Consider the following 57,132-nt stretch of genomic DNA (forward strand, 5'->3'; position numbering starts at 1 on the left):
GGTTTTTTATTGCCTGAAATCAGCCACTTTCAAGCGAGAAGTGGCCAAGTCTTCTATTTTTCCTGTGTCACAGCCCCAGTTCTGTACAGGGCAATTCCATATTGACCACCCCATCTTCCAGCTGGATATCGATCTTGAAGCCGAGGCGCTTGGCCAGATTGATCATGCCGCGATTGCTGGGCATGGTCATGCCTGAGAGCTGGCCTATCTGCGCTTCCCTGGCGTAGCGCACTATCTTCTCCATCAGCAGGGTGCCCAACCCCAGCCCTTTCTGATCCGATCGCACCAGGATGGCAAACTCGGCATCCCGTTTGTCCGGGGTCGAAATGGCTCGCACCACCCCCAGGATCTGCTGGTTGCAGGCGCCGTCCTGGCCGACCGCGACGAAGGCCATTTCCCGGTCGTAATCGATCTGGGTCATGCGGGCCAGCTCCTCGTGGCCCAGTTCCCCAACGTCGGCAAAGAAGCGCTTGTATCTGTCTTCATCGGAGACCTTGAGCACGAACTGCTTGTGGGCCGGTTCATCTTCCGGCCGGATCGGGCGCAGCAGCACATGACTGTGGTCTTTCAACCAGGCCCCCTCTTCCAGCTCGGTGGGATAGGGTCGTATGGCTAGGGTCACTCCTGCTTCAGGCTCGGGCTGGGCCAGGATCAGACCAGCATCGAGTACCACCATCTCGTTGCCGCAGGCCTGCAGAGGATGCAGATCCAGCTCGCGGATTTCCGGGAAGGCGAGCAGCAACTCGGAGAGCTGGCACAGCACCTGGGCCAGCGCCGGAATATCCAGTGGCGCCGGACCAGCCTGTTCGCGGATCTTGCGGCTCTTGAGGGCTTCGATGATCTGGTAGCGGGCCAGTGCCTGGTTGAGCGGCGGCAGGGCGGCCACCATCTCCTGAGGGTCGGCGCCGGATTCCCCCAGCAGGATCACGGGACCGAACACGGGATCCTGCTGGATGCGGATCCTCAGTTCAAGACCGCCGCTGCGTCTGGCCATGCGCTGCACCAGCAGACCTTCGATGCGGGCGCCGGGATCATGCTGGCGCACCCTGTCCAGGATGGCATCGGCGGCCTGGGCCACCTCGGTCGAAGTACGCAGGTTCAACATGACCCCGTGTACCGAAGACTTGTGGATTATGTCGGGGGATCTCAGCTTGACCGCCACCGGGTAACCTATCTGCTCTGCGGTCAGGGTCGCCTCTATGGCGTCCGTGACGATCCAGGTCGGCAGGGTGGCGAGGCCGCTTGCCTGGAGGAGTGGCTGCACCAGATGGGTATCCAGCCTGAGCTGCCTGCGCTCCAATGCCTGCTGGATCAGCTTCTTGCAAAGGGCGAGGTCCACCTTGTCCCCCTGCAGGGAGGCCGGCGTTTCCATCAGCTGTTTCTGGTTGCGGCGGTATTCCACCATGTGCATGAAGGCGTTGACCGCACTCTCCGGGGTGCGGTAGGTGGGAATGCCCGCCTCGTTGAACAGGCGGCGTCCCTCCTGGGCCGAGAACTCCCCCGCCCAGTTGGTGAGAAGGTTGAAGCGTCTGGCCCTGGGATGCTGCTTGAGGTAATCGATCAGGCTGCGGGCCAGCTCCACCCCTCGTGCCGTGAGGGAGGGGGCATGGATCAGCAGGATGGCATCGGCCTCGTCCCCTTGCAGCACGGTGTCGAGGGCGCGGCAGTAAGCCTGGATATCGGCATCGCTGCCTATGTCCTGGGGACGGCCCGCCAGCTTGCCGCCCCGCTCTTGCAGCACATCCGCCGCCATGTTGGCCAGACCGCGGCCATTGGAGATGATGGCGAGGCGCTCCCCCTTGAGGGTCAGGGAGTGGCTGAGTGTCTCCACGGCGGCGAACAGCTCATGGGTATCGCGCACCCGCAGCATGCCGGCCCGGCGAATGGCCGCGTCATAGACGTTGTCGAGGCCGTTGACCGGATCATGGCGACCGCTCTTGAGCACCAGGATGGGTTTGTTGCGCGAGGCGGCGCGCGCGGCCGAGAGAAAGTGCCTGGCATCGTGCAGCTTGTCCATATAGAGCAGGATGGCGCGGGTCACGCTGTCGCGGGAGAGCTGATCCAGCAGCTGGCCGAAGTCGATGTCACAGTGATCACCGAGGGAGACGAAGGCGGAAAACCCCACCTCGTGCTGCTTGGCCCAATCCAGGATGGTGGTACTCACGGCCGCCGATTGGGAGAGAAAAGCCACCTGACCCGGTTTGGCCGCGATGGGGGAGAAACTGGCGTTGATGCCCTGCCCCGGCAACAGCAGGCCCATGCTGTTGGGGCCGAGCAGGCGAATGCCGTACTGGTGGCGCAGCCGCTGCAGCTCGAGGCGCTCCTCATCGCTGAACTCCCCGGCCAGAATGATGACGGCGCCGGTGCCACGCTGGCCCAGGGCCTCTACCAGAGGCAGTACCCGCTCGCGCCGGGTACAGATGATGGCCAGATCCGGGGCCAGCGGCAGGCTGGCGACATCCGGGTAGGCCAGTACACCGGCGATGGCCTGACTGTCGGTACTGACCGGCAGTATGGGCCCCTGGAACTGGCCCGCCAGCAGGTGGCGGATCAGCACATGGCCCGCCTTCTGGGGGTTGCTCGAGGCGCCGATCACGGCGATTGACTGGGGTTTGAAGAGCCGATCCAGGCCACTGGGTTTCATGGGCAGGCATCCGTTGCTGGGCACAGAGCCTGAGTCTACCCTGTCTCGGCTGCGGCTTCTGTGACCAGATGCGCCATCAGCGCTTGCCGAGCTCGGCGGCGACCAGATAGAACCTCAGTTCCCCCTGGATGCGGCGCACCGCCGCCAGATGGCGATCCTGCAGATAGATCTCCTGCTCCTGCTCCAGGCTTGCCCTGGGCAGGCCCATGCTTTGCAGATACTCCTCAAACAGCACAGGGCTCCTGATTTCGACGAGATGATCTTTCATGGGCGACTCCTTGCTCTGGCATGGGTTGAGGGAGCCTAGTGTAGTCAAAGGAGTCGGTGGCGCTAGCTGTCAGATCTGTCATCAAGATGGCGGCAGCACCGCTAGCCGTAATTGTGCTGGCTCTTGGCCGTGTCCCAGAATGCCTTGACCAGCGGCTCTTCCAGTCGCTTCTTGAGTACCCCCATACCGACATCGAACGGTTTGAGGGCCGGTTTGGGTTCGACGATACGCACCTTTTCCCCCATGGGGCTGTGGTCGATGACGGCGGCGGGCACCAAGCCGACACCGCAGCCGAGGGCCACCATGGCGACTATGCCTTCATTGCCCGCCACCTCGGCATAGATGTTGGGGGCTATGCCCTTGTTGCGAAACCACTGATCGCAGCGTTTACGGGCCAGTCCCTGCTCCGAGAGGATGAGGGGCAGCCGCTCCCAGTCCGGTTCGCCCTGGCGAAACCACTGGCTCAGTTGTGGCGCCGTGCGGGGGGCAATAAACACCAGGGGCACCTGCTGCAGGCTGGCGAATTCCAGCTTGGCCGGCAGGGCATCGGGGCGGGCGGCGATGGCGATGTCCACCTCCTCGCCGAGGATCTTCTCCACCGCCAGGGCCGGATCGCCGGTCTCCAGCTTGATTTCCAGCTGAGGGTAGCGGCGGCGAAAGCGCTCCAGCACATCGGGCAGCAGGAAGTAGCTGGCGGTGACAGAGCAGAACACCCGCAGCCGCCCCTGCAAGGGTTCGTCGCTGCGTTTGAGATCCTGCTTGAGCTGGCGCCATTCCTGCAACAGATTGCCACCGAATTCCCGCAGCTTCTCCCCTGCCGGGGTGAGACGCACGCTGCGGTTGTCCCGCTCGAACAATACGCAGCCGGTCTCCTGCTCCAGGCGCTGGATGGCGCGGCTCAAGGTAGAGGGGCTGACCGCCATGGCGTCGGCGCTCTTGCCAAAATGAAGGGAGTCGGCGAGGTGGAGAAACAGCTCGAGATTGCGAAGGTCCATCGTTGAAATCCTGCAAAACGGCCCATGGGCCGCATATATCCGCCCTGGCTGCGTGTCGGAAGTCATGCTCCGGGCAGGGAGGCGGTCTGAGATTGCGAAGAATAACATTTCAATTACTGCAACGTACTGTTTCGAATATATCAGTTCAAGCAATATCTGTCCCGCGCTATAGTGGTTTGGTCAACGCCCATAGCGGCACGGAATCAATCGAACGGAGCAATCACCATGGCGAACTATTTCAACACCCTGAACCTGCGTCAGCAGTTGGCCCAGCTGGGCAAGTGTCGTTTCATGCAGCGAGCGGAATTCGCCGATGGCTGCGAGGTGCTGAAGGGCAAGAAGGTGGTGATTGTGGGCTGTGGCGCCCAGGGTCTGAACCAGGGCCTGAACATGCGTGACTCCGGGCTGGACATCTCCTATGCCCTGCGCCAGGCCGCCATCACCGAGAAGCGCGCCTCCTGGCAGAAGGCCACCGACAACGGCTTCGTGGTCGGCACCTATGAAGATCTGATCCCGACCGCCGATCTGGTGCTGAACCTGACTCCGGACAAGCAGCACTCCGACGTGGTGAAGACCGTGATGCCGTTGATGAAGCAGGGCGCTGCCCTGGGTTACTCCCACGGCTTCAACGTGGTGGAAGAGGGTCAGCAGATCCGCGCCGACATCACTGTCGTCATGGTGGCGCCCAAGTGCCCGGGTACCGAGGTGCGTGAAGAGTACAAGCGCGGCTTCGGTGTGCCGACCCTGATCGCCGTTCACCCGGAAAACGATCCCCGGGGCGAGGGCATGGCCATCGCCAAGGCGTGGGCCTCCGCCACCGGCGGCGACCGTGCCGGCGTGCTGGAATCCTCCTTCGTCGCGGAAGTGAAATCCGATCTGATGGGCGAGCAGACCATTCTGTGCGGCATGCTGCAGGCCGGTTCCCTGCTCTGCTACGACAAGCTGGTTGCCGAGGGCACTGACCCGGCCTACGCCGGCAAGCTGATCCAGTTCGGCTGGGAGACCATCACCGAGGCCCTGAAGCAGGGCGGCATCAGCCTGATGATGGACCGCCTCTCCAACCCGGCCAAGCTGCGTGCCTTCGAGCTCTCCGAGCAGCTGCGCACCCTGATGCGCCCCCTGTTCGAGAAGCACATGGATGACATCATCGCCGGCGAGTTCTCCCGCGGCATGATGGCTGACTGGGCCGAAGACGATGCCAAGCTGTTCGGCTGGCGCGAAGAGACCGGCAAGTCCGCCTTCGAGAATGCCCCTGCCTATGCCGGCAAGATCGCCGAGCAGGAGTACTTCGACAATGGCGTGGTCATGGTGGCCATGGTCAAGGCGGGTGTCGAGCTGGCGTTCGAGACCATGGTGGCCTCCGGCATCTATGAAGAGTCCGCCTACTACGAGTCTCTGCACGAGCTGCCGCTGATCGCCAACACAGTCGCCCGCAAGCGTCTGTACGAGATGAACGTGGTCATCTCAGATACCGCGGAGTACGGCAACTACCTGTTCGCCAACGCCGCCGTGCCGCTGCTGAGCGAGCACTTCATGCCGACCCTGCAAGCAGGGGACCTGGGCAGTGCCCGTGCCGAGAGCAAGGCGGTGGACAACCTGGCCCTGCTGGCCGCCAACGAAGCGACCCGCAACCACCCGATCGAGAAGATTGGCCAGACCCTGCGTGGCTACATGAAGGACATGAAGCGCATCGCCGTCGGCGGTTAAGCCAGCATCGGGCTGGATGATAAAGGGGCGGGGATGACGATCCCCGTCGCCGGTCGGGCTGGACACCCGACTGGCCAGCCAGAAAACCCGGCCATAAAAAAGCCCCGCTCATCGAGCGGGGCTTTTGCATTCAGAAAGGCAGGAAAACTCAGGCTTTCCAGGCTTTCCAGGTGTTGATCAGGCCGTTGGTGGAACCGTCGTGGCTGGTGACGGCCTCGTCGGTGCCCAGCTCCGGCAGTATCTTGTTGGCCAGCTGTTTGCCCAGCTCCACCCCCCACTGGTCGAAGGAGAAGATGTTCCAGATTGCGCCCTGTACGAAGATCTTGTGCTCGTACATGGCGATCAGGGAGCCGAGGGTTTTCGGGGTCAGGCTCTTGAACAGTATGCTGTTGGTCGGGCGGTTGCCTTCGAACACCTTGAACGGCACCAGGTCCTTGACCTGCTCCAGCGTCTTGCCGGCGGCCAGGAACTCGGCCTCTACCGCTTCCTTGCTCTTGCCGAAGGCCAGGGCCTCGGTCTGGGCGAAGAAGTTGGCCAGCAGTTTCGGATGGTGGTCACCGATGGGGTTGTGACTGATGGCCGGCGCCAGGAAGTCGCAGGGGATCAGTTTGGTGCCCTGGTGGATCAGCTGGTAGAAGGCGTGCTGGCCGTTGGTGCCCGGCTCACCCCAGATGATGGGGCCGGTCTGGTAGTCGACCGGATTGCCGTCGCGGTCTACGTACTTGCCGTTGGACTCCATGTTGCCCTGCTGGAAGTAGGCAGGGAAGCGGTGCATGTACTGATCGTAGGGCAGGATGGCTTCGGACTCGGCACCATGGAAGTTGTTGTACCACAGGCCAATCAGCGCCAGCAGCACGGGCAGGTTCTGCTCATAGGATTTGGTTGCGAAGTGCATGTCCATCTCGAAGGCGCCTTGCAGCAGGGCCTCGAAGTGCTCGAAGCCGAGGGAGAGGGCGATGGGCATGCCGATGGCGGACCAGGAGGAGTAGCGGCCGCCGACCCAGTCCCAGAACTCGAACATGTTGTCGGTGTCGATGCCGAACTCGGCCACGGCCTTGCCGTTGGTGGACAGGGCGGCGAAGTGCTTGGCAACGTGAGCCTTGTCACCGGCGTGACCGAGGAACCAGTCGCGGGCGGTCAGGGCGTTGGTCATGGTCTCCTGGGTGGTGAAGGTCTTGGAGGCCACCAGGAACAGGGTGGTTTCCGCATCAATCTTCTTGAGCGTCTCGGCGATGTGGGTGCCGTCGACGTTGGAGACAAAATGCATCTGCAGGTGGTTCTTGTAGGGGCGTAGAGCCTCGGTGATCATCACCGGGCCCAGATCGGAGCCGCCGATGCCGATATTGACCACGTGCTGGATGGCCTTGCCGGTGTAGCCCTTCCACTCGCCACCGATGACCTTCTCGCAGAAGCCCTTCATCTTGGCCAGTACGGCGTTCACTTCCGGCATCACGTCCTTGCCGTCAACCTCGATGGGACGGTCGGAGCGGTTGCGCAGGGCGGTGTGCAGGACGGCGCGCCCCTCGGTCATGTTGATCTTGTCGCCGTTGAACATGGCGTCGATGGCGCTGCGCAGATCCGTCTCTTTGGCCAGATCAATGAGCAGCTTGAGAGTCTCTTCGGTGATCAGGTTCTTGGAGTAGTCGACCAGAATGTCGCCACCGAAGGTGAGAGAGAACTTGTCAAAACGCTGGGGATCCTGTGCGAACAGATCCTTGAGACGCATCTCTTTGTTGGCTGCGAAGTGAGTTTCCAGCGCCTGCCAGGCCTGGGTCCGGGTTGGATTGATGTTTTTCATAGACTTCCTGAGATTCCAAGTTGTATTTGAACCTTGCAGGCAAGGCTCCCGCCAAACCTTATTATTGTGGTTAGTATACCGAGCCGGTGAGTGGACTCATGTAACAGAGTGTCTCGTCCTGGCCGCACCCAGTGTACATTCAAAACCCTCGCATTATGAGCCAGCCCCATGACAGCGGCATTGAGCCTGCTCATCTTTTATTCCCCAGGCGGGTTGGCGAAGGTGCGAATTCATGGTGGTTCCGCCCTGGCCTGCGCCCTCAGCCTCCTCCTGCGTCGCCATCTTTTATGTGGCGATTGACGCTTGAGCTTACCCTTACAGTAAAGGTTAATGTTGGTGCATGAGTCGCATCACGGGAGACGTGCCATGACCACCACCATCCAACTGCCCATTCAGGGTATGAGCTGTGCCAACTGCGCGAGCCGCATCGGGGCGGCCCTCAATCGCATCGACGGCGTCGAGGCCAGCGTCAATTTCGCCCTGGAGCAGGCCGCCGTCACCCTGCTGGATGAGGCCTCCCTGCCCGAGGTGGTGGCGCACATTCGCCAGCAAGGCTATGAGGTGGTGGGCGAGCGAGTCGAGTTTCAGGTGAGCGGCATGAGCTGCGCCGCCTGCGCCGGTCGCATCGAGCGGGCCCTTGCTGCCCTGCCGGGCGCCCTGTCGGCCGAGGTCAACTTCGCCACCGAGCGGGCGCTGATCACCTTGCTGCCCGGTCCCCTGAGCCCTGCCGTGGTGCGCGACCAGATTGTCGCACTGGGTTTTGGCGCCGAACAGGTGCGCGGCAGCGTCTCCGCCCGTCAGCAGCAGTTGCAGGCCAGGGAACAACAGGAGCGACAGGAGGCGCGACGCGCCTTGCATCAGGTGCTGATCGCCTCCTTGCTTACCCTGCCCCTGCTGGCGGGCATGATGACCATGGCCGGCCTGCTGAGCTGGCATCTGCCAGCCTGGGCCGAGTGGGCGCTGGCCACACCGGTGCAGTTCTGGATCGGCGGGCGCTTCTACCGCGGGGCCTGGCTGGCCCTGAAGAACCGGGCCGCCAACATGGATGTGCTGGTCGCCACCGGCACCAGCGCCGCCTATTTCTACAGCCTCTATCTCTGGCTCAGTCTGGGGGCGCAGGCCTCGGGTCACCTCTATTTCGAGGCGAGCGCCCTCATCATCACTCTCATCTCCCTCGGCAAGCTGCTGGAGGCCCGCGCCCGGCGCAGTACCCAGTCGGCCATTCGCGAGCTGATGGCATTGCGCCCAGAGCGAGCCACGGTAAAACGGGGGGGAGACTGGGTCAGTGTGGCGGTGGACGAGGTGCTGCGTGGCGATCTCATCCGGGTATTGGCCGGGGAGCGGGTGCCGGTGGACGGCACCATCAGCCAGGGCAGCAGCGAGCTGGATGAATCCATACTCACCGGCGAGAGCATGCCGGTGCCGCGAGGGGTTGGCGAGCCCGTGCTGGGGGGGGCCATCAATGGTTCCGGGGTACTGACCATCACGGCGACGACCGTGGGGGAGGATTCCAGCCTCAATAAGATCATCGCCCTGGTCGAGCGTGCCCAGATGGGCAAGGCGCCGCTGCAGCAGTTGGTGGACAGGGTCTCCGCCGTGTTCGTGCCCCTGGTGATGGCCGTCGCCCTGCTCACCCTGCTGCTGTGGTGGGCCTGGGCCGGGGACTTCGGCCATGCCCTGCTGGCGGCGGTGGCCGTGCTGGTCATCGCCTGTCCCTGCGCCCTCGGTCTGGCGACCCCGGCGGCCATAGTGACGGGCACCGGGGTGGCTGCGCGCCACGGCATCCTGATCAAGGACGTGGATACCTTGCAAAAAGCCCATGACATCAAGGCGGTCATCTTCGACAAGACGGGCACCCTGACCGAGGGCAAGCCGGTGTTGCAGAGCTGGAGCGGTGACGCCGCCTCCCTGCGTCTTGCTGCGGCGTTGCAACAGGCGAGCGAGCATCCCCTGGCCCGCGCCATGACCGCCAGCCAGGCACAGGCCTCTCTGCCCGAACCGCAAGGGGTCGAGGTGCGGGTCGGCAGCGGCATAGTGGGGGAGGTCGAGGGGAACAGGGTCGCCATCGGCAATCCGGCCCTGATGGCGAGCCTGGGGCTGGTGGTCGACCCGGTTGAGGAGACGGATGGGGCGACCCGGGTCTGGGTTGCCATCGAGGGCCGACTGGCCGGGGTGGCCGCCCTGGCGGACACGCTGCGTCCCGAGAGCCGTCAGGCGGTGGCGAACCTGCGGGCGCGCGGCATCGACAGCTGGCTGGTGAGCGGCGATGCCCCCGGCCCCGTGGCCCGGATCGCTGGCGAGCTGGGGCTGACAGGATCATTCGATTCCGTCTTGCCTGACGGCAAGGTCGGCCGGGTCGAGGCGCTGCGCGGGCAGGTGCAGGGGCGGGTCGCCATGGTCGGTGACGGGGTCAACGATGCCCCCGCCCTGGCGGCGGCCGATGTCGGCATCGCCATGGGGTCCGGATCGGATGTGGCCATGGAGACGGCGGCCATCACGCTGATGAGATCAGACCCCCGGCTGGTGGCCGATGCCATCGACATCTCGGCGGCGACCTGGCGCACCATACGTCAGAATCTGTTCTGGGCCTTTGCCTTCAACGTGACAGGCATTCCCCTCGCGGCATTGGGCTACCTCAGCCCCGAGCTGGCGGGGGCCGCCATGGCCCTTAGCAGCGTCACCGTGCTCGGCAACTCCCTGCTGCTCAAGCGTTGGCGTCCCAAGGCCGGGCAGGGATGAAGGGGCGGGGAGCCAGCACGAGGACTCCCCTCGACAGTCACAGACAGAAAACGGCAGCGGCAGGCCATGGCGGGCGCCCTGCATCACTCATTGTTCGGTAGCTAGTTCAGGCCCGGCAGCGGGCCCGATATCAGGAGTCATAGATGAACATCAGCAAGGCCGCCCAGGCCACCGGCCTCAGTGCCAAGACCATTCGTTACTACGAAAGCATAGGCCTCATTACGGCGCCCCTTCGCAGCGATAACGGCTATCGCAGCTATGGGGAGGAGACGGTGCGCGAGCTGCATTTCGTCAAGCGGGCGCGGGAGACGGGCTTCAACCTGGAGGAGTGCCAGGAGCTGCTGGCCCTGTACCGTGACAAGCACAGAAGCAGCGCCCAGGTGAAGAAGCTGGCCCAGGAGAAGATCGTCGACCTGAAGGCCCGCATTCAGGGTTTGCAAACCATGCTGAGCAGCCTGGAGGGGCTGGTGACCTGCTGCCACGGTGATGACAGGCCAGAGTGCCCCATTCTCGACGAGCTGGAGCGGGGCTGAGTCGGGGTCGCTCGTCGTCCTTTGGCCCGCTCCTGGCTGATGGAGTGGTTAATAAGTGGCCATTTGTTGTTGGCCGCCGGGGGCTGGGATAGACTAGGCGGCTATTGCAAACGGAGTTCCCCCCTTGAGCCAGAGTGTGACACGACAGGTCAGGCAGGCCATCATGGTCCAGCTTTATACCCATGCCTCGTTCAGTCTGCCCTGTCTGGCACTGTTGGCTCTGGCATGGTCCATGCTGTTCCACGACTACCTGCCCGCCCTCGAGGCGTGGAGCTGGCTCGGTTTGGTGCTGCTGTCGCTCTGCGCCCGGGCCTGGCACCTGCGCTGGCGTCGTGCCAGGCTGGACAGCACGGCCCTGGCCCAGCTCGAGATCGAGCTGTTTGTCGGGGTCACCATCACCTCCATCATCTGGTCCCTCGGGGTACTGCTCTACATGGGGGCGCTGCCCGACGCCTATCGCGCCGCCATGATGATGCTGGCCAGCCTGATCCTGACCGGCAGCGCCATCATGTTGTTCGGCAGTCGGCGCGCCTTCTATGGCGCCGTCTTGCCCCTGGGGCTCACCATCTTGTTCGAGCTGGGCCAGGGCAATGAGCAGGAGCGGATCGTCGCCTGCATGCTGACCGGTTACCTGTTTATCTTCCTGCCGACCCTGCTGCGTCGCCTGCGCCGGGATCAGGCCGCGTCCCTGTACCACAGCTTCTCCAATGCCAATCTGGTGGCCGAGCTCAAGCAGGTCTCCGAGCACCTCAAACTCGCCTCCCGTCGGGACGGTCTGACCGGGATCGCCAACCGTGCCCATCTGGATCACTGTCTGGCCAAGGCATGGCGCCGTTGCCACCGGGCCCAGGCTCCCCTCTCCCTGGTGCTGGTGGACGTGGATTACTTCAAGCAGTTCAACGATCACTATGGCCATCAATCCGGTGACGAGTGCCTGCAGCAGGTGGCGGCTCTGCTCGCCAGGGTGCCGCGGCGCGAAGACGATCTGGCGGCCCGTTACGGGGGAGAGGAGTTCGCCCTGCTGCTGCCTTGCACCAGCATGCAGGGGGCCTTGCAGGTGGCCGAGCAGGTGCGCGACGCCCTCAAGCAGATCCATATTCCCCATCAGAAGTCCCTGGTCTCTGGCCGGGTGAGCTGCAGTTTCGGGGTGGCGACCCTGGTACCGGATAACCATGCCACTATTGCGGATTTAGTGCAGAAAGCGGATGCGGCCCTCTATCAGGCCAAGCATAATGGGCGGGATCGGATCGAAGTCGCCTTGATGGGAAAGGTGGCTTGATTCACCCCTGACAGATTTAAAGAGGTCGTCTATGCAATGTCATCGTATCGAAGAGCTGCTCGAGCTGCTGCAACCTGCCTGGATCAAGGAGCAGGATCTCACTCTGGTGCAGTTTGTGGCCAAGCTGGCCGAGGAGGCCGGCTTCGAGGGGCCGCTGTCCGAGCTGACCGATGACATGCTGATCTATCACCTCAAGATGCGTGAATCCGACAAGCAGGCCATGATCCCGGGGCTGGCCAAGGATCATGTGCCCGATTTCAAGGAAGCCCTGCTCAAGGCGCGCGGCATCAAGTGATCCCGACTCCGGGCTGATCGCACGAAAAGGCTTCAATGGAATCTTTGCAAAAGGGAGGTCGTCAACTGGCGATGTGCCTTTTTTGTTGCCGTGAATTGCGAGCGCGCTCCAATATTCGACACATTAAACCCACACTGTTATCAGGCTGTTTAAGATATAATCCGCGCCATAACAACTGACGGAGTGATGGGTAGCAATGGCCGAGCAGGAGAAGATCGACATCAAGGATGTCACCGACAAGGGCGTGACCGGGACCTTCAACCCGAATGCCTTCAAGTCCGGCGATGACAGGTTCAATCCGGGCAATCGCATCTATGTGAGGGCCCAGACCGGGCGCTGGCAGCGGCTGCGCAAGCTGATGGGCTGGTTCTTCATGGTGCTGTTCGTCGCCTTGCCCTGGCTTCGTTACGATGGCCGCCAGGCCATACTGTTCGATCTCGAACATCAGCAGTTTCATATTTTCGGCGCCACCATCTGGCCCCAGGATCTCACCCTGCTGGCCTGGGTGTTCATGATCGCCGCCTTCGCCCTCTTCTTCGTGACCACTTTCCTCGGTCGGGTCTGGTGTGGCTACCTCTGTCCGCAGACGGTGTGGACCTTCATGTTCATCTGGTTCGAGGAGAAGTTCGAAGGCTCGGCCAACAAGCGCCGCAAGCTGGACGCGGCCCCCTGGAGCGCCGACAAGCTGCTGCGCAAGGGGGCCAAGCACCTGGCCTGGATCCTGCTCTCCCTGGGCACGGGTCTCACCTTCGTGGCCTATTTCCAGGATGCCACCCGGCTGGTGCCCCAGTTCTTCAGCGCCGCCACCTCGGGCTGGGTCAGCTTCTGGGTCATCTTCTTCGCCGCCTGCACCTATGGCAACGCCGGCTGGATGCGCGCCATCATGTGCATTCACATGTGCCCCTATTCCCGCTTCCAGTCCGCCATGTTCGACAAGGACACCTTCATCGTCGGCTATGACGCCAAGCGAGGTGAGAGCAGGGGCCCCCGTGCCCGCAAGGCGGACCCCAAGGCATTGGGGCTGGGGGACTGCATCGACTGCGATCTCTGCGTGCAGGTCTGCCCGACCGGCATCGACATCCGCGATGGCCTGCAGTACGAGTGCATCAACTGCGGCGCCTGCGTCGATGCCTGCGACAACACCATGGAGCGGATGGGCTATGAGAAGGGGCTGATCAGCTACACCACGGAACACAAGCTGGAACACGACAGCACCCATGTGGCGCGTCCCAAGCTGATTGGCTATGGCCTGGTGATGGTGATCATGCTGGGGGTGTTCGTCTACAACGCCATGTCCATCATGCCCATGGGGCTGGACATCATCCGTGACCGCAACCAGCTGTTTCGCGAGAACAGCGAGGGGCTGATAGAGAACACCTACACCCTCAAGATCCTCAACAAGACCCTCCATGACCAGGGATTCCAGCTGGACGTGGAAGGGCTGCCCGAGCACCAGTGGTTCGGCCCGCGGGAAGTGACCCTGAAGGCGGGCGAGATCTACACCCTGCCCATCAGCCTGGCCGTGGATCCCTACAACCTGAAACGGCCGACCCTGGACATCCAGTTCGTGCTCAGGCGCACCGATGCACCGGCGGAGGATGGCAAGACCGAGTTGCGCCAGGCCAGCAAGTTCATCAGCCGGCTCTGATCCCGGGAGGCGCCGGGCGCGAGGCAGATGGCGGGCCAGTTTCGCCAATCATTTGCCGGGGGAGTGATAGAATGGGGCGCATCGGCGCCCCTTGTTCATGGTGGATTTCATGCGTTTCAACTATTCCGACCTCAATCCCGATCTCATCCTGGATGCGCTGGATCTCAGCGGCCTGCGTATCGACTCCGGCCTCATCGAGCTCAACAGCTACGAGAACCGGGTCTATCAGTTTCAAGACGAGGATCGCCGCCGCTATGTGGTGAAATTCTATCGACCTGGCCGCTGGAGCCGGGCCCAGATCCTGGAGGAGCACGGCTTCGCCGCCGCCCTCAGCGAGGCGGAGATCCCGGTGGCGGCGCCCATCGCCTTCGCCGGCGAGACCCTGCTCGAGCATCAGGGTTACCCCTTCGCCATCTGGCACAGCGTGGGGGGACGTCAGTTCGAGGTCGACAATCTGGATCAGCTGGAGTGGGTGGGGCGCTATCTCGGCCGCATCCATCGCATCGGGGCCGCCCGTCCGTTCCAGCACAGGGTCCGGCTCGACGTGGAGAGCATGCTCCACGAGCCCCGGGCGCTGCTGGCGGCAGGGGAGTGGCTGCCGAGCGGCCTGGCCCGGGAGTTCTTCGGCCTGCTCGATGAGCTGACCAAGCACGTCACCGACGCCCTGCGCCTCGACGTGGCCCAGATAGCCCTGCACGGGGACTGCCATCCGGGCAACATCCTCTGGCGCGACGGCCCCCTGTTCGTGGATCTGGATGACAGTCGCACCGGTCCCGCCATCCAGGATCTCTGGATGCTGCTCTCGGGGGAGCGCAGCGAGCAGCTGATCCAGCTCGACACCCTGCTGGCGGGCTACGAGGAGTTCATGACGTTCGACCACCGCGAACTGGCGCTCATCGAACCGCTGCGCGCCATGCGCATGGTGCACTACATGGGCTGGCTGGCCAGGCGCTGGGAAGATCCCGCCTTCCCCCGCCACTTCCCCTGGTTCAACACCGAACATTACTGGCGCAGCCAGATCGCCAGTCTCCATGATCAGCTGGCGGCCCTGCACGCCCCGCCTCTGGCACTGATGCCGGGCTGGTGACGTCCGTCCCGCGGGCCTGAACGCGCCCGCCTTTGCCATTGACGCCGACAGGGGGACACAATAGGCTTGGACTGCTTCGGTTCTCCGGGCGTGCCTCACTGCTTCCCCTTAACAGGAAACATCATGAAAAAAATACTGTGCTTTCTTGCTGCCATGCTGATGATGCCCATGGTCCACGCCGCCCCTGAGTTCAAGGAAGGCGTCAACTATGACGTAGTCAAACAGACCGGCAGTGCCCAGCCCGAGGTCATGGAGTTCTTCTCCTACTTCTGCCCTCACTGCTACAAATTCGAGCCGATCGTTGATGATCTGCAGAAGAGCCTGCCGGAAGGGGTGACCCTGAAGAAGAACCCGGTCGCCTTCCTGGGTCGCGAGATGGGCCCGGAGCTGCAGCGCGCCTATGCGGTTGCCAACCTGCTTAAGGCTGAAGACAAGCTGACCCCAGCCATCTTTGATGCCATCCACGGCAAGCGTCAGGTCCCCCAGAGCCGCAACGATGTGGAGAAAATCTTCGCCGACAACGGTGTACCGGCCGAAGAGTTCACCGGTGCCGTGGACAGCTTCGCCGTCTCCGGCATGGTCGCCCAGTTTGACCGCAACACAGAGACCTACAATGTGCGCGGCGTCCCGGCCTTCCTGGTCAACGGCAAGTACATGGTGAAGATTGAATCCATCACCTCCCAGGAGCAGTTCAATCAGCTAGTGAAGTTCCTGCTCGCCAAGAAAGACTGATAGACGCCCTGACAAAACGCCCGCCGGTGCAAACCGGCGGGCGTTTTTTTATGGTCTCGAACAGGCTGGTTCGAGAGGGACAGTGCCAGCGCTCAGACCTGACAGTCCCGTTGCGGGCGCGAGACGCTGGGCAGCCGGGTGCGGCGGCTGAGCTCCTCCGCCAGCCAGACCAGCAGCAGGATGGCGAGGATCAGCGTGGCGGCCTGATCGTAACGAAACAGGCTGAGGGACACATAGAGTTGCTGCCCCAGACCACCGGCGCCGACCACCCCGAGAATGGTGGCGGCGCGCAGGTTCATCTCGCCGCGATAGAGGCCATAGGCCAGCCACTGTTGCCACACCATGGGGAGCAGGCCATACCAGAAGCTGGCCAGGCGTCCTGCTCCTGCCAGTTGCAGGGCGCGGCGCGGCGCATGGTCCGCATTCTCCAGGGTCTCGACAAAGAGGCGGGCCAAGACGCCCGTGGTGTGCAGGGTCAGCGCCAGCACACCGGCGACCGGGCCCAATCCCACGGCGATCACCAGCAGGCTGGCAAAAATCAGCTCCGGCACGGAGCGCAGCAGGTTGAACAGCAGACGCAGGGGCCAGATCTGGCGGGCCAGCACCGCCAGCGGCATGGCCAGCAGGGCGCTGAGCAGGGTGCTCAGCAGCGCCATCTGCAGGGTATCGACCAGGCCCGCGGCCACCAGCTTGAGGAAGGGGGCAGACCAGTCAGGCTGCAGGAATTCCGCCAGGAAGCGCCCCATGCCACCGAGGGAGAGGCTCAGGCTGCGCCAGTCGAGCAGGGTGAAGGCCCCCAGGCTGGCGAGCAGCAACAGGGCGCAGAGCAGCAGGCCCGGGGCGCGGCTGCGGCGCAGCCAGGCGCTCAGGCCATCGGCCAGCACCACCAGGACCACGAAGGCCAGCAGCAGGGTCGCCACCTCGCCACCGGCAAACATGCGCAGGGAGAGTTCGAGCTGCTGACCCAGGCCGCCGGCGCCGACGAAGCCCATGATGACGGAGGCGCGCAGGGCGCATTCCCAGCGGTAGACCGTATAGGAGAGCAGCTCCTGGCGCACCGCGGGCAGCACGCCGTAACAGAGGGCCTGCAGCCGGCCGGCCCCGCCGAGCAGCAGGGCCCGGGCCGGTTGCAGGGCCCCGCTCTCCATGATCTCGTTGTAGACCTTGGCCAGCATGCCGCCGTAGCTGACCGAGATGGCCAGGATGGCGGCCATGGGGCCGAGCCCGGACAGGCGCACGAACAGCAGCGCCCAGATGAGCTCGGGCAGGCTGCGCAGCAGGATGGCGACCAGTCGACACAGGGCGCGCAGGCCGTTGCGCAGCGGAGCAGGCAGGGCGCCGATCCGCGACAGGGAGAGGGCGCGGGAGCCCAGCAGGGCGAAGGGCACCCCGAGCAGCAGAGCCCCGAATAATCCCAGGGTGGCGACCGCCAGGCTCTCCAGACTGGCTCTCAGGGTCAGGGCGAGAAAGTCCTGATCCAGGCGCGGTGGCCAGCTATGGGCAACGAAGTTGCCCATCTGCCGCCAGCTGGCGGGGTCGAGCAGGGCGCGCCAGCTGGCGGCATCCTGCCAGAGACCGTAGAGTGCCAGCAGCAAGAGCCAGGGCCAGGGGTGGCGCAGAGCGAGGGGGAGCGCTAGCACGGCGGCATCTGCTCTGGGAGGCTGCCGGGTGACTCGTTGCCATAGAGCTCGGCGAGCATGGCGGAGGTGACCGCCTCGGCGGCGCAGTCGAACAGGATGCGGCCCTGACGCAGGCCTATGATGCGCGGGAAGTGGCGCAGAGCCAGATCCACCGCATGAAGATTGGTGATCAGCGTACTGCCGCGTGCGGCCGCTTGCTGCTGCAGGGTGAGTATGCTGGCCTCGGCCAGCACGGGATCCAGGGCCGAGACTGGTTCATCGGCCAGCATCAGATCCGGGTCCTGATAGAGCACACGGGCGATGCCGACCCGCTGGCGCTGGCCACCGGAGAGGGTACCGCAGGGCTGGTACAGTTTGTCGGCCAGGGACAATCGTGCCAGTTCGGCGCGGGCTCCCGCAGGATCCCGGGGGTGCAGCAGGGAGAGCAGGGCCTTGGGCAGGGACCACTGGCCGAGCCGACCCGCCAGCACGGCCGTGATGACGCGCTGGGAATCCGGCAGGGGCGGCGCCTGCCAGATCATGCCGATGCGGCTGCGCAGTCGCTGCCGCTGCCGGCTCGAGAGCAGCCAGGGATCCTGCTGCCACAGCCGCAGGGACCCCGGACTGTCGGCCCTGAGTTCGGTGGCGAGCAGGCGCAGCAGGCTGGTCTTGCCCGCCCCGCTCGGCCCTATCACGGCGACCCGCTCACCGGCGCGGACCTGCAGACTGATCTCTGCCAGCACGGGCAGCTCACCGAACCGCAGGCTGGCCTGGTGCAGGTCGACGGCAATCACTTCAGCAAACCAGCCTGGACGGCGGCGGCTTCGATGCCCTGATAGTTCTCGGGCTGGGTCTCGATGAAGCGACTGGCCCGTTGCAGCTTGAGGATCTCGGCCTGGGCCGGGACGCTGGGGTCCAGAGCCAGGAAGGCCTGCTTGAGCCTGGCTTGCAGCGCCGGGTCCAGGTCGCCGCGCACCGTCCAGTTGTAGTCAAAATAGGTCGGCGTGGTCCAGATCACCTTCACCTTGCTGGTATCGACCTTGCCCTCTTCCAGCAGCTTGTCCCAGACCGACGCGTTGAGGGCACCGGCGGGCACCTTGCCGGAGGCGACCCAGGCGACGGTGGCGTCATGGGCGCCGGAGAAGGCGACGTGGGCGAAATCCTGCTCGGGCTTGATGCCCTGCTCGGCCAGGAAGTGGCGCGGCATCAGGTGACCCGAGGTGGAGGAGGGGGAGCCGAACGCGAAGTCCTTGCCCTTCAGATCGGCGAGGGTCTCGATGCCGCTGTCGGCGTTGGCGATGAACTTGGAGGTGAACTGGGCATCTTCCGCCCGCTGCACCAGGGGCACCACCTTGTCGGCGCGGCGATGGGCCTGGACATAGGTGAAGCCACCCAGCCATGCCATGTCTATCTTGCCGGCGGCCAGGGCCTCGACCACGGCGGCGTAGTCGTTGACCGGGACGAACACCACATCGCGCCCGGTCTGCTCGGCCAGGTAGTCCCCCAGGGGAGCAAACTTGCGTTGCAGCTCGGTGGGCGCCTCATCGGGAATGGCGGAGACCCGCAGCGGCTCTGCGGCGCTGGAACTCAGGCTGACAAAGAGGGCGGTGAGGGGAAGCATCCATTTCTTCAGCATAGGGTTTTCCTTTCATGGGGGGCGGGTAGCAAAAAGGCCCGCGCCGGGGCGGGCCTGGTATCGACATATGGTATTCATCCCGGGGCGCGTACGCCAGTGCGGCCCATCGTGGGGGCGCTCCGTGCTCAGCGGGACAGGTGGAAGGCCCGTTTGAGATGGCGCACGAACTCGGCATCCCGGCACAGTGTCTTGCCCGGACTGTCGGAGATCTTGGCGACCGGGCCACCGTTGCACTCCATCAGTTTGAACACGATGTTCATGGGAGTCACCCCGGGCAGGTCGCAGGTGAGCTGGGTGCCGATGCCGAAGCTGGTGTTGATGCGGCCGCGGAAGTGGCGAAACAGCGCCACCGCCTTGTTGAGGTTGAGGCCGTCGGAGAAGACCAGCGTCTTGCCGGTGGGGTCGATGCCGAGCCGCTGATAGTGGCTGATGGCCTTCTCCCCCCACACCACGGGATCGCCGGAGTCGTGGCGCAGGCCCTGGTAGCGGCTGGCCAGATCGAAGTCGAAGTCATGGAGGAAGGCATCCATGGTGATGCAGTCGGTCAGGGCGATGCCGAGGTGGCTGCTGAACTCGTCCAGCCAGCTGGTGAGGGCGGCGCGCTGGCTCAGGGCCAGGGGGAAGCCGAGCTGCTGGTGGGCCTGGAACCATTCGTGGGCTTGAGTGCCGACCGCGGGCAGCTGGTACTTCTGGGCCAGCTGATAGTTGCTGGTGCCGCGAAAACAGGGCAGGCGCTGCTTGAGACGACCCACCACGGCATCCTGGACGGCGTGGGAGAAGCGGCGGCGGGTCCCGAAGTCGATGAGGTGGAACTCGTCCATCTCCGCCGGGCTCAGATCCCGCTCCAGTTTGTCTATCTTCTGGTCTAGCCGCGCCAGCGCCTGGGTCACCCCGAACTGGGGATAGCGGAAGCGGTTGCGCATCTCGCTGATGGTGGCGAGCACGGGGATCTCCCACAGGATCACGTCCTGCCAGGGCCCCTCGACCCGGACATTGATGCGACCATCCTGCTCGAACACCTTGAGCAGGGAGGCGTCCAGCGGTTTGCGGCGCAGGTGATCGAGATAGTCGGTGCCAAAGAAGGGACGCTCGGCCAGGAAGTCGGCCTCCGCCCTGCTCAGACGCAGAGAGCCGGCCAGGCGCAGCTGTTCCTCGATCTGGCCCATCATGGGCAGCAGATCTTCCTCGTTGCGGCTGTGAAACTCGGCCACCACCTCGGCATCGGGATAGCGGTGATAGACGGCCTGCTGCATATGCAGCTTGTAGGCGTCGGTGTCGAGCAGGCTGGTGAGAATCGGCGGCATATCAGGCTCCCCGCAGACTGGTGAGCGTCATGATACGCTCCTGCTGCATAGGTAAGGTGCGGGCGCCGGCGTCGGGTTGGTGGCTGAGAATGGGCGGCATATCAGGCATCCAGCAGGCGTTGTACATCGATCAGGGTCTGGGCCAGCTCGGCCCCGGCTTCGATCATCTGGGTGTGAGCACTGGCCACCGTATCCGGGGCTATGCCGCGGCAGGCGGCCAGATGCACTATGACCCGAAAACCGGCCTGACGCAGTTGCAGCACGCTGGTCTTGACGCAGTAGTCGGTGGCCAGGCCGCCGGCCAGTACAGTGGTGACGCCGCGGCTGCGGAGAAACTCGATGAGGCCGGTGCTGCGTCGCCCGGCCAGATCGTGGTAGCAGGCGCCATAAGGGTGCAGGTCTGGCTCTATCCCCTTCCAGACGAAGAAGTCGTAATCGATGGGGGCGGGCAGGCCGTCGAGCAGCTCGAAGCCCGGGGTGCCGGGCACGCAGTGGCTGGGCCAGCTCAGGTCCGCATTGGCATGGGGCAGGGGAGTGAAGGGCGGGCTTGTGGTCCAGATAGCGTTCGCCGAGTGGGCATCCTTGCTGCCGACTCGCACGCTGGCCAGAGCGGCCTGGGCATTGAGGGCGGCGACTATCTCATCCCCGCCGGGCACGGGCAGCTCCTGCGGGCAGAGGGGGGTGAATCCCTTCTGCGCGTCTATATCCAGGCTGGCGATGATTCCCATGATTGACTCCTGCACATATTATCTATGTGATATTATCTACCAAACATTAATGGAAGGCGAGCGAGACGATCGAGATGCCAAGCATGAGTCTGGACATGGTGGTGCTGCGTTTGAACGAGGAGCGGCTCGAGCTGCTCCTCGAGCCGCGCCAACGCCAGCCCTTTGCTCGTTGCTGGCAACTGCCGGCCCGACGCATCGATGAAGGTCGTGACCGGGATCTGGACGATGCCCTGCAGCGGTTGCTGGCGGAGTGGGGGCTGGGGGTCTGCTACAGCGAGCAGGTCTGCACCCTGGGGGATCAGGAGCGGGATCCTCGCGGCTGGTCCACCACTCTGGTCTATCTGTGCCTGGTGGGGCCCGATACGGTGCCGAGCCGGGGCCGGTGGCATCCCCTCACCGCCCTGGAGGGCCTGAGCCTGGCCTTCGACCATGCTCGCCTCATCGGCAAAGGGCTGGAGCGGCTCAAGATAAAGAGCCGCTACAGCACGCTGCCGGTGCAGCTGCTCGGCGCCGAGTTCACCCTGTCCGAACTGCAACGGGCCTACGAGATCATCTTGCAGACGCCCATGAACACGGCGGCCTTTCGCAAGCGGATCCATCGCGCCAATATCCTGGCCGACACGGGCCGCAAGCGCACCGGCAAGCAGAGGCCTGCCAGCCTCTACCGGCTCGATGCCCCGCCCTGCATCCTGTTCGATCAGCTGATGCATGGCGCCGAGGCCTGAGGCCGCACCGTGATGGAGAAAGGTGCCGGGGCCATGGGGCGCCATCAACCGACTGGAGGTCGAATCATGAAGGAAGCAAGACCCACTCAGGCCAGGGTGCTGGTCAGCGCCTGCCTGCTGGGACAACCGGTGCGCTATGACGGCCAGAGCAAGGGGATCGTCAGCGACTGGTTGGTGGCGCTGGGAGCCGAGGGGCGGGCGCTGGCCTTCTGCCCCGAGGTGGCAGGGGGCCTGCCCACGCCGCGCCCGCCCGCCGAGCGGCAGGGGGAGAGGGTGATCACAGTGACAGGGCTCGATGTCACCCCGGAGTTCGACCATGGCGCCGAGCTGGCCCTGGCGCTCTGCCGGCGCGAGGGGATCCGCTTCGCCCTGCTCAAGGAAGGGAGTCCCTCCTGCGGCAGCGGCCGCATCTACAACGGCCGCTTCGAGGGCGTCTCCATGGTAGGGGAGGGCAAGACCACGGCTCTGCTGCGCCGTCACGACATTCAGGTGTTCAGCGAGGATCAGTTGCCCGAGCTGGCATCGGCGCTCGCTTTGGCGGCCACCGCAGCGGGCTCCTGAGCTCGCTGCCACTCTTCCAGCACGTCGTCCTTCTCCTGCCAGCGCTGGTTCAGCCATGCCTGAAAACCGCGCTTGAACTGCTTGTCGTTGAAGTAGTCCCCCACCAGTGCCTCATCCACCGGCCACTCCTCGATGCGCACCTGAATGCGCTTCATGCGCCCCATCAGAACATCCTTGAACGGCGTCTCCTGGTTGTCGGGATAGTTGATGGTGACGTTGATCAGGCCGTCGAACTGATCGCCCATGGCTGCCAGCGTGAAGGCCAGACCTGCCGCCTTGGGGGGCATCAGGTGGCGAAAGCGCGAGCGGGAAGCGTCGCGCTTCGCCTCGGTGAAGCGGGTCCCCTCCACGAAGTTGATGACGGTGGTGGGGATGTGGCGAAACTGCTCGCAGGCATTGCGGGTGGTCTCGATATCCTTGCCGCGCAGGTGCGGGTTCTTCAGCAAGAATTCCCGTGAGTAACGGCGCATGAAGGGCATGTCGAGCCCCCAGCAGGCGAGCCCCAGCAGCGGTATGTAGATGAGCTCGTACTTCATGAAGAACTTGGGCACCGGCAATCGGTCGCGAAACAGGTGTCCCAGCACCACTATGTCGGCCCAGCTCATGTGGTTGCTGATGATGAGATACCAGCCATCCTTGCGCAGCCGGGTCTCATCCTCGAGCTGCCAGTCGATGCGGGTGGTGAGGCGGATAACCAGGGCGTTGCAACCCAGCCACAGCCTCATGAAGCGGTTGTTAAGGCGGCTGCAGGCGCGGCCGAAGGCCGGGATGGGCAGCAGCAGTTTGGCCAGGGAGACCAGCAGGATCAGGCTGGCGCACAAGGCGGTGAAAAGGATGGTCAGGCCCGCGCTGATGAGCAGCACCAGGGGGCCGGGGAGCAGGCTTAGCATGGGCGTCGTTTACCGCGTCTTGTCCGCCAGCAGCTGGGTCAGGGTCTGATCCTTCTCGCGCCAGATCCCGTTCAGCCACTGCTGAAACCCCTGCTGGAACTCGGGGTTATTGAAGTAGTCCCCCACCAGATGAGGCTCTATGGGCAGGAAGCGTACCCTGACCCGAATGGTCTCAACCCGCCCGCACATGAAGTCCCAGAAACTCGGTATCCCCCCCGGATAGCCTATGGTCACGTCGACCAGCTGGTGCAACTTGCCGCCCATGGCCGCCAGGGTGAAGGCGATGCCGCCGGCCCTGGGGTGCAGGAGGTGGCGATAGGGGGCACCCTGTTTGTCATGCTTGTGGGCGGTGAAGCGGGTGCCCTCGACGAAGTTCATCACACTCACCGGAATGTGGCGGAACTTGGCACAGGCCTGCCGGGTTGTTTCTATGTCTTTTCCTCTCAGATGTGGCTTTTTTTCCAGCAATTTTCTCGAATATCGCCGCATGAAGGGGAAGTCCAGCGCCCACCAGGCCAGTCCGAGAAAGGGCACCCAGATCAGCTCTTTTTTCAGGAAAAATTTCAGGAAGGGGATCTGCCCATTGAACACCCTCTGCAGCACCAGGATGTCGACCCAGGACTGGTGGTTGGCGATCACCATATACCATTGCTGCAGGCTGGCCTTGTCCAGCCCTGTTACCTCGAATCGGGTTTGGCTGAGGCTCTGCTGAACCAGGTTGTTGAACCGGATCCAGTGACCGGCGCAGCCATCGAGCAAGGCGGTGCATCCCCTGCGCCAGGGGGTGAGCGGCACCATCAGCTTGAGCAGGGCCAGCAACAGCACGGGGATGAACCAGAACAGGGTATTGATGAAATAGAGCAGGGTCGAGAGGCTGCCGCGCAGTCGCTCTATCAGCTTGTTTTGCATGGGGTCGCGTCCGTCTTGCCGACTAGGGTGTGATTAAGTGGTCAGATGTGTGTCCATGTTAGCAGCCGAGTCGGGCCAAGACCAAGGGGGAGCGAGCCTTGGGTTGGCACCACGACGGGTTCAACCGCTGCGCAACCGGCTGAGGAGCCTGTCCATGGCGCGATAGCCCAGGGCCTCGACCAGGTGCCCCTTTTCTATGTCCGCCTTGCCCGCCAGATCGGCCAGGGTACGGGACACCCGCAGGATGCGGTGCCAGGCCCGGATGCTGAGACCTAGCCGCTGGATTGCCGTCTCGAGAAACTCGGCATCCTGCGGCGATAATCTGCAAACCTCCTCGATTTCTCGGCTATCGAGCAGGTTGTTGAGCTTGCCATTGCGGCTCAGCATGCGTTCACGGGCGGCCAGGACCCGTTCGCGGATCTGAGCGCTCGACTCCCCCCGCTGCGCCTTGCCGGTCAGGCTGCCCTTGGGCAGCAGCGGCACCTCCACCGTCAGGTCGAATCGGTCGAGGAAGGGGCCGGAGAGCCTGCCAAGATAACGCAGTATCTGATCCGGGCTGGCCCGGCTCATGCCGTCGCCGAAATGGCCGCAGGGGCTGGGATTCATGGCGCCGATGAGCTGGAAGCGGGCGGGGAAATCCACCTGGCGGGCTGCCCGGCTGATGGTGATGTGGCCTGTCTCCAGCGGCTCGCGCAAGGCGTCGAGCACCTTGCGTTCGAATTCAGGCAACTCGTCGAGAAACAGCACGCCGTTGTGGGCCAAGGAGATCTCCCCTGGTCTCGGATGGCTGCCGCCGCCCACCAGAGCCACCGCAGAGGCGCTGTGGTGGGGCGTGCGATAGGGCCTGTGATGCCAGTGACCGGCGCGGGGAGTGAGGCCGCCGATGGAGTGGATGGCGGCGGTCTGCTGCGCCTCCTGTTCGCTCAGCGGTGGCAAGATGCCGGGCAGGCGACTGGCCAGCATGCTCTTGCCGGTGCCGGGCGGGCCGATGAACAGCAGGTTGTGGCTGCCGGCGGCGGCGATCTCCAGCGCCCGCTTGGCCTGGGACTGGCCGATCACATCCTGCAGATCGGCCACCAGACGTTCCTCGCTATCCGGCTGGGAGAGGGGCAGGGGCAGCTCGTACTGGCCCGCCAGCCAGGCGGTCACCGCCAGCAGCTGGTGGGCACAGCGCACTTCGGCATCCTGGATGAGGGCGGCTTCGGCGCCGTTGGCACTGGGCACCAGCAGGGTGCGGCCGACATCGCGGCAGGCGAGCACCGCGGGCAGCACGCCCTGGATGGGGCGGATCTCGCCGGTCAGGGCCAGCTCGCCCAAAAATTCATGATCCAGCAGGTATGTTGCCGGTATCTGCTTGGATGCGGCGAGAATGCCGATGGCGATGGCCAGATCGAAACGCCCTCCCTCCTTGGGCAGATCGGCGGGAGCGAGATTGACGGTGATGCGCTTGGAGGGGAACTCGAAGTTGCCGTTGAGCAGGGCGCTGCGCACCCTGTCCCGCGACTCCTTCACCGAGGTTTCCGGCAGGCCCACCATGTTGAAGGCGGGCAGGCCGTTGGAGAGGTGTACCTCCACCGTGACTTGCGGTGCCTGGATCCCCAGGCTGGCACGGCTATAAACCACAGCTAATGACATAAACCCCATCCTTGAGTTGAGTTATGTTCTGACTAACTGCAATTTGTCAGTTTTTTATGCCAGCCCTATTCGGCTGACATAGTTAAAATTAGTGGCTTGTAATGTAATAAATGCTTGCCTGATAAAAACCATCATGCTAGTTCTAATAGCCATTCGCGGTGCAAACCGCCTCAATTTCACAGGATTTCCGGTTGTAACTATGAACATGGCCTCCCGTTTCGTCAGCATTATTGTGGTCCTAGTGGTGATTATTATCACACCGCTCGGGGCTCGTTTGGCTGCACGGAACAAGGGATAGACCCACCACCGGACAGAACGAAACAAGACGACCCCCGAGCCTCACGGCCCGGGGGTTTTTTTTCGACCAGGGAACAGGATTGTTGACATGAACGGCGCGCAGTTTTTGGTACAGGCTCTCAAGAAACAGGGTGTGACCCAGGTGTTTGGTTACCCGGGTGGGGCCATCATGCCGGTCTACGACGCCCTGTATGACGGTGGTCTGGCCCATCAGCTCTGCCGTCACGAACAGGGGGCCGCCATGGCGGCGGTGGGTTATGCCCGGGCCTCAGGCCAGGTGGGGGTCTGCATCGCCACCTCGGGCCCGGGGGCCACCAACCTGGTGACCGGCCTGGCGGAGGCGCTGCTCGATTCCGTGCCTCTGGTGGCCATCAGTGGTCAGGTGCCTTGCGCCGCCGTGGGCACGGATGCGTTTCAGGAAGTGGACGTGCTCGGCATGTCCCTCTCTTGCACCAAGCACTCCTTCATGGTGACGGATGTGGCGGATTTGCCGCAGGTGATTGCCGAAGCCTTCGCCATCGCCAGCGAGGGGCGTCCCGGCCCGGTACTCATCGACCTGCCCAAGGATGTGCAGCTCGCCGCCGTGCCGACCCAGAGCCCGCTGTGTGCGGTGGAGGAGCCAGAGCCGCTCAATCCGGCCGAGCTTGGCTCACATGAGATAGGAAAGGCCCGTACCCTGCTGGCCGGTGCCGATCGCCCCGTGCTCTACGTCGGGGGCGGGGTGGGCATGGCCAATGCGGAAGAGCCGCTGCGCGACTTTGCCGCCGCCACCGGCATGCCGGCGGTCACCACCCTCAAGGGGATAGGGGCGCTGGATCCCGACAGCCCCGTCTATCTGGGCATGCTCGGCATGCACGGCACCAAGGCCGCCAACCTGGCTGTGCAGCAGTGCGATCTGCTGCTGGTGGTGGGCGCCCGTTTCGATGACAGGGTGACCGGCAAGCTGGAGGAGTTTGCCCCCGAGGCGAAGGTGATCCACCTGGACGTGGACGCCGCCGAGTTCGGCAAGCGCCGCGCCGCCGACGTGGGTATCACCCAGGATCTCAAGCAGGTGCTGCCCGCCCTGGCCATGGCGCTGACCATCGACCCCTGGCGCGCCCACTGCGCCGCCATGGCCCGGGAATATGCGTTTCGCTACGACCACCCGGGTCAGGCCATCTATGCCCCGGCCCTGCTCAGGCAGCTCTCTGCCAAGTTGCCGGAGACCGGCGTGGTGGCCTGCGACGTGGGTCAGCATCAGATGTGGGTGGCCCAGCACATGCGCTTCACCAGCCCGCGCAATCACCTCTCCAGCGCCGGCCTCGGCACCATGGGCTTTGGCCTGCCCGCCGCCATCGGCGCCAAGATGTCGCGCCCGGATGACGAGGTGGTGCTGGTGAGCGGTGACGGCTCCTTCATGATGAACGTGCAGGAGCTCGGCACCATACGCCGCGCCCGGCTCAAGGTGAAGATGGTGCTGCTGGACAACCAGCGCCTCGGCATGGTGCGCCAGTGGCAGGAGCTGTTCTTCGACGGCCGCTACAGCGAGACCATCCTGTCCGACAACCCGGATTTCGTCGCCCTGGCTGCCGCCTTCGGCATCCCGGGCGAGACCATCACATGCAAGGAGCAGATAGCCGGCGCACTCGACCGCCTGCTGGCGAGCGAAGGTGCCTACCTGCTGCATGTGGCCATTTCAGAGGAAGAAAATGTCTGGCCCCTGGTTCCGCCGGGAGTCGCCAACCACAAGATGATGGAGCAACGCCCATGAACCAGCACAGTCAGCATCAGCACACCCTGCGGATCCACGCCCAGTCCAGACCCGAAGTGATGGAGCGGGTGTTGCGGGTGGTGCGCCACCGCGGCTTCGCTCTCAATGCCCTGCATATGGAGCAGGATTGCCAACAGCTGCGGATCACGGTTACTGTCGAGTCGGTGCGTCCCATCCAGCAGTTGTGGAGCCAGCTGGTCAAGCTGGTGGATGTCTCCCGGGTCGATGCACTGGAACAGCAACCCCGGATCAGCGCTTAAGGAGCAAAGCCAATGTCACAGCCTTCACATCCGCAATACATCTGGTTCAACGGCAAACTGGTGCCCTGGCAGGATGCCCAGGTGCACGTCATGAGCCACGCCCTGCACTACGGCTCCTCGGTGTTCGAGGGGGTGCGCGCCTACGACACCCCCAGGGGGACCTGCATCTTCCGCCTGCAGGAGCACACCCGCCGCCTGTTCGATTCCGCCAGGATCTACTGGATGGACGTGCCCTACAGCGAGGCCGAGGTCAACGATGCCTGCCGCGCCGTGGTGCGCGAGAACGGCCTCAAGAGCGGCTATCTGCGCCCGCTGGCCTTTGTCGGCAACGTGGGGCTGGGGCTGCACCCGCCGCTGGATGCCAAGGCGGATCTGATCGTTGCGGCCCTGCCCTGGGGCGCCTATCTCGGCGAAGAGGGGCTGAAAAACGGGGTGGATGTCTGCGTCACCTCCTGGAGCCGGCTCGCCCCCAACACCATACCCACAGGCGCCAAGGCGGGCGGCAACTACCTCTCTTCCCAGCTCATCAGTCGCGAGGCCAAGCGTAACGGCTTCGCCGAGGGGCTGGCGCTGGATGTGAACGGCTACCTGAGCGAAGGGGCGGGGGAGAACCTCTTCCTGGTGAAGAACGGCGTGCTGTTCACCCCGCCCGCCACCGCCGCCATCCTGCCCGGCATCACCCGCGACACCAGCATGACCCTCGCCCGCGATCTCGGTTACGAGGTGCGCGAGCAGGCGCTGCCCCGTGAGGCTCTGTACGTCGCGGACGAGATCTTCATGACCGGTACGGCCGCCGAGGTGACTCCGGTGCGCTCGGTGGACCGGATGAAGGTGGGCGCAGGCAGCCGGGGCCCCGTGACCGAGCAGCTGCAGAACGCCTTCTTCGGCCTGTTCAACGGCAAGACCGAGGACAAGTGGGGCTGGCTGACCCCAGTCAACGACTGATGAGAGAGGGGAGGCGTCACGCCTCCCCGAGTCGCTTCCGGTGAGGGCTCCCCGTGGTGCCTTCACCAGGATCGATTCCCGATCCGCGAATCACACATTCATGTTGAAAGACAATGCGCCCCAGGGGCATTCAGGGAGTAGAGACAATGCCGAAGTTGAGATCCGCCACCACCACCCACGGACGTAACATGGCCGGGGCCCGGGCCCTCTGGCGTGCCACCGGCATGACAGATCAGGATTTCGGCAAGCCCATCATTGCCGTGGTCAACTCCTTCACCCAGTTCGTGCCCGGTCACGTTCACCTCAAGGATCTCGGCCAGCTGGTGGCCCGGGAGATCGAGGCCGCCGGCGGCGTCGCCAAGGAGTTCAACACCATAGCGGTGGATGACGGCATCGCCATGGGCCACGGCGGCATGCTCTATTCCCTGCCGTCCCGGGAACTCATCGCCGACTCGGTGGAGTACATGGTCAACGCCCACTGCGCCGATGCCATGGTCTGCATCTCCAACTGCGACAAGATCACTCCGGGGATGCTGATGGCCGCCCTGCGCATCAACATACCGGTGATCTTCGTCTCCGGCGGCCCCATGGAGGCGGGCAAGACCAAGCTCTCCGATCAGATCATCAAGCTGGATCTGGTGGACGCCATGATCCAGGGGGCCGACCCCAAAGTCTCGGACGCCCAGAGCGATCAGATAGAGCGCAGCGCCTGCCCCACCTGCGGCTCCTGCTCCGGCATGTTCACCGCCAACTCCATGAACTGCCTGACCGAGGCCCTGGGTCTCTCCCAGCCGGGCAACGGCTCCATGCTGGCGACCCACGCCGATCGGGAGCAGCTGTTCAAGCTGGCCGGTCAGCGCATCGTTGCCCTGGCCAACCGTTACTACCAGCAGGATGACGAGAGCGCCCTGCCGCGCAACATCGCCACCAAGGCGGCGTTCGAGAACGCCATGGCCCTGGACATCGCCATGGGCGGCTCCACCAACACCGTGCTGCACCTGCTGGCGGCGGCCCAGGAGGCCGGGGTGGACTTCACCATGGCCGACATCGACCGCATGTCCCGCAAGGTGCCCCAGCTGTGCAAGGTGGCTCCGTCCACCCAGAAGTACCATATGGAAGACGTGCACCGCGCCGGCGGCGTGGTCGCCATCCTGGGCCAGCTGGAAAAAGCGGGCCTGGTGCACGGGGATGCCCGCAACGTGCTCGGCACCACCCTGGTCGAGCTGCTGGCGCAGTACGATGTCAGCCGCTGCGACGACAAGGCGGTGCACGACTTCTACCGCGCCGGTCCGGCCGGTATTCGCACCACCAAGGCCTTCAGCCAGAGCTGCCGCTGGCCCGAGCTGGATCTGGACCGGGCCGAAGGCTGCATCCGCTCCCTGGACAACGCCTACAGCCTGGAGGGGGGCCTGGCCGTGCTCTCCGGCAACCTGGCCCTCGATGGTGCCATCGTCAAGACCGCCGGGGTGGATGACGAGAACCTCACCTTCCGTGGCCCGGCCCGGGTATTCGAGAGCCAGGACACGGCGGTCGCCGGCATCCTGGACGGCACAGTGAAAGCGGGTGAAGTCGTGGTGATCCGCTACGAAGGGCCGAAAGGGGGCCCCGGCATGCAGGAGATGCTCTATCCCACCACCTATCTCAAGTCGATGGGATTGGGCAAGGCCTGCGCCCTCATCACGGACGGTCGCTTCTCCGGCGGCACCTCGGGCCTCTCCATTGGCCACGTCTCCCCGGAGGCGGCCTCTGGCGGCACCATAGGACTGGTGGAGGATGGGGACATGATCAACATCGACATCCCGGCCCGCAGCATGGTGCTGGAAGTAGCCGACAGCGTGCTGGCCGCTCGCCGCGCCGCCGCCTCGGCCCGTGGCTGGAAGCCGCTCAATCGTCAGCGTCAGGTCTCCTACGCCCTGCGTGCCTACGCCATGCTGGCCACCAGCGCCGACAAGGGCGCGGTGCGCGATTTAACCAAGCTGGAGGAGTGATGATGAACGCGACGACAGATCATTCATGCAAAGTGCCGCTCGCCTCTGTCTGTGCCGACAAGGGGTTGGTGTGGTGCGACCTCAGCAAGCCGGAGGAGTAAGCCATGGTCTCTGCGGCTGATTATCTACGCAAGGTGTTGCTCTCTCCCGTCTATGAGGCGGCGCGGGTGACACCGCTGCAAACCCTGAAAAAACTCTCCGAGCGGCTCGGCAACCAGGTCTCCCTCAAGCGGGAAGACCTGCAGCCGGTGCACTCCTTCAAGCTGCGGGGGGCCTATCACAAGATCGCCACCCTGAGCGCCGAGCAGAAATCCCACGGCGTGGTGGCGGCCTCGGCCGGCAACCATGCCCAGGGGGTTGCCCTGTCGGCGGCCAAGCTCGGCATCAAGGCCATCATAGTGATGCCCAAGACCACGCCGGACATCAAGATCGATGCGGTGCGCCGCCTGGGTGGCAACGTGCTGCTGTTTGGCAACAGTTTCGACGAGGCCTACGGCGAGAGTCGCCGCCTGGCAGAAACCGAGGGCTACACCCTGATCCCGCCGTTCGACGACGTCGAGGTGATCGCGGGCCAGGGCACCATAGGCAAGGAGCTGCTGGAGCAGGACACCCACCTGACCCACGTCTTCGTGCCCGTAGGCGGCGGCGGCCTGGCCGCCGGGGTGGCGGTCTACATCAAGCAGCTGCTGCCGGATGTGAAGGTGATCGGGGTGGAAGCCGAGGGCTCCGCCTGCCTCAAGGCCGCCATGGAGGCGGGCGAGCCGGTCAATCTGGATAGAGTCTCCCTGTTTGCGGACGGGGTGGCGGTCAGGCGCATCGGCGAGGAGACCTTCCGCCTGTGCAACCAGTATCTGGACGAGGTGGTGACCGTCTCCAACGACCAGATCTGCGCGGCGCTCAAAGACATCTTCGACGACTGCCGCGCCATCGCCGAGCCGTCGGGGGCCTTGTCCCTGGCCGGTCTCAAGGCCTACAGCGAGCGAGAGCAGGTCAAGGGCGGGCGGATGGCGGCCATCCTTTCCGGCGCCAACGTCAACTTCCACAGCCTGCGTTATGTCTCCGAGCGCTGCGAAATAGGCGAGAAACGCGAGGGCATGCTGGCGGTGACCATCCCCGAGCGCAAGGGGGCCTTCCTCGATTTTTGCCGCCAGCTTGGGCCCCGCATGGTGACCGAGTTCAACTACCGCTACGCGGATGCGGCCCAGGCCTCCCTGTTCGTCTCGGTGCGCCTCACCGGCGGTGACGAGGAGCTGGGCCAGATCATCGATCAGCTCGGCGGCAACGGCTACCCCGTGGTCAACATGACAGAGAGCGAGCTGGCCAAGAATCACGTGCGCTACATGATTGGCGGCCGCCCGGCCCGGCCCCTCGGTGAACGCCTCTACAGCTTCAAGTTTCCGGAGCAGCCGGGGGCCTTGATGCGCTTTCTCGAGACCCTGGGTTGCCGCTGGAACATCAGCCTGTTCCACTACCGCAACCACGGCGCCGACTATGGCCGGGTGCTGTGCGCCTTCGAGCTGCCGGACGAGGACGTGGCTGCCTTCCACGACTACCTCTACGAACTGGGGTATGACTGGAAGGAGGTGAGCGAGGATCCCGCCTATCGCCTGTTCCTGGCGAACTGAACAGGGATTGGCTGAGTGAAGAGGGGGGCGCTGGCCCCCCTCTCTCATGGGGGAGAGCCCGGCGTGTGCCGACGGGCTCACACTCTGACCCACCGGATCGTTTGAGACCGAGCCAGGATGGGATAGGCTGGAGTGCCCGGCCCTGCGCGGCTCCCTGCGAGCGGGCACCATGGGCCGAGGTTCGCCATCACAGACTCAAGGAAGAGGCATGCACATGACAAGATCCCTGCTGGCGCTCCTGATGGGCGCCACCGGTATGAGCGGGCTGGCCCAGGCCCAGGGCCTGGACAACAGCTGGTATCTGGGGGGCAAGGCGGGCTGGTCCCACTATTTCGGGGCCGATTTCGAGCCCGGGATAGCGCGGGCGTTCGAGCTGGTAGGCGCCGATGAACAGGAGGACGCCCTCGGTCTGGGTCTGTTCGTCGGCTATCAGCTCAACCCCAACCTCGGCTTCGAGCTTGGCTACGACCATCTGGGCAGTTATCGCCTCAGCGGTCGCCAGCGCCAAGATGGCCTCAGCGCCGGCCTGACCGGCGAGGCCAGGGCCCAGCTCGTCCAGGCCAGCATGCGTATCGGTTACCCCGTCACTCCCAGCCTGGATCTCTATGGCCGTCTCGGCGGCGCCTATGGCTGGACCGAGAGCGACGTGAGCGCAGAGATCACAGTGGACAGCAGCCAGTTTCGCGACTCGGCCAATGGCAACAAGTACCATGGTGCGGCCTTTGTCGGCGCCCTCGGCGGCGAATATGCCCTCAACCCCAGCTGGGCCCTGCGCCTCGAGTATCAATACACCACCCCCCTCGGCAACAGCTCTCTGGACGAGTCCGGCATAGAGCTGGACAACGGCCTGCTCGCCCTCGCCATCGTCTACCGTTTCGGCCAGGGGGAGGACGTGCAGGCCGAGATCAGCCCGGCGCCCGCCCCCGTGCCCCCCGCCACCGTCATCATCCGCCAGCGATTCTCCCTGAGCTCGGATCTGCTGTTCGCCTTCAACGAGGCGCACCTCAGAGCGGAGGCCAATCAGGCGCTGGACACCCTGTTCCAGCAGATAGTGGCGGCCAATCCCAGGGATGGGGTGGCGACCGTGGTGGGGCACACGGACCGGCTGGGGGCCGATGATTACAACCAGCGCCTGTCGGAGCGGCGAGCCCGGGCCGTGGCCGATGGGCTGATCGCCCGAGGCTGGCCGGCGGACAAGGTGGAGGTGACGGGGCGTGGCGAGCAGGAGCCGGTCACCGGCAACCGCTGCAACGGCGGCAGCAAGCGGGAACTGATCCCCTGTCTGGCCCCGGATCGGCGGGTCGATATCCAGCTGGAGGGGGTGGGGGAGCCATCTCAGCCATAACGCCGGCCCCAACCCCGCAGGTGACGCTGACTCGCCCGGGCCTTTGCCTGTCGCCGGCGAGTCGAAACACCCGCAGCAGGGCGCAGGCCTGGGTCTGCCTTGGGACAATGGCGATGCGCCATGGCAGTATGGCAAGCAGGATCAATGAGTTGACGACAAGGAGTCCAGCATGGGCAAGGTAGCACTGATCACGGGGGCGAGTCGCGGCATAGGGGCCGCCACCGCCCGGTTGCTGGCGCAGCAGGGGTATCGGCTCTGCCTCAACTATCTGCGGGAAGCGGCCAGCGCCGAGGTCCTGGCCGAAACCTTGAGGGCGCAGGGGGCCGAAGTGATCACGGTGCAGGCCGATGTGGCGGACGAGGCGGCTGTGGTGCGGCTGTTTGAGACCCTGGATGCGCGTCTCGGCCCCCTCGACGCCCTGGTCAACAATGCGGGTATCCTGCTGCCCCAGTGCCGGGTCGAAGATCTCGACGCCGCCCGCATCAACCGCCTGCTGACCACCAATGTCACCAGCCAGCTGCTCTGCTGCCGGGAGGCGGTCAGACGCATGTCCCGCCGTCATGGCGGCCGGGGCGGGGCCATCGTCAATGTCTCCTCGGCGGCGGCCCGGCTGGGGTCGCCCCATGAATACGTGGATTATGCCGCCAGCAAGGGGGCCATCGACACCCTGACCCGGGGCCTGGCCCTGGAGGTGGCGGGGGAGGGGATCCGGGTCAATGGGGTGCGCCCCGGCTTTATCCACACCCGGATGCACGGGGATGGCGGCGAGCCAGACAGGGTGGCCCGCCTCGCCCCCCAGCTCCCCCTGGGACGCGGTGGTGAGCCGGTCGAGGTCGCCGCCGCCATCCGCTGGCTGCTCAGCGACGAGGCCTCCTATGTCACCGGTGCCTTCATCGATCTGGCGGGGGGCCGCTGAGGCAGCCCCCTTGGTAAAACTGACCAACTTGTGGTCTAAATGACTCTTTTTCTGCCGCAGACTCTGGGTGGATGAAGAGTTTTTTTTATATGAATCATGCCATTACGTTTTGGCACAGGGATTGCCATTGATCCAGCGTCAAGGGGGAAGCCCATGGGGGCTGCCCGCAACAAGGATGAGCGAGATGAAACAGATGATGATGGTCATGGTGCTGGCATTGGGGTTGGCGGGGTGCAGCTGGCAGGACGATGAGGTGATTTGGGGTCAGGGAGCGACCGTCGTGGCGCAGTTGCCCCTCGGGGACAGGGTCGACAGGATATTGGCCGTGGTGCCGGCGGATATCAGGCTGGTGCACGGATCTGAACGCGGGATCCGGGTGGAGGGTCAGGAGAATCTCCTGCCCTACCTGACCTTCAGCGAGAGTGGCCGCAAGCTGGAGATAGAGGTCAAGGAGGGATACCGGCTCAGCACCGACGAGGGACTCAAGGTCATAATCACTCTGCCCAGCCTGCGCGAGCTGGCCCTGGCGGGGAGCAGCCGGGCCGAGGTGGGCGCCTTCGAGGGGGATGAGCTGACCCTCTCATTGGCGGGGTCGGGGGGCATACGCACCGATCGGCTGGAGGTCAGGAGTCTGGAGGGCAACATCGCCGGCTCGGGGGATCTTGCCCTGGGGCAGGGTCATGCCGACAGCCTCACCTTCAACATCGCAGGCTCGGGGGGCATAGCCGCCGGGGAGCTGCAGGCCAGGGAGGTCGAGATCAAGATCGCCGGCAGCGGCGATGTGGCGGTGCGCGCGGCGCAGAGGCTGACGGCCACCATAGCGGGCTCCGGCAACATCGACTACTGGGGGGATCCCGAGATAGAGAGCGAGATCGCGGGGTCGGGACAACTGGTGCGCCAGGGGGGCTGACCTCGCGCCATGTTGCAGAGACGACACGGGCCCCGAGGGGCCCGTTTCTTTTGTCGTGCCTGCCCATCGGGGGAGGGCGAGCCCTGCCAGCATAGTCCCCCACCCCTGTCTGCTGGGTGGCTCAGGCGAGGGGAAGGTGCAGCGCCTTGTCGGCGTTGAGCCGCATCAGCAACCACTGCATGCCGGCGAGATGCTGGTGGTCGTGACTGACCAGCAGGCGCGCCAGGCCATCCAGGGTGACCTCCCCATAGTTGCCATAATGGGCCCGTCGCCCCCAGGCCGAGGAGGGCAGCCCCTGGAGCCAGGTGACAGTGTGAGTGCGGGCGGCGCGAAAGCGGGCCAGCTGCACGGCGGGGTCCTGATGGGGATAGTCATTGTCCTGGGCCAGCTGGTAGCCATCGAGGGACGCCAGCTCGGGCAGCGTCTCCTCCAGGGTGCGCAAGAAGCGCACCTGATAGCCTTGCGTCTCTATGTCCAGCAGGTGACAGAGGTGGCCCAGGGCACTGAAGCGCTCGGAGGGGATGCCGGCCCAGTTGGCCGGCTCCCAGTTCAGGTAATCGTCAGGCAGCTGGTCGAGCAGCTGCTCGAATCGATCAGGCATGGCCAGCAGTGTGGTGAAGATGGGCATGTCAGCCTCCGGTGGTGATGGCGCTGGCCAGCAGGGTACCGACCGCCGCCACCAGCAGGGTATTGGCGAGTACCAGCCAGAAGGCGAAGCGGATCAGGCTCTGCTCCTCCTCATGGCTCCCCTTGGCCAGGCCGATCAGCAGGGCGACCATGGGCAGGGAGCCCAGGGCGGCATGACCGGCGGCACTGTTCTGGACGGCCGCCATGATGGGCAGCAGCGACGGTGCGAGGGGCAGGTGGGCGATGGAGGGCATGACGATGGCGTTGCCGCCGACGTTGGAGCCCGTGATGTAGCCAGACAGGGCGCCGAACAGGGCGATCAGAGGGCTCAGCAGGCTGGCGCTGAGCTCGCTCAGGCCCTGGTTGATGCTGGTCAGGAAGCCGGCCTTGACCAGCAGCTGGGACATGAAGAGGAAGAAGAGGATGGTGAGCAGGGGGCGCTTGGCCCGATTGAACCAGGCCTGCCCCAGCTGCTGGCTCCCCTCACGGGCGATCAGCAGCAGGCTGACGCAGAGCAGTGCCAGACCGGGGGAGGCGAGGGGCTTCCAGCTCACCTGGTTGCCCTGGACAACCAGGAGATCGGCGATGCCAAACAGGGCGTTGAGCCCCTTGAGCAGCAAGATGGCCGCCAGCAGGGCGAGGTAGGGCCAGGCCTGGCGGGGGAACTGGAGCCGGGCCTGCTCCTTGAAGCGTGCCCAGGCCAGTCCGGCCAGCAGGATGGCACCACCGGCGCCGACTCCCGCAATCTCGGGTCCCGCCGTGCGGCTGATGAAGTGCAGCAACAGGATGAAGAGCCCGGCCATGGCGCAGCCTGCCAGATAGACCAGGGGGTGCCTCTGCCCCATCAGCCAGAGGGCCAGACTGATGGCCAGCATGAAGACAGGGGCGCTGGTCCAGGCGGCCCAGGCGCCGAGCGTCTCTGCGGGCAGGCCCGCCAGGGCCGCCCCTATGACGGTGGCCAGCCCCAGGGTACCCCAGGGCATGATGCACATGCCGGTGAGGGCGATGCGCAGCGCCACCTGGCGATCCAGCAGGGCCAGCAGCAGGGGAACCGTGGCGATGAGTGACACCCCGAAGCCGGTCATGGACTCGAGCAGGGGAGCCAGCCCCAGCACGACGAAGACCGCGAGGGCGGCTCCCCGCCAGCCGAGTCCGCTCACCCAGCCCTCCAGGGCCTGATTGGCCCGGATGCGCTCCAGATAGATGACGAACAGCAGGCCAGGGGCTATCACGCAGGCCGTGCTCAGGAAGAGCACAATGCTGTCTTGCAGCACCCGCACCAGGGTGGCGGGGAGGAAGGGATCCGCCAGGCCGCCGAACCAGAGGGCCAGGGCCAGCAGGGAGCCCATCAGGGCCGCCTGCACCGGGGGACGTTTCAGCCCCATGATGAGGGAGATCACCAGCAGTATGGGTGAGAGTTGAATGAGGGCAATCATGATGGGATCTCGCAATGGGGGTAAGGGTGGCGAAAGAGTCTTGGCGATTTTCTAGCATGGTGGCAGATGAGATTCAAGGCGATCCAATCTGTACTTGGTTAGCATAAATATTTGTTTTTAATCGAATTAGTGAAAGTTAGTGCTGGTGAATCGGCTCCACTGGCGTCATCCGTCGGCGCCCAGCTTGGGGTTCTGGCGGCGATGCCGTAGGGGGCGCGGCTGGGGGAGGGGCGAACCATATCTGCTGCGCCGGTACGGGCTGGCAACATTTAATGTCAGGAAAAATATCTGCGAGGGTGGCGAGAAAAGGGGGCGGGAGGCCGGGGCAGATAGGGGGAAAGTGGGCCATGTGGCGCAGGAGAGGGGGGATCAGCCGTCAATCGAGCGTGACTCGGGCAAGGGGCGGTGGGCGATCCGGGAAGGGAGGGCAGCTGGGCTGCCCTCGGTGCCTCGGTATGGGGGGCTGTCAGGGGAGCTCGAGCAGGTGCTCGGCGTGAAAGCGCAGGTGCGCCTCGATGAAGCTCGCCACGAAGAAATAGCTGTGGTCGTAGCCGGCGTGACGATGGAGCGCCAGGGGCCAGCCCTTGGCTTCGGCGATCTCCGCCAGCGTCTCTATGCCGAGCTGTTCGGCGAGGAAGGGGTCGTCCAGACCGACGTCGACCCGGGTCGGCAAGGGCTGGCAGTCGTGGTGGCGCAGCAGCTGGCAGGTGTCCCACTCCTGCCACAGCAGGGGATTGTTGCCGAGATAGGCGCCCAGCGCCTTCTGGCCCCAGGGGCTGCGGCTCGGGTGGCTGATGGGGCTGAAGGCCGACACAGAGCGGTAGCGGCCGGGTTCGCGCAGGGCGGCGATGAGGGCCCCGTGACCGCCCATGGAGTGACCGCTGATGGCGCGGCGACTCGAGATGGGGAAGTGAGTCTCGATAAGGTCGGGCAGCTCCCGGGTGACATAGTCATACATCTGGTAGTGCGCCCGCCAGGGTGACTGGGTGGCGTTGACGTAAAAACCCGCGCCCTTGCCGAGGTCATAGGCGGCATCATCCGGCACCTGCTCACCTCTGGGGCTGGTGTCCGGCGCCACCAGGGCGATGCCCAGTTCGGCGGCGATGCGTTGGGCACCGGCCTTTTGCATGAAGTTCTCGTCGGTGCAGGTGAGGCCCGACAGCCAGTAGAGCACGGGCACCTTCTGGCCGGTCAGCGCCTGGGGCGGCAAGTAGACGGCGAAACGCATCTCGCAGCCGAGCAGTGCCGACTCATGGCGATATTGCTTGTGCCAGCCGTCGAAGCTCTTGTTGCTGGCGATGATATCTAACGACATCGGATCCTCCTGCGCCATGGGCGCCTGGGATGAAAGAGAGAGGGCGGGAGCTGCCCGCCCTGCCTGACTCAGTAGTGGATGACGGTACGGATGCTCTTGCCTTCGTGCATCAGATCGAATGCCTCGTTGATCTGCTCGAGCCCCATGGTGTGGGTGATGAAATCGTCCAGCTTGAACTCACCCTGCATGTAGCGCTGCACATAGCTCGGCAGCTCGCTGCGACCGCGTACCCCACCGAAGGCGCTGCCGCGCCAGACCCGGCCTGTGACCAGCTGGAACGGACGGGTGCTGATCTCCTGACCGGCACCGGCCACCCCTATGATGACAGATTCGCCCCAGCCCTTGTGACAGCATTCGAGCGCCGCGCGCATCACCTTGACGTTGCCGATGCACTCGAACGAGAAGTCGACGCCGCCGTCGGTCATCTCGACGATCACCTCCTGAATGGGCTTGTCGTAATCGTTCGGGTTGATGCAGTCGGTGGCACCCAGCTTGCGGGCCAGCTCGAACTTGCTCTCGTTGATGTCGATGGCGATGATGCGACCGGCCTTGGCCAGGCGCGCGCCGATCACGGCGGAGAGGCCGATGCCCCCCAGCCCGAAGATGGCGACGCTCTCACCCTCCTTCACCTTGGCGGTGTTCATCACGGCGCCGATGCCGGTGGTGACGCCGCAGCCGAGCAGGCAGACCTCTTCCAGCGGGGCGGCCGGGTCCACCTTGGCGATGGAGATCTCCGGCAACACAGTGTATTCGCTGAAGGTGGAGGTGCCCATGTAGTGATAGATGGGCTGGCCGTCTTTCGAGAAGCGGGTGGTGCCGTCCGGCATCAGTCCCTTGCCCTGGGTGGTGCGGATCTTCTGGCACAGGTTGGTCTTGCCGGACTTGCAGAACTTGCACTCGCCGCACTCCGGGGTGTAGAGCGGGATCACGTGATCGCCCACCTTGACGCTGGTGACGCCCTCGCCGACGGACTCGACGATGCCGCCTCCCTCGTGGCCCAGGATGCAGGGGAAGACCCCTTCCGGGTCTTCACCTGAGAGGGTGAAGGCATCGGTGTGGCAGACGCCGGTGGCGACAATGCGCACCCGCACCTCGCCGGCCTGGGGTGCCATGACCTCCACCTCTTCGATGGAGAGGGGCTGGCCCGGTCCCCAGGCGATGGCGGCCTTGCACTTGATGCTCTGTACCTGTGCCATGAAAGGATCCTCTTGTGATGGTTTGCTGGAAATGAAAGGGTAATTTGAACCTGCTTGAGTGTAGTTTCCCGTTCATTTGGTGATAATGGGGTTAAATATCAAATCACTTTTACTCATAGGTAATAATGTTCGGCTGGGAAGGGATATGTGAGTTTGTCAGCGTGGCGGAGCAGGGGGGCTTTACCCCGGCGGCGCGCCAGCTCGGGGTCTCGGTGGCCCAGGTCAGCCGCCAGGTGGCACAACTGGAAGACAGGTTGCAGGCCAAGCTGCTGCTGCGCACCACCCGCCAGGTGCGCCTCACCGAACTCGGCGAGATCTACTATCGCCACTGCCGCCAGCTGCTGGACAACCTCTACGAGGCCGAACTGGCCCTGGGCCGCCATCAGGCCCAGCCCCAGGGGCTGCTGCGCATCACGGCCCCCGTCTCCTACGGCGAGAGCCGTATCGCCCCCCTGGTGAACGACTTCATGGTGCGCTATCCGGCCCTGGAGGTGACCCTCAACCTCACCAACCAGCTGCTGGATCTGGTCCATGACGGTTACGATCTGGCCATCCGGCTCGGCCACCTCAAGGATTCCAGCCTGGTGGCGCGGCGCCTGGCGGGGCGGGTGCCCTATGTGTGCGCCTCGCCGGACTACACGGCGCGCCGCGGCATGCCCAACAGCCTCTCCGAGCTCTCCCGTCACGCCTGCCTGCTCGGCAACGGTGACGAGTGGCACTTCACCCTGGATGGCCGCCCCTACAGCGTGCGGGTGCGTGGCCTGCTCAAGTGCAACAGCGGTCACGCCCTGGTGGATGCGGCCCTCAAGGGGATAGGCATAGTGCAGCTGCCCGACTACTACGTCGGCGACCATCTTGCCGCCGGTCGCCTCATCGAGCTGCTGCCGGAGCTGCGGGCGCCCGAGGAGGGGATCTGGGCCCTCTACCCGCAAAACCGCCACCTCTCCCCCAAGGTGCGGCTGCTGGTGGACTATCTGGCCGAGCGACTCGGGGAGCCGGGCCAGCCCTCCCTGATGCCCCCCATCGGCTGACGCTCAACAGGCGCTGTCTCCATTGCGTGCTGGAAGGCTAATCCTGAAGCAGCTCATCACGGTGAGGGCCGTCATCATGGATACCCCAGCCTCTCAGCCCCTGTGTCTCTCTTCCCATGATTTACCTTGCCTTCGCGACTATCCGTGCCGATGTGGCACAGATTGACTCCCTTTGTCAGCCCCCCAGCCTGGGCTGTCATCCTCCTGCCTGGCGGGCACCCTGTGTGGCACTCCCTCGCCAGCACAAAGCTCCGACCGCTTCCCTCGTCCCGGCGCAATAGACAGCAGATCCTGCAGCGGCGCCTACCGGATGGGGGGATGGGCGCACTGGATGGGCAAACCCGCACGCCTTCCCCTTGGCTAGACTGGATTGGTCGTCTTATGACTCCCATTTGGCGCATCTGCCCACCACTCTATCTGGAAGGATCCGATATGAAACCCTTGTTGACCGCCCTCTTGCTCCCCCTGTTGCCCCTCGCCGCACAGGCTGCCGAACCCGTCTGGATCACGGTCGGTGCCGACAGCGGCGTCGAACTCAAGCAGGTCAAGGCCAGGCTGGCCCCCCTGTTCAGCGCCAGCGGCGCCCCGATCCAGCTGGCCCAGGTCGAGGCAGACGAACTCGGCACTCTCTCCCATCTGATGCACGAAGGTCATCAGCGCTGCGGCGGTTACGTGGTGCACAGCAGCCTGGCCGATGCCCTGCAGAGCATGGCCCAGCCCATCAGCCAGAACCTGTTCAGCGCTCCGCCGCTGACCCAGGGGGCCAGTGTCAATCGGCTGCTGCCCCATCTGGATCAGGGCAAGATAGTCGGCACCATCAGCCAGCTCTCGAGCTGGCGCAACCGCTACTACACCACCACCACAGGGGTGCAGTCGGCCGACTGGGTGGCCAGCCAGTGGCAGAGCCTGAGCGCCACCCTGCCCTGGGCCAGCGTCAGCCGGGTCAAGCACAGCGGCTATCCGCAGCAATCCGTGGTGCTGACCCTCAAGGGTAGCCGCTACCCGGAGGAGGTGGTGGTACTCGGCGGTCACCTCGACTCCACCGCGGGCTCAGCCCCCAACAGCCGCACCCTGGCGCCGGGCGCCGACGACGATGCCTCCGGCATCGCCACCCTGACCGAGGTGCTGCGGGTCCTCGCCGAGCAGGGGCATCAGCCGGAACGCACCCTGCAATTCATCGGCTATGCGGCGGAAGAGGTGGGGCTGCGCGGCTCCAAGGACATCGCCACCCGCTACAAGGCGGCCAATACCAGGGTGCTGGCGGCGCTGCAGCTGGACATGACCAACTACCAGGGATCGGCGGAAGACATCGTCTTCATGACCGACTACACGGACCAGGGGCTGACCGGCTATCTGGCCCAGCTGCTCGATGTCTATCTGCCCCAGATCCGCTACGGCTACGACAGCTGTGGTTACGGCTGCTCGGATCACGCCTCCTGGCACAATCAGGGCTACCCGGCCGCCATGCCGTTCGAGTCGCGTTTCAACGACTACAACCCCAACATCCACACCGCCCGGGACACCTTGCACAACTCGGATCCCTCGGCCGCCCACGCCCTCAAGTTCGCCCAGCTGGCCACCAGCTTCGCCATCGAGATGGGCAAGATACACTGAGGCGCCAGGGGCGATGAAGCACGTAAAAAAAGGCCCACATCCGTGGGCCTTTTGCATTTCTGGTATGGGCGAAGCGCTACTCCCGCTCCTTGACGTAGGGGGTACCGAGGGCCCTGGGGGCCACGGCCCGGCCGATGAAGCCCGCCAGCAGGAACACGGTCAGCACATAGGGCAGCGCCTCTATGGCCTGCACCGGGATGGGGAAGTCCCCTATGCTGACCCCCTGCAAGCGGATGGCGACCGCGTCGAGGAAGCCGAACAGCAGGCAGGCCGCCATGGCGCTCCAGGGGCGCCACTTGCCGAACACCAGGGCCGCCAGCGCCATGAAGCCCTTGCCCGCGCTCATGTTGGGGATGAACTGGGCAGTCTGGGCCACCGCCAGATAGGTGCCCCCTATCCCCGCCAGCAGGCCGCCGATGATGAGCGCCGTGTAGCGCATGCGCACCACTGAGATACCGGCGGTGTCCACCGCGGCCGGGGCCTCGCCCACCGCCCGCAGCCGCAGGCCGAAGCGGGTGCGAAACAGCACCCACCAGGCGAGCGGCACGGCGGCGAACGCCAGGTACTCCAGCAGGGAGTGACCGCTCAGCAGCTCGCTGTAGAGCTGACCGAGCACGGGCACGTCATACAACTCCCTGGCGAAGGGCAGATCGATGGGGGCGAAGCGGGCGGCGCCGGACAGCGCCGGGGTCTGCCCCCCCTGATCGAACCAGTAGCGACCCAGGGTGACGGTCAGACCCGCCGCCAGTATGTTGATGGCCATGCCGCTCACCACCTGATCGCCCCTGTGGGTGATGGTGGCGAAGCCGTGCAGCAGGGCAAACAGGATGGCGATCCCGGCCCCGGCCCCCAGGCCAATCCAGGCGGAGCCTGAGACGGCGGCCGCCGCGCCGCTGGCGAAGGCGGCGGCCAGCAGCTTGCCCTCCAGGGCGATGTTGACCACCCCGGAGCGTTCGCAAAACATGCCGGCCATGGCCGCCAGGATCAGCGGTGGCGCGGTGCGAATGGTGGCGTCCAGCATCAATATCAGTGTCTCAAACATGATGTGGACTCCCTTCGACGCGCAAAACATTGCTGTCATCCATGGCGACGGGCGCTGTGGGTATGGTGGCATCCAGCATCAGGATCAGGGTTTCAAACATGGTCAGACTCCTTTGACCTGAACGGTGTGACGTCGAGCGATGGCCAGATAGGCCTGCTCGATGCGCGGGCGCAGCATGTGCTCCAGGGCGCCGCAGAACAGGATCACCAGACCCTGCAGCACCACCACTATGTTGCGATCCACCCCGAACTCGAAGCTGAGCTCGGCGCCCCCCTGGTAGAGGAAGCCGAACAGCAGACTGGCGATGATGACGCCGACCGGGTGGTTGCGCCCCATCAGAGCCACCGCTATGCCGGTGAAGCCGAACCCTTCCACGAAATTGAGCTTGATCTGGTGCAGCTCCCCTTGCAGCACGTTGAGGGCGAAGAAGCCCGCCAACATGCCGGAGATCACCATGGCCAGGATCACCACTCCTGGGTAGGAGATGCCCGCATAGGCGGAGGCCGAGGCGCTGGCTCCGACGGCGCGCACCTGGTAGCCCCAGCGAGTGTGCCAGATGAAGACCCATACCAGCAGTGCGCAGACGAGCGCCCAGAAGAAGCTGATATTGAGCGGGCTGTTTGGCATCGTCATGCCGACAGCGGCCGCCAGCTCGCTCATCTTCGGCAGCCAGCTCGCCACGGCGAACACCTTGCTCTCGGTGGCCATGGATCCGGGCGGCTTGAACACGTCCACCAGCAGATAGGCCATCAGGGAGGCGGCGATGAAGTTGAACATGATGGTGGTGATGACGATGTGGCTGCCCCGCTTGGCCTGCAGCCAGGCCGGGATGAAGGCCCAGGCCGCGCCGAACAGGCCGCCGGCAATGATGGCGAGCGGCAGCAGCAGGGCGAACGGCAGCACGTCCCCGAGCAGCAGACAGACCAGCCCCACGCCCAGGCCGCCGATATAGGCCTGCCCCTCACCGCCTATGTTGAACAGGCCGGCGTGGAAGGCCACCGCCACCGCCAGACCGGTGAAGATGAAACCGGTGGCGTAGTAGAGGGTGAAGCCGATCCCTTCGCCGGTGCCGAAGGCGCCGTACCACATGATCTCGGCTGCCTCTATGGGGCTGATGTCCAGGTAATAGAACAGGATGGCGGAGACCAGGAAGGCCAGCCCTATGTTCATGGCCGAGAGGACGCCGACCGAGACCCAGGCCGGTACGCGTTGTTGACTCATGGTTGGCTCTCCTTGCCTGCCCCGTGGGAGGGCGTTGTGGCCGCCACCTCGTCGGGGATGATATTCGCCATCATCAGGCTGATCGTTGCGCTTGTTGCACTGATTGATCTCATGTTCATGATGTGGCTCCTTGCGATGGGCTTGCCGTCATCTCGTCGGGCAGGATGTTCGCCATCATCAGGCCTATGGTGCGTTCATCCGCACTGGCGCCGTCCAGCTCGCCGACGATACGGCCGTCGCTGATCACCAGGATCCGGTCCGACAGGCTCATGATCTCGTCCAGCTCCACCGACACCAGCAGCACCGCCTTGCCCTGATCCCGCATGGCGATGATCTGCTGGTGGATAAATTCGATGGCACCTATGTCCACGCCCCGGGTCGGCTGGCCGATGAGCAGCACGTCCGGGTCCTGCTCCACTTCCCGGGCGATCACCAGCTTCTGCTGGTTGCCGCCGGAGAAGTTCGCGGTCTTGTGGTCCGGGCTTGGCGGGCGCACGTCCCACTTGTCCATCTTGGCCTGGCAGTCCCGGCGGATGGCCCCCTTGTCCTGCAACCAGCCCTTGTTGTATTGGGGGCGGCGGTGATAACCGAGGATGAAGGCCTCCTGGGCGTCGAAGCGGTTGATGAGCCCCATCTTGTGCCTGTCTTCCGGCACATGGCCCAGGCCGTAGTCGCGCACCTGCTCCGGGCTGGCCGGATGCTGGCCATCGATGCGGTGGACGCTCCCCCTGCCATGGAGAGTGAAGCCTCCTTCGCTGGGCTTGAGGATGCCGCCGAGCAGGCTGAGCAGCTCGGACTGGCCATTGCCAGAGACCCCGGCCACCCCGACCACTTCCCCGGCCCGCACCGCGAAGCTGACGGACTTGAGCCGTGGCACACCGTCCGGATCCCGGTAGCCGAGGCCATCCACCTGCAACCTGGGGGCCCCCGGCCGGGCCGGGCCCTTGTCGACCTTGAGGCGCACCTTGCGCCCCACCATCAGCTCGGCCAGCTGCTCCTTGTCGGTGTCCTTGGTGGCGACATGGGCCACCATCTCCCCCCGGCGCATGATGGAGACCCGGTCCGTGATGGCCAGGATCTCTCGCAGCTTGTGGGTGATGAGCATGATGGTGGTGCCCTGATCCCGCAGTTTTTTCAGCACCTCGAACAGGTGATCCGCCTCCTGCGGGGTCAGCACCCCGGTGGGCTCGTCCAGGATCAGGATGCGGGCGCCGCGATAGAGCGCCTTGAGGATCTCGACCCGCTGCTGCAGGCCCACCGGCAGGTGCTCGACCTTCTCGTGCAGCGGCACCTCGAGGCCATAGTCCCGGGCCAGCTCGCCCAGCAGCTTTTCGGCCGCCGCCAGACTCTTGCCCAGGTGCCAGCCGTGCTCGGCGCCAAGAATGACGTTTTCCAAAACCGTGAAGTTGTTCACCAGCATGAAGTGCTGGTGCACCATGCCCACCCCTGCGGCAATCGCATCCTGGGAGCCATGGGGCTTGAAGGGGTGGCCGTCGATGAACATGTCACCGCGATCGGCGTGGTAGAAGCCGTAGATGATGCTCATCAGGGTCGATTTGCCGGCGCCATTCTCGCCGACGATGCCATGAATGCTGCCTTTGTGAACCTGGAGGTCGATCTGCTTGTTGGCGTATACCTCGCCAAACCGCTTGTCGATACCGCGCAATTCGATGGCGTAGCGATCCGTCTGGTCCATGATGCAGTCCTTGCTGGTCATGACGCGTCTCTCCCCCTGATCAGGCAGGCCCGTTCAGAGGGAGTGAGACCGAAAACCGGCCCGCGAGCGGGCCGGTGTGTCTGGTAGCCAATGGGCTGTCAGTAGTTGCAGGTGCCGTCGCTCATGTAGTCATGCACCTTGACCTTGCCGGCGATGATGTCGGCCTTGATGGCGTCCGCCTTGGCCTTCATCTCCGGGGTGATCAACGCCTCGTTGTCCTTGTCCAGCGCCCAGTCAACGCCGCCTTCCGCCAGACCCAGGGACTGGATGCCCGGCTGCCAGCTGCCCTTGGCGGCGTCATCCCAGCTCTTGTAGGCGGCCAGTCCCACGGACTTGACCATGGAGGTGAGCATGGTGCCCGGCTGCAGATGGTTCTGGTTGGAATCCACCCCGATGGCCAGCTTGCCCTCGTCCTTGGCGGCCTGATAGACGCCGATACCCGTGCCACCGGCGGCGGCATAGACCACATCGGCCCCCTTGGCGAACTGGGACTTGGCGAGCTCCGCGCCCTTGGCCGGGTCGGCGAAGGCCGCCGGGGTGGAGCCGGTCATGTTCTGGAACACTTCCATCTTGGGATTGACGTACTTGGCACCCTGCTCATAGCCGCACTGGAACTTGCGGATCAGCGGGATATCCATGCCGCCCACGAAGCCGACCTTGCCGCTCTTGGACGCCATGGCCGCCAGGGCGCCCACCAGGAAGGAGCCCTCATGCTCCTTGAAGACGATGGATTGCACGTTCGGCTTGTCGACCACCATGTCGATGATGGTGAACTGCACCGCGGGGAACTCGGTGGCGACCTTCTCTACCGCCGAGCCCATGTTGAAGCCGACCGCGACGATGGGGCCGTTGCCCCGGCTGGCCAGACGGCGCAGCCCCTGTTCGCGCTGGGCCTCGTTCTGGGGTTCGAACTCCTTGACCTTGACCCCCTTGTCCTTGTTGTAGACTTCGACGCCGTTGCGAAACACGGCCTCGTTGAATGACTTGTCGAACTTGCCTGCGGTGTCATAGATGACGGCGGGCTGGGAAGCGGCCTGGGCCGAGAGAGCGGTCAGGGTGAAGGCGGCCACACTGGCCAGTTTGAGTAGCTTAGTCACGATCTTGTCCTTGATTGTTATTGAGGGTCCGTAACCTGCTGGCGCAGGCAAGCGTGCACGCAGGCTAACTGTATGTGAGTGAGGTCGGGGGTCAAGGCGGGCATTGCAGAAAAACGTTTGCGCTAACGGTTTGATACATAAGCGAATGAATTTATAAGTGGTTGTTTATAGTCAACTTTATGGTTTTTTGTGCTGAATTTTTACGGCCTCAAATGACATTTTCATTACGAATCATGAGGTTGTGCGCAAGCGTTTTCCTCTGTTGGGGCAAAAGTGGGTGTCGATAGGAGCCCTCATGGCCCCATGGCCAGTGGCACTGGCCCGGCTTGGGAGGGACGCCGCCCTCGGGTCCGATACCGGGTCGGCGCCGTGAGGAGGTGGTGATGCACCGGGATTTGGTCTGCGGCCGCTCAGGCCGTATAATCGCCGCCTGTATAAATAAACAGGAGTGGTGATGGACGTTTCAACCCTGCTCGACGGGCTCAATGACAAGCAAAGAGACGCGGTGGCGGCCCCTCGCAGCAACCTGCTGGTGCTGGCGGGTGCCGGTTCGGGCAAGACCCGGGTGCTGGTGCACCGTATCGCCTGGCTGATGCAGGTGGAGCGTTGCTCACCCTTCTCCATCATCGCCGTGACCTTTACCAACAAGGCGGCGGCCGAGATGCGCGGCCGGGTCGAGAAGGTGATAGGGGACGGGGTGCGCGGCATGTGGATAGGCACCTTCCACGGCATCGCCCACCGATTGCTGCGGGCCCACCATCTGGATGCGGGCCTGCCCCAGGATTTCCAGATCCTCGACTCCGACGACCAGTACCGCCTCATTCGCCGGGTGCTCAAGGCGCTCAATCTGGACGAGAAGCACTGGGCCCCCCGCGCCGTGATGGGCTACATCAACGGCAAGAAGGACGAGGGCTTGCGCCCCGGCGACATCGACCTTTACGGCGACCCCGTCACCCGCACCTATCAGCAGATCTACAAGACCTATCAGGAGACCTGCGATCGCTCCGGGCTGGTGGATTTTGCCGAACTCCTGCTGCGCGCCCACGAGCTGTGGCTGAACAAGCCCCATATCCTCGAGCACTACCGCGACCGCTTCCAGAACATCCTGGTGGACGAGTTCCAGGATACCAACGGCATCCAGTACGCCTGGCTGCGGATGCTGGCGGGCGACACAGGCAAGGTGATGATAGTCGGCGACGATGACCAGTCCATCTACGGCTGGCGCGGCGCCAAGATAGAGAACATCCAGCGCTTCCTGACCGACTATGAGGGGGCGCAGACCATTCGCCTGGAGCAGAACTACCGCTCCACCGCCAATATCCTCAAAGCCGCCAACAGCGTCATCGCCAACAACTCTGAGCGGCTCGGCAAGGAGCTGTGGACCGAAGGCGCAGAGGGGGAGCCGATTTCCCTGTATGCCGCCTTCAACGAGGTGGACGAGGCCCGCTTCGTGGTCGGCCGCCTCAAGGACTGGAAAGAGAAGGGCGGCCTGCTCGCCGACTGCGCCATCCTCTATCGCTCCAACGCCCAGTCCCGGGTGCTGGAAGAGGCGCTGATGCAGGACGCCATGCCGTACCGCATCTACGGCGGCCTGCGCTTCTTCGAGCGCCAGGAAATCAAAGACGCCATGGCCTATTTGCGCCTTATCAACAACCGCGGCGACGACGCCAGCTTCGAGCGGGTGGTCAACACCCCGACCCGTGGCATAGGCGATCGCACCCTGGAGATATTGCGCAATAACGCCCGGGATCAGGGCCAGAACCTCTGGCAATCAGCCAAGGGGCTGCTCAATGACAAGGTGCTGACCGGTCGAGCCGGCAACGCGGTGCGGGGTTTCGTGGATCTCATCGACGCCCTGGAAGAACAGGTCTCCCTGCTGCCGCTGCACCAGCAGGCGGATATCGCCATCCAGCACTCCGGCCTCAAGGCCATGTATCTGGCGGAGAAGGGCGAGAAATCCCAGGCGCGGGTAGAGAACCTGGACGAACTGGTCACCGCCTGCCGCCAGTACCAGCGTCCGGACGAGCTGGAAGACATGAGCGATCTCTCCGCCTTCCTCGCCCACGCGGCGCTGGAATCCGGCGAGAATCAGGCGGACGAATACGCCGATGCGGTGCAGCTGATGACACTGCACAGCGCCAAGGGGCTGGAATATCCCCTGGTGCTGCTGGTCGGTGTGGAAGAGGGCATGTTCCCCAGCCAGCAATCCACCGAGGAGTCGGGGCGCTTGGAAGAGGAGCGCCGCCTCTGTTACGTGGGCATGACCCGCGCCATGGAGAAGCTCTACATCTGTTATGCCGAGAGCCGCCGCATCTACGGCCGCGAGATGTTCCACAAGCCGAGCCGCTTTATCCGCGAGATGCCCGCCGAGTGTCTGGAAGAGATCCGGCTGCGCACCCAGGTCAGCAGACCCACCCAGTACGGCCGCTTCAGCCAGAACGAGGTGCAGCAAAGCTTCGACGCCAGCGGCATCAAGCTCGGCCAGCGGGTGCTCCATCCAAAATTCGGCGAAGGCATAGTGCTCAACTTCGAAGGTGTGGGCCAGCAGAGCCGGGTGCAGATCCAGTTCGACGAGGTCGGCGCCAAGTGGCTCGTCACTGCTTACGCGAGATTGGAGGCGCTTTAATCCCCTCACCCTGACCCTCTCCCAACGGGAGAGGGGATCATCCCCGAGATAGCGTCATGGGTAAATTGTGTGCCTGGTTGTTGGCAGCACGGCTGGCGCCGTGCAGGACGGACGCGAGGGCTGGGCCCTCGATAGGGTTTCGCCCGCCCTTCGGGCTTGGGCGAGTAACTTTTCTTTGCGTGGCCAAAGAAAAGTCACCAAAAGAAAGGCCACCCCCGCCAATCCGCTGGCTTCGCCAGTCCCCTCGGGCCAGAGCCAACGTCGGACGGGCCGCCGCAGACGGCACGTCCCTGTGCCGACTGCGGCTACGCCATCATCCCTGATGGCGTCCCTGACGTTGCCTCTGCTCCTCGGCGGATTGGAGGGGGATCAATACCGTGGCCGACTGTGGCTTGGGGGCTTCACCCGAGGTTTGGGGAAGGGATAGTGCTGAACTTCGAAGGGGTCGGCCAGCAGAGGCGGGTGCAGATCCAGTTCGACGAGGTCGATGCCAAGTGGCTGATGACGGCGTATGTGAGATAGGAAGCGCTGTAACGTTCATTGTTTTCTGACTTAACCAACCCGGCTTTATGCCGGGTTGGTTGTTATATTTGATTAGGATGACTTTAAAATGTTGCGCTATTTTTGCCTATTTTTTAGAAGTATATACAACAGCGTTATATGCTACCACTCAATCCATGTAACAGATTGATGGCATTTATCTTCTAATGTAGATGACCAATTTTTCTGTAATTTTTTTTGAAGTTGAATCTTCTGCTTATAATCCCGCCCCGGAGCAGGTGACCTATTACTTGGTGGTGGTGGAACAACAAGACTTAAAGCCTTTATCTCTGATTTTGGTAATGCGGATGTAATCATGCTTTTGTGATTCCAAATAAAGACGTAGCTCGATGTTGCGCCAATAATTGAGTTGCACTGTATTGAATCGCTGTTTGTCTCGATATTATATCTTGCTGAAAAACCATTTTTCACTTCTTCTGCGTCAATTTTAGATGAAAAAGATAAAAGCATGGGTGAACTTAAAAAGCCCAAAAATACAAAAATTATAATTATTATTGGCAATATCTCACGAGATTTATAGACTTTTTCTTCTGTCGTAACTTCATTATTTACAGTGGTTGTCAAGAAACTATAAAGAGAAATCGGAATAGCAGTCAGAGAAAATGATATCAACAATAGCTTTATTATTACTCCTTGATGTAAAGCCATTTGATATATGTCAGACATTCCGCCGAAAATGAAAAAATCAAAACCAAAATAAGAAGTGTAAAATGTGACCATGAAGTAGCATTCCGCTGTAAAAACAATCACACTGAAAGTCGATATTGCAATGCTGTGGTTTTGATAAAAAAGCATGGTGTTTTTTATTGCTGATGCACATTTTTGTATAAAATTGACCATCATCTTATTCCCCAATAGCTCTCGATTTCATGTCCATATTAAATAGCCAAAGCCAGTTTATCCCAGAGAAATAGGTTCGAATAGGCTGTAGGTTCGATTCCGCGCTAGTCCGATTACGCTTCGCTAATCGAACCTACATGCAGGCGGGTGCCAACAGGTGAATGCCCCAGGCTCCCGCCTATCTGGCTCACCTCAACTGAAACGCCTTGACGAGAAATTCGATAAAGAGCCGCACGTTGCGGGACTGCTCCTTGTGGAAGGGGTAGACGGCGAACAGGGCGTGGGGGTCGGGTTGCCAGTCGGGGAGCAGTTTGACCAGGGTGCCGTCCGCCAGTTCGCTCGACACGAACTCTTCTGGCACCAGGATCACCCCGAGCCCTTGCACGGCCGCCTGTTTCAGGGCGATGCCGTTGTTGGCGCAGAAGCTGGCGGGCTTCAATTCTACCGCCACGCTCTCCGCCTCCCGGCTGAAGAACCATTTGCCGGGGGAGGATGAGAGGCTGTAGCGCAGGCAGTGGTGGCCCTTGAGATCCGCCGGGTGGGCGGGCTGGCCCGCCTCCTGGAGATAGTCTGGGGCGGCGCAGAGCACCCGCTGCACCTCGCACAGGGGTTTGGCGCGCAGGGTGGAGTCATCCAGGGTGCCAGCCCCCCGGATCACCACATCCAGCCCCTGATCCACCAGATCCATGTAGGCGTCGCTCAGGTTCACCTCGATGCTGATGTCTGGATAGCGGCGCTGGAACTCGCAGACGAGGGGGTTGAGCCGGATCAGTCCGTAGGACATGGGCATGCCTATCTTCAGTCTGCCCCTGGGGGTGAAGGAGGCAGCCATAATGGACTGGTCGGCGGCGTCCAGGCTGTCCAGTACGGCGCATATCTGGCCGTAATAGGCCATGCCCGATTCGGTGACGCTCAGCCGCCTTGTGGTGCGGTTGATCAGCGCAATGCCGAGATAGGCTTCCAGCTCGTTGATGTTCTTGCTGACCGCCGCCTGCGAGAGGTGCAGGTCGTCCGCCGCCGCCCTGAAGCTGCCCATCTCCACCACCCGGCGAAAGACGTTCAGCGCCGTGATCTTGTTCATCCTGCCCCCGTTAATTCACTACTGGTAAATGATGGTGCCATCATTGCGCAGTTTATTCACCATAGTGTGTATCGCAAGGAGGGCCATCGGCAACGGCCCGTCATGGCAACGCGGGGCATGACGAGGCGGCCGGGCTGCTGCCCGACCGCCCGATCCATGGAGGAGGCTTATTGCACCTTGCCCGGGGCGGGGGGCAGGGTGATGCCGACATCGGCCCAGGGGTTGGTGCCGAGCAGCTGGGCGTGGGGCACGTCGGCCTGGTAGCGCATGGTGAACGCCTCGGGGCCATGGGCGAAGGCCACCAGCAGCCCCTGTCTGGCGTCCATCAACCCGGCGTGCATGCCGAGCCCGTGATAGCTGACGCGCACGGCCTTGTCCTCAAGGCCCACCTTGTCTATCTGGAAGCGGGCTATGCTGCCGTCTTTCAGGGCAAAGCCCCAGCGGAAGGGGCCGCCGCTGACGACCGTCATCACCTCGTCGATGTCGGTGCCGTCCTCGGCGGAGTTGACATGCATGCGGCCATATTTGCCGAGCACGGCGCTGCGGGTGCGCTCGTCCAGCGCCATCAGGTCATAGACCTTGGGGTAGGGGCCTACGCCGGTTTCTTCGGTGGCGACGCCGCCCCCTTGCACTGCGGGTTCGCGCCCTGCGAGCCTGGCCTGCTCCAGCAGCTCCCCCTGACTCAGGTTGAAGGCCGCAATCAGGGCGCCGTGCTCCGCTTTGGTCAAGGCGCGGCGGTGAGAGGCTTCGAGCAGCGGCCTGGCCGCGTCGGGGATGTCGACGGTGACCACGTTGACGCCTATGGGGTTGAGCGCTTTGTTGACCGCCTCGACCCCGGTGACGGCGGGGCGGCCATCGCTGAACTGTACCGAGACCAGGTCACCGGCGAAGGTGTTGAAAGAGATTGCCGAGGCGATGGCGCCGGCCAGCAAAGCGACTTGGGGGAATTTCATATCAGATTCCTCGTTAAGGTTCGAGGAGCAGTCTAGGGCGCTGGAGTGTTCACTGAAATGGCACTTAACTGATATCAAAATTCACTAATGGTAATAAATGGTAGGGGAAGCGGGAGCGGGAACGCCCGCTCTGTGAGCGGAAGTCTGGGACACCCATCTTTTTGAGGGAGGCGTAGCGAGGCTGGCTCTCGATATCAAAACGTGGGTGTCCCAGATGAAAAGGCGGGACGGCAGGAGAGAAGGTTCCGGGAGCCGGGGGAAGATGACAGCGGGGGCCGCCACCATGGCGGCCCCCGCCTTGGGATAAATCGGGCCCTGTCAGCCTGGCTGTCAGAGAGGCGGCCGAGGGGGAAGCGGCCAGGCCGGGATCTTTAAGGGTTTGATCTGGCTTGCTGTTTTTACGAGCGATAGCTCATATAATCGCCGCCATGAAGATGATTCGGATGGATTCGATGGGCACGGCGATGGCGGCCCTGCTCGTGCTGCTCTGCTCCGCTCTGACATGGGCGGCGCCCACCCCCTTTGTGGCGCTCCCGGGCGCCTCAACGGCGAGCCTGGTGAATATGGAGCCGCTGCTCTCCTGGTTTCGTGGCGAGTTCAGCAACGCCGAGCAGGCCGGTTATGACCCGCGCTTTGCCAATGCCACCCTGAGGCTGACAGAGATCTGGCCGGGCGGGGCCGGGGTGCGCTGGGTCTATGCCGAGCAGAGCCTGGCCGGGCGTCCCGAGCGACCCTTTCGCCAGCGCATCTATCGTTTCAGTGCCGGGCCGCAGGGGCGCATCCTGATGAGCGAGCTGACCATGCCCAGGGCCAGCGGCTTTGCCGGTGCCTGGCGGGATCCCGCCCTGCTCGCGGGCCTGACCCCTTCCCAGCTCTCCCTGCGCGGCGGCTGTGACATCTGGCTGCATCGCCAACCTTCCGGCGACTATCAGGGTCGCAGCGACATCGGCCTTTGCCCGACCGATTTTGGCGGCGCCGCCACCCTGGTGCAGTACGTCTGGATAGGCAAGGACAGGATCCGCTTGCTGGACAGAGCCTACGACGAGGAGGGCCACCCACGCTGGGGCAGCCCGGGGGAGGGTTATCTCTACCTGCGGCTGCCTGCCACCGGCTGAGTCGGCTCGGGTAGGGCCCGGGTGCGGGCGGCGCTCGCCAGGGCGCGATAGAGCAGCAGGTAGCCCAGGGCGCACACCAGGCTCGCCATCAGGAAGATCTCCTGCACCGCCACCCTGTCTCCCAGCAGTGCGATGATGAGCCCGGCCAGGGGCAGGCTGAGCTGATTGAGCAGCACCATCAGGCTGATCACCCTTCCCCGCTGTTGTTCCGCTATCCAGTGCAGGCGCTCGGTGCGAATGAAGACATTGAACAGACCGCACAGGCCGTAACTGAGGCCGCATCCCAGCAGATACCAGCCGAAACTCGGGGCCATGGCCATGATGAGGCCCCCGGCCAGGATCAGCAGGAAGGCGAGCTGCCCTATCCAGTAGACGGCGACCCGGCGCAGCAGCCAGGGCATCAGCAGGAAGGCGCCGATGGAGATGCACCCCATGGTGAGCTGGACGCTGGCCAGGGTCTGATCGCTCTGGCCAAACAAGCCGAGCGTCATGGGGGCGGCGGTGGCGAGCGCCAGGCCGACGATCAGGTTGACCAGCATGGCGAGCCCGACCAGGCGCAGCAGTATGGGCTGGGCCAGCAGGGCGCCGAGCCCGACCCTCAGCTCGGGCAGCAGGGCCCGGCGTCGATCCTGGGGGTTGGCGGCGGGCGCGGCGCCCCGGGTCAGCCCCAATACTCCGGTGGCGCTCAGGGCGAAGCCCAGGGCGCATCCCCACAGCAGCTGGGTGGCCGGCAGCCAGATGAGCAGGGCGGCGGCCAGGGCGGGGCCGAGCACGCTGGCCCCGTTGTTGGTGACCTGCAACCAGCTCTGGGCCTTGGCCATGTCGGCGGGAGGCACCAGCTGGGGCAGGGTCGTCTCGAGGGCGATGAAGGCCTGGGCATAGCAGAAGGCGCACAGCGCCATCATCACCATGATGGGGGCCATGCCGCTGCCGGGCCACAGGGTCATGATGAGGGCGGTGACGACGCAGGCCGCCGCCCTCAGACCGTCGGCCAGTATGTAGACGCGCCGTCCGCCGACCCGGTCGGCAAACACGCCGGCCAGGGGCAGGGAGATGAGGCGGGGCAGCCACTCGATGAAGAAGGCCAGCCCGGAGAGGGCAACGCTCCCCGTGCTGCGATAGACCAGCAGGGGCACGGCAAACTGGAGGATCTGATCGCCGAGCCCGGACAGCATGCGGGAGCCCAGAAAGACGGAGAAGCGCATTCCCTGCATAGACGTACTCCTCAACAGTGGACGACCGGCTGGTCGCAGGCGATCTCGGTGTCGGCCTCGATGGCATCGGCCAGGGTGTCGAGCCAGGCCAGCAGGGTCGGGTAGTCGGCATGGTGCAACACTATCTGGCCCATGAAACCGCCATTGTCGGTCACCCTGGCGCTGACGCGCTCCCCCACGACCTTGCTGTAGCCGCCCTGATGCAGGGTGATGCCCAGAGACAGGGCGAGGCGCGGGATATCGGCCTGGCGGCTCAGGGTGCCGCTCTGGCGCGGGCGCAACATGCGGATCCCGCTATAGCCCAGCTGGCGGGGGAGGGCGGTGTGGGTCTGCCCCGTGCGGGCCCAGTGCAGCCAGCGTTGCCAGGGATCGAACGCCTCGAAGCTGAGGGCGGCGAGATCCCAGATGTGCATCCCCGCCGGTCGCATGTTGCTCTCCACCGCGCTGGCCCCCTGTTCGCGCAGGAAGAGCTCGTTGTGATAGGCCCCCCACTCCTCGGCCAGCAGTCGGCGCATGAAGCCCCCGGCCTGATTGAGCCAGCGGGTCTGCTCCGGGGTGAGCCGGGCGGGCACTATCTGCTGGTACTCGGCGCGGTACTCCCCCTGGGTGGTGTGTTTCTCGGTCAGCCAGCGGCAACCGGCCACATAGTCCCAGCTGAATTCCCGGGCCCCCTCGATG

Annotated in this window: 49 protein-coding genes (1 of these 49 only partly in view); 23 read left to right on the top strand and 26 right to left on the bottom strand. The window is 64.0% G+C overall.

Annotated elements, in window-relative coordinates; genetic code table 11:
• Positions 1–67 precede the first annotated feature (67 nt).
• The 3 genes from BN1119_RS13620 to ilvY form a co-directional block, all read right to left on the bottom strand.
• A complete protein-coding gene (locus BN1119_RS13620) occupies positions 68–2,644 on the bottom strand; it encodes a bifunctional acetate--CoA ligase family protein/GNAT family N-acetyltransferase (protein ID WP_041998911.1) in 2,577 nt (858 codons plus the stop codon).
• A 76-nt stretch (positions 2,645–2,720) separates the two neighbouring features.
• Complete coding sequence (locus BN1119_RS13625) at positions 2,721–2,912, bottom strand: hypothetical protein (protein WP_041998914.1); 192 nt, start codon at positions 2,910–2,912, stop codon at positions 2,721–2,723.
• 101 nt (positions 2,913–3,013) lie between these two features.
• Complete coding sequence (gene ilvY / locus BN1119_RS13630; protein ID WP_041998917.1) at positions 3,014–3,907, bottom strand: HTH-type transcriptional activator IlvY; 894 nt, start codon at positions 3,905–3,907, stop codon at positions 3,014–3,016.
• Between the two features lie 225 nt (positions 3,908–4,132).
• Between ilvY and ilvC the strand changes: the two genes are divergently transcribed.
• A complete protein-coding gene (gene ilvC, locus BN1119_RS13635; protein ID WP_041998919.1) occupies positions 4,133–5,614 on the top strand; it encodes a ketol-acid reductoisomerase in 1,482 nt (493 codons plus the stop codon).
• A gap of 148 nt (positions 5,615–5,762) precedes the next feature.
• Here ilvC and pgi read toward each other — a convergent pair whose 3' ends face one another.
• Complete coding sequence (pgi, locus tag BN1119_RS13640) at positions 5,763–7,412, bottom strand: glucose-6-phosphate isomerase (protein ID WP_041998921.1); 1,650 nt, start codon at positions 7,410–7,412, stop codon at positions 5,763–5,765.
• 366 nt (positions 7,413–7,778) lie between these two features.
• Between pgi and BN1119_RS13645 the strand changes: the two genes are divergently transcribed.
• The 7 genes from BN1119_RS13645 (at position 7,779) to BN1119_RS13675 (ending at position 15,725) form a co-directional block, all read left to right on the top strand.
• Positions 7,779–10,151 carry a heavy metal translocating P-type ATPase gene (locus BN1119_RS13645; RefSeq protein WP_041998923.1) on the top strand — a complete coding sequence of 791 codons (2,373 nt, stop codon included), beginning with the start codon at positions 7,779–7,781 and terminating at the stop codon, positions 10,149–10,151.
• 143 nt (positions 10,152–10,294) lie between these two features.
• Positions 10,295–10,684, top strand: coding sequence for a Cu(I)-responsive transcriptional regulator (gene cueR / locus BN1119_RS13650; RefSeq protein ID WP_041998926.1), 390 nt, complete (start codon positions 10,295–10,297; stop codon positions 10,682–10,684).
• 124 nt (positions 10,685–10,808) lie between these two features.
• Positions 10,809–11,963 (top strand): GGDEF domain-containing protein, encoded by a 1,155-nt coding sequence (locus BN1119_RS13655; protein ID WP_041998929.1) that lies wholly within the window; start codon positions 10,809–10,811, stop codon positions 11,961–11,963.
• A 31-nt stretch (positions 11,964–11,994) separates the two neighbouring features.
• Entirely contained in the window at positions 11,995–12,258 is a 264-nt protein-coding gene (locus BN1119_RS13660) for a YihD family protein (protein WP_041998932.1), read from the top strand.
• 196 nt (positions 12,259–12,454) lie between these two features.
• Complete coding sequence (gene ccoG, locus BN1119_RS13665; RefSeq protein ID WP_041998935.1) at positions 12,455–13,906, top strand: cytochrome c oxidase accessory protein CcoG; 1,452 nt, start codon at positions 12,455–12,457, stop codon at positions 13,904–13,906.
• Positions 13,907–14,003: 97 nt separating this feature from the next.
• The gene (locus tag BN1119_RS13670; RefSeq protein ID WP_041999267.1) at positions 14,004–14,993 is read left to right on the top strand and encodes a serine/threonine protein kinase; all 990 of its coding nucleotides are present in this window, start codon (positions 14,004–14,006) and stop codon (positions 14,991–14,993) included.
• Between the two features lie 123 nt (positions 14,994–15,116).
• Positions 15,117–15,725 carry a thiol:disulfide interchange protein DsbA/DsbL gene (locus BN1119_RS13675; protein ID WP_041998938.1) on the top strand — a complete coding sequence of 203 codons (609 nt, stop codon included), beginning with the start codon at positions 15,117–15,119 and terminating at the stop codon, positions 15,723–15,725.
• 92 nt (positions 15,726–15,817) lie between these two features.
• On the opposite strand, the gene phnE is transcribed toward BN1119_RS13675, so the two are convergent.
• From phnE to BN1119_RS13700, 5 genes are all read right to left on the bottom strand, one after another.
• Positions 15,818–17,365 carry a phosphonate ABC transporter, permease protein PhnE gene (phnE, locus tag BN1119_RS13680; RefSeq protein ID WP_052448065.1) on the bottom strand — a complete coding sequence of 516 codons (1,548 nt, stop codon included), beginning with the start codon at positions 17,363–17,365 and terminating at the stop codon, positions 15,818–15,820.
• Entirely contained in the window at positions 17,359–18,138 is a 780-nt protein-coding gene (locus BN1119_RS13685; protein ID WP_041998941.1) for a phosphonate ABC transporter ATP-binding protein, read from the bottom strand. Before BN1119_RS13685 ends, phnE begins: the two co-directional genes overlap by 7 nt.
• A complete protein-coding gene (locus BN1119_RS13690) occupies positions 18,135–18,980 on the bottom strand; it encodes a putative selenate ABC transporter substrate-binding protein (RefSeq protein WP_041998944.1) in 846 nt (281 codons plus the stop codon). Before BN1119_RS13690 ends, BN1119_RS13685 begins: the two co-directional genes overlap by 4 nt.
• Positions 18,981–19,105: 125 nt before the next feature.
• Entirely contained in the window at positions 19,106–20,284 is a 1,179-nt protein-coding gene (gene pncB / locus BN1119_RS13695) for a nicotinate phosphoribosyltransferase (protein WP_041998947.1), read from the bottom strand.
• A 101-nt stretch (positions 20,285–20,385) separates the two neighbouring features.
• Positions 20,386–21,012, bottom strand: a complete 627-nt coding sequence (locus BN1119_RS13700; RefSeq protein WP_041998951.1) for an isochorismatase family protein — start codon at positions 21,010–21,012, stop codon at positions 20,386–20,388.
• A 74-nt stretch (positions 21,013–21,086) separates the two neighbouring features.
• On the opposite strand from BN1119_RS13700, the gene BN1119_RS13705 reads away from it, so the two are divergent.
• Positions 21,087–21,737 (top strand): NUDIX hydrolase, encoded by a 651-nt coding sequence (locus BN1119_RS13705; RefSeq protein WP_041998953.1) that lies wholly within the window; start codon positions 21,087–21,089, stop codon positions 21,735–21,737.
• 66 nt (positions 21,738–21,803) lie between these two features.
• Positions 21,804–22,298 carry a 2-thiouracil desulfurase family protein gene (locus tag BN1119_RS13710; RefSeq protein ID WP_041998955.1) on the top strand — a complete coding sequence of 165 codons (495 nt, stop codon included), beginning with the start codon at positions 21,804–21,806 and terminating at the stop codon, positions 22,296–22,298.
• Here the strand turns inward: BN1119_RS13710 and BN1119_RS13715 are convergent.
• From BN1119_RS13715 to BN1119_RS13725, 3 genes are all read right to left on the bottom strand, one after another.
• The gene (locus BN1119_RS13715; RefSeq protein ID WP_041998958.1) at positions 22,241–23,188 is read right to left on the bottom strand and encodes an acyltransferase; all 948 of its coding nucleotides are present in this window, start codon (positions 23,186–23,188) and stop codon (positions 22,241–22,243) included. The genes BN1119_RS13710 and BN1119_RS13715 overlap by 58 nt on opposite strands.
• A gap of 9 nt (positions 23,189–23,197) precedes the next feature.
• On the bottom strand, positions 23,198–24,097 hold the full coding sequence (locus tag BN1119_RS13720) for an acyltransferase (RefSeq protein ID WP_041998961.1): 900 nt from the start codon (positions 24,095–24,097) through the stop codon (positions 23,198–23,200).
• Between the two features lie 120 nt (positions 24,098–24,217).
• On the bottom strand, positions 24,218–25,732 hold the full coding sequence (locus tag BN1119_RS13725) for a YifB family Mg chelatase-like AAA ATPase (protein ID WP_041998964.1): 1,515 nt from the start codon (positions 25,730–25,732) through the stop codon (positions 24,218–24,220).
• 385 nt (positions 25,733–26,117) lie between these two features.
• Here BN1119_RS13725 and ilvG point away from each other — a divergent pair, with 385 nt between their 5' ends.
• The 8 genes from ilvG (at position 26,118) to BN1119_RS13765 (ending at position 35,768) form a co-directional block, all read left to right on the top strand.
• Positions 26,118–27,779 carry an acetolactate synthase 2 catalytic subunit gene (gene ilvG / locus BN1119_RS13730; protein ID WP_041998966.1) on the top strand — a complete coding sequence of 554 codons (1,662 nt, stop codon included), beginning with the start codon at positions 26,118–26,120 and terminating at the stop codon, positions 27,777–27,779.
• A complete protein-coding gene (gene ilvM, locus BN1119_RS13735) occupies positions 27,776–28,039 on the top strand; it encodes an acetolactate synthase 2 small subunit (protein ID WP_041998968.1) in 264 nt (87 codons plus the stop codon). Before ilvG ends, ilvM begins: the two co-directional genes overlap by 4 nt.
• A gap of 12 nt (positions 28,040–28,051) precedes the next feature.
• The gene (locus BN1119_RS13740; protein ID WP_041998971.1) at positions 28,052–28,984 is read left to right on the top strand and encodes a branched-chain amino acid transaminase; all 933 of its coding nucleotides are present in this window, start codon (positions 28,052–28,054) and stop codon (positions 28,982–28,984) included.
• A gap of 146 nt (positions 28,985–29,130) precedes the next feature.
• Entirely contained in the window at positions 29,131–30,972 is a 1,842-nt protein-coding gene (gene ilvD / locus BN1119_RS13745) for a dihydroxy-acid dehydratase (RefSeq protein WP_041998974.1), read from the top strand.
• Positions 30,973–31,076: 104 nt separating this feature from the next.
• Positions 31,077–32,597, top strand: coding sequence for a threonine ammonia-lyase, biosynthetic (gene ilvA, locus BN1119_RS13750; RefSeq protein ID WP_041998976.1), 1,521 nt, complete (start codon positions 31,077–31,079; stop codon positions 32,595–32,597).
• A gap of 214 nt (positions 32,598–32,811) precedes the next feature.
• Positions 32,812–33,942, top strand: coding sequence for a porin OmpA (ompA, locus tag BN1119_RS13755; RefSeq protein ID WP_041999273.1), 1,131 nt, complete (start codon positions 32,812–32,814; stop codon positions 33,940–33,942).
• A 169-nt stretch (positions 33,943–34,111) separates the two neighbouring features.
• The gene (locus tag BN1119_RS13760; RefSeq protein WP_041998979.1) at positions 34,112–34,858 is read left to right on the top strand and encodes an SDR family oxidoreductase; all 747 of its coding nucleotides are present in this window, start codon (positions 34,112–34,114) and stop codon (positions 34,856–34,858) included.
• Between the two features lie 184 nt (positions 34,859–35,042).
• On the top strand, positions 35,043–35,768 hold the full coding sequence (locus BN1119_RS13765) for a head GIN domain-containing protein (RefSeq protein WP_041998982.1): 726 nt from the start codon (positions 35,043–35,045) through the stop codon (positions 35,766–35,768).
• Between the two features lie 121 nt (positions 35,769–35,889).
• Here BN1119_RS13765 and BN1119_RS13770 read toward each other — a convergent pair whose 3' ends face one another.
• The 4 genes from BN1119_RS13770 to BN1119_RS13785 all read right to left on the bottom strand — a co-directional run bounded on the left by BN1119_RS13770 (position 35,890) and on the right by BN1119_RS13785 (position 40,342).
• Entirely contained in the window at positions 35,890–36,396 is a 507-nt protein-coding gene (locus BN1119_RS13770) for a DinB family protein (protein ID WP_041998984.1), read from the bottom strand.
• A 1-nt stretch (position 36,397) separates the two neighbouring features.
• Positions 36,398–37,831, bottom strand: a complete 1,434-nt coding sequence (locus BN1119_RS13775) for an L-lactate permease (RefSeq protein WP_041998987.1) — start codon at positions 37,829–37,831, stop codon at positions 36,398–36,400.
• A gap of 466 nt (positions 37,832–38,297) precedes the next feature.
• On the bottom strand, positions 38,298–39,146 hold the full coding sequence (gene fghA, locus BN1119_RS13780) for an S-formylglutathione hydrolase (RefSeq protein WP_041998990.1): 849 nt from the start codon (positions 39,144–39,146) through the stop codon (positions 38,298–38,300).
• A gap of 68 nt (positions 39,147–39,214) precedes the next feature.
• On the bottom strand, positions 39,215–40,342 hold the full coding sequence (locus BN1119_RS13785) for an S-(hydroxymethyl)glutathione dehydrogenase/class III alcohol dehydrogenase (RefSeq protein WP_041998992.1): 1,128 nt from the start codon (positions 40,340–40,342) through the stop codon (positions 39,215–39,217).
• Positions 40,343–40,467: 125 nt separating this feature from the next.
• Between BN1119_RS13785 and BN1119_RS13790 the strand changes: the two genes are divergently transcribed.
• The gene (locus BN1119_RS13790) at positions 40,468–41,373 is read left to right on the top strand and encodes a LysR substrate-binding domain-containing protein (RefSeq protein WP_041998995.1); all 906 of its coding nucleotides are present in this window, start codon (positions 40,468–40,470) and stop codon (positions 41,371–41,373) included.
• A gap of 432 nt (positions 41,374–41,805) precedes the next feature.
• On the top strand, positions 41,806–42,987 hold the full coding sequence (locus tag BN1119_RS13795) for a M28 family metallopeptidase (protein ID WP_041998998.1): 1,182 nt from the start codon (positions 41,806–41,808) through the stop codon (positions 42,985–42,987).
• Between the two features lie 76 nt (positions 42,988–43,063).
• Here BN1119_RS13795 and BN1119_RS13800 read toward each other — a convergent pair whose 3' ends face one another.
• The 5 genes from BN1119_RS13800 to BN1119_RS13815 form a co-directional block, all read right to left on the bottom strand.
• The gene (locus BN1119_RS13800) at positions 43,064–44,029 is read right to left on the bottom strand and encodes an ABC transporter permease (RefSeq protein WP_041999001.1); all 966 of its coding nucleotides are present in this window, start codon (positions 44,027–44,029) and stop codon (positions 43,064–43,066) included.
• Between the two features lie 102 nt (positions 44,030–44,131).
• A complete protein-coding gene (locus BN1119_RS13805; protein WP_041999004.1) occupies positions 44,132–45,250 on the bottom strand; it encodes an ABC transporter permease in 1,119 nt (372 codons plus the stop codon).
• Positions 45,247–45,369, bottom strand: coding sequence for a hypothetical protein (locus tag BN1119_RS21050; protein ID WP_280136489.1), 123 nt, complete (start codon positions 45,367–45,369; stop codon positions 45,247–45,249). The genes BN1119_RS13805 and BN1119_RS21050 overlap by 4 nt, the downstream gene beginning before the upstream one ends.
• The gene (locus BN1119_RS13810; protein ID WP_041999276.1) at positions 45,366–46,946 is read right to left on the bottom strand and encodes an ABC transporter ATP-binding protein; all 1,581 of its coding nucleotides are present in this window, start codon (positions 46,944–46,946) and stop codon (positions 45,366–45,368) included. The genes BN1119_RS21050 and BN1119_RS13810 overlap by 4 nt, the downstream gene beginning before the upstream one ends.
• 119 nt (positions 46,947–47,065) lie before the next feature.
• Positions 47,066–48,064, bottom strand: coding sequence for a BMP family lipoprotein (locus BN1119_RS13815; protein ID WP_041999007.1), 999 nt, complete (start codon positions 48,062–48,064; stop codon positions 47,066–47,068).
• 454 nt (positions 48,065–48,518) lie between these two features.
• Here BN1119_RS13815 and uvrD point away from each other — a divergent pair, with 454 nt between their 5' ends.
• Together uvrD and BN1119_RS13825 are read left to right on the top strand one after the other, a co-directional pair.
• Positions 48,519–50,690, top strand: coding sequence for a DNA helicase II (uvrD, locus tag BN1119_RS13820; protein WP_041999009.1), 2,172 nt, complete (start codon positions 48,519–48,521; stop codon positions 50,688–50,690).
• A gap of 426 nt (positions 50,691–51,116) precedes the next feature.
• Positions 51,117–51,212, top strand: coding sequence for a hypothetical protein (locus tag BN1119_RS13825; RefSeq protein WP_041999012.1), 96 nt, complete (start codon positions 51,117–51,119; stop codon positions 51,210–51,212).
• Positions 51,213–51,353: 141 nt separating this feature from the next.
• Here BN1119_RS13825 and BN1119_RS20515 read toward each other — a convergent pair whose 3' ends face one another.
• The 3 genes from BN1119_RS20515 to BN1119_RS13835 form a co-directional block, all read right to left on the bottom strand.
• Positions 51,354–52,094 carry a hypothetical protein gene (locus BN1119_RS20515; RefSeq protein ID WP_157438667.1) on the bottom strand — a complete coding sequence of 247 codons (741 nt, stop codon included), beginning with the start codon at positions 52,092–52,094 and terminating at the stop codon, positions 51,354–51,356.
• Between the two features lie 184 nt (positions 52,095–52,278).
• On the bottom strand, positions 52,279–53,172 hold the full coding sequence (locus BN1119_RS13830; protein ID WP_041999015.1) for a LysR family transcriptional regulator: 894 nt from the start codon (positions 53,170–53,172) through the stop codon (positions 52,279–52,281).
• Between the two features lie 167 nt (positions 53,173–53,339).
• Complete coding sequence (locus BN1119_RS13835) at positions 53,340–54,125, bottom strand: hypothetical protein (protein ID WP_041999017.1); 786 nt, start codon at positions 54,123–54,125, stop codon at positions 53,340–53,342.
• Positions 54,126–54,577: 452 nt separating this feature from the next.
• Between BN1119_RS13835 and BN1119_RS13840 the strand changes: the two genes are divergently transcribed.
• The gene (locus tag BN1119_RS13840) at positions 54,578–55,240 is read left to right on the top strand and encodes a chromophore lyase CpcT/CpeT (RefSeq protein WP_084205483.1); all 663 of its coding nucleotides are present in this window, start codon (positions 54,578–54,580) and stop codon (positions 55,238–55,240) included.
• Here the strand turns inward: BN1119_RS13840 and BN1119_RS13845 are convergent.
• Both BN1119_RS13845 and BN1119_RS13850 read right to left on the bottom strand, forming a co-directional pair.
• A complete protein-coding gene (locus BN1119_RS13845) occupies positions 55,213–56,454 on the bottom strand; it encodes an MFS transporter (protein WP_041999022.1) in 1,242 nt (413 codons plus the stop codon). The genes BN1119_RS13840 and BN1119_RS13845 overlap by 28 nt on opposite strands.
• Before the next feature lie 11 nt (positions 56,455–56,465).
• Positions 56,466–57,132: the 3' portion of an ATP-grasp domain-containing protein gene (locus BN1119_RS13850; RefSeq protein ID WP_052448066.1), read on the bottom strand. The gene runs 587 nt beyond the window's last position; only the last 667 of its 1,254 coding nucleotides appear in the window; the start codon falls outside the window, past its right edge; its stop codon occupies positions 56,466–56,468.

Source organism: Aeromonas bivalvium, assembly GCF_000819765.1.
GTDB classification, from domain to species: Bacteria; Pseudomonadota; Gammaproteobacteria; order Enterobacterales; family Aeromonadaceae; genus Aeromonas; species Aeromonas bivalvium.

What these genes read in the sequence shown, in the direction of transcription:
- BN1119_RS13710 (WP_041998955.1), top strand. Translation starts at nt 21,804, where the DNA reads ATGAAGGAAGCAAGACCCACTCAGGCCAGGGTGCTGGTCAGCGCCTGC.
- BN1119_RS13725 (WP_041998964.1), bottom strand. Translation starts at nt 25,732, where the DNA reads ATGTCATTAGCTGTGGTTTATAGCCGTGCCAGCCTGGGGATCCAGGCA.
- ilvA (WP_041998976.1), top strand. Translation starts at nt 31,077, where the DNA reads ATGGTCTCTGCGGCTGATTATCTACGCAAGGTGTTGCTCTCTCCCGTC.
- BN1119_RS13775 (WP_041998987.1), bottom strand. Translation starts at nt 37,831, where the DNA reads ATGATTGCCCTCATTCAACTCTCACCCATACTGCTGGTGATCTCCCTC.
- ilvD (WP_041998974.1), top strand. Translation starts at nt 29,131, where the DNA reads ATGCCGAAGTTGAGATCCGCCACCACCACCCACGGACGTAACATGGCC.
- BN1119_RS13845 (WP_041999022.1), bottom strand. Translation starts at nt 56,454, where the DNA reads ATGCAGGGAATGCGCTTCTCCGTCTTTCTGGGCTCCCGCATGCTGTCC.
- BN1119_RS20515 (WP_157438667.1), bottom strand. Translation starts at nt 52,094, where the DNA reads ATGATGGTCAATTTTATACAAAAATGTGCATCAGCAATAAAAAACACC.
- BN1119_RS13705 (WP_041998953.1), top strand. Translation starts at nt 21,087, where the DNA reads ATGCCAAGCATGAGTCTGGACATGGTGGTGCTGCGTTTGAACGAGGAG.
- ilvG (WP_041998966.1), top strand. Translation starts at nt 26,118, where the DNA reads ATGAACGGCGCGCAGTTTTTGGTACAGGCTCTCAAGAAACAGGGTGTG.
- BN1119_RS13620 (WP_041998911.1), bottom strand. Translation starts at nt 2,644, where the DNA reads ATGAAACCCAGTGGCCTGGATCGGCTCTTCAAACCCCAGTCAATCGCC.
- BN1119_RS13690 (WP_041998944.1), bottom strand. Translation starts at nt 18,980, where the DNA reads ATGCTGAAGAAATGGATGCTTCCCCTCACCGCCCTCTTTGTCAGCCTG.
- BN1119_RS13625 (WP_041998914.1), bottom strand. Translation starts at nt 2,912, where the DNA reads ATGAAAGATCATCTCGTCGAAATCAGGAGCCCTGTGCTGTTTGAGGAG.
- ompA (WP_041999273.1), top strand. Translation starts at nt 32,812, where the DNA reads ATGACAAGATCCCTGCTGGCGCTCCTGATGGGCGCCACCGGTATGAGC.
- BN1119_RS13670 (WP_041999267.1), top strand. Translation starts at nt 14,004, where the DNA reads ATGGTGGATTTCATGCGTTTCAACTATTCCGACCTCAATCCCGATCTC.
- BN1119_RS13675 (WP_041998938.1), top strand. Translation starts at nt 15,117, where the DNA reads ATGAAAAAAATACTGTGCTTTCTTGCTGCCATGCTGATGATGCCCATG.
- ilvC (WP_041998919.1), top strand. Translation starts at nt 4,133, where the DNA reads ATGGCGAACTATTTCAACACCCTGAACCTGCGTCAGCAGTTGGCCCAG.
- BN1119_RS13740 (WP_041998971.1), top strand. Translation starts at nt 28,052, where the DNA reads ATGTCACAGCCTTCACATCCGCAATACATCTGGTTCAACGGCAAACTG.
- BN1119_RS13830 (WP_041999015.1), bottom strand. Translation starts at nt 53,172, where the DNA reads ATGAACAAGATCACGGCGCTGAACGTCTTTCGCCGGGTGGTGGAGATG.
- BN1119_RS13660 (WP_041998932.1), top strand. Translation starts at nt 11,995, where the DNA reads ATGCAATGTCATCGTATCGAAGAGCTGCTCGAGCTGCTGCAACCTGCC.
- BN1119_RS13760 (WP_041998979.1), top strand. Translation starts at nt 34,112, where the DNA reads ATGGGCAAGGTAGCACTGATCACGGGGGCGAGTCGCGGCATAGGGGCC.
- uvrD (WP_041999009.1), top strand. Translation starts at nt 48,519, where the DNA reads ATGGACGTTTCAACCCTGCTCGACGGGCTCAATGACAAGCAAAGAGAC.
- BN1119_RS21050 (WP_280136489.1), bottom strand. Translation starts at nt 45,369, where the DNA reads ATGAACATGAGATCAATCAGTGCAACAAGCGCAACGATCAGCCTGATG.
- BN1119_RS13770 (WP_041998984.1), bottom strand. Translation starts at nt 36,396, where the DNA reads ATGCCCATCTTCACCACACTGCTGGCCATGCCTGATCGATTCGAGCAG.
- BN1119_RS13840 (WP_084205483.1), top strand. Translation starts at nt 54,578, where the DNA reads ATGGGCACGGCGATGGCGGCCCTGCTCGTGCTGCTCTGCTCCGCTCTG.
- pgi (WP_041998921.1), bottom strand. Translation starts at nt 7,412, where the DNA reads ATGAAAAACATCAATCCAACCCGGACCCAGGCCTGGCAGGCGCTGGAA.
- pncB (WP_041998947.1), bottom strand. Translation starts at nt 20,284, where the DNA reads ATGCCGCCGATTCTCACCAGCCTGCTCGACACCGACGCCTACAAGCTG.
- BN1119_RS13795 (WP_041998998.1), top strand. Translation starts at nt 41,806, where the DNA reads ATGAAACCCTTGTTGACCGCCCTCTTGCTCCCCCTGTTGCCCCTCGCC.
- BN1119_RS13700 (WP_041998951.1), bottom strand. Translation starts at nt 21,012, where the DNA reads ATGGGAATCATCGCCAGCCTGGATATAGACGCGCAGAAGGGATTCACC.
- ilvM (WP_041998968.1), top strand. Translation starts at nt 27,776, where the DNA reads ATGAACCAGCACAGTCAGCATCAGCACACCCTGCGGATCCACGCCCAG.
- BN1119_RS13720 (WP_041998961.1), bottom strand. Translation starts at nt 24,097, where the DNA reads ATGCAAAACAAGCTGATAGAGCGACTGCGCGGCAGCCTCTCGACCCTG.
- BN1119_RS13790 (WP_041998995.1), top strand. Translation starts at nt 40,468, where the DNA reads ATGTTCGGCTGGGAAGGGATATGTGAGTTTGTCAGCGTGGCGGAGCAG.
- cueR (WP_041998926.1), top strand. Translation starts at nt 10,295, where the DNA reads ATGAACATCAGCAAGGCCGCCCAGGCCACCGGCCTCAGTGCCAAGACC.
- ilvY (WP_041998917.1), bottom strand. Translation starts at nt 3,907, where the DNA reads ATGGACCTTCGCAATCTCGAGCTGTTTCTCCACCTCGCCGACTCCCTT.
- ccoG (WP_041998935.1), top strand. Translation starts at nt 12,455, where the DNA reads ATGGCCGAGCAGGAGAAGATCGACATCAAGGATGTCACCGACAAGGGC.
- BN1119_RS13800 (WP_041999001.1), bottom strand. Translation starts at nt 44,029, where the DNA reads ATGTTTGAGACACTGATATTGATGCTGGACGCCACCATTCGCACCGCG.
- BN1119_RS13835 (WP_041999017.1), bottom strand. Translation starts at nt 54,125, where the DNA reads ATGAAATTCCCCCAAGTCGCTTTGCTGGCCGGCGCCATCGCCTCGGCA.
- BN1119_RS13765 (WP_041998982.1), top strand. Translation starts at nt 35,043, where the DNA reads ATGAAACAGATGATGATGGTCATGGTGCTGGCATTGGGGTTGGCGGGG.
- fghA (WP_041998990.1), bottom strand. Translation starts at nt 39,146, where the DNA reads ATGTCGTTAGATATCATCGCCAGCAACAAGAGCTTCGACGGCTGGCAC.
- BN1119_RS13810 (WP_041999276.1), bottom strand. Translation starts at nt 46,946, where the DNA reads ATGGACCAGACGGATCGCTACGCCATCGAATTGCGCGGTATCGACAAG.
- BN1119_RS13715 (WP_041998958.1), bottom strand. Translation starts at nt 23,188, where the DNA reads ATGCTAAGCCTGCTCCCCGGCCCCCTGGTGCTGCTCATCAGCGCGGGC.
- BN1119_RS13785 (WP_041998992.1), bottom strand. Translation starts at nt 40,342, where the DNA reads ATGGCACAGGTACAGAGCATCAAGTGCAAGGCCGCCATCGCCTGGGGA.
- BN1119_RS13805 (WP_041999004.1), bottom strand. Translation starts at nt 45,250, where the DNA reads ATGAGTCAACAACGCGTACCGGCCTGGGTCTCGGTCGGCGTCCTCTCG.
- BN1119_RS13645 (WP_041998923.1), top strand. Translation starts at nt 7,779, where the DNA reads ATGACCACCACCATCCAACTGCCCATTCAGGGTATGAGCTGTGCCAAC.